Here is a 56,495-nt window from a genome sequence, read left to right on the forward strand (position 1 = left end):
GCTCCTCGCTCGCCGGGGCCTCCTTCCTGACCCTGGCGCTGGTGCTCGGCGAATACACCATCGCCTCGCTGCTGGGCTTCCGGCCGTTCGCGGTGTGGATCGTCACCGTCTCCGGTGCAGAGGCCCGGATGTCGGTCGCCGTCTCGCTGCTCTCCCTGCTCATCACCTGGGTCCTGCTGCTCGTCCTCTCGCGCGCCGGAACCGGCTCCGCCCCCTCCGTCCCGGCCGCCGCCGGCACCGTCCCCGCCCCCGACCCCGGCAAGGAGTAGCCACCCATGTCAGCCCTGCCCACCGCCACCGCCGGACGTCCCGAACCGGTCAGGACCGCCACGCCGCAAGGGCGGGCCGGCACCGGAGCCCGGGTGGAATTCCGCTCCCTGCGCCGGGCGTTCGGCCCCACCGTGGCCCTCGACGGACTCGACCTCACCGCCGAACCCGGCGAACTGCTCGCCCTGCTCGGCCCCTCCGGCTGCGGCAAGACCACCGCGCTGCGGGTCCTCGCCGGGTTCGAGCAGCCGGACTCCGGCGAGGTCCTGGTCGACGGCGAGGACATCACCCCGGTCCCCGCCAACCGCCGCGACGCAGGCATGGTCTTCCAGTCCTACAGCCTCTTCCCGCACCTCAACGCCCGCGACAACGTGGCCTTCGGCCCCCGGATGCGGGGCGTCTCCACCGCCGAACGGCACGCCACCGCCCACGAACTCCTCGAACTCGTCGGCCTGCCCGACCACGCCGGCCGCTTCCCGCACCAGATGTCCGGCGGCCAGCAGCAGCGCGTGGCGCTCGCCCGCGCGCTCGCCCTGCGCCCCCGGGTGCTGCTGCTCGACGAACCGCTCTCGGCACTCGATGCCAAGGTCCGGCTCACCCTGCGCGAGGAGATCCGCCGCCTCCAGCTGTCGCTCGGCATCACCACCATCTTCGTCACCCACGACCAGGAGGAGGCCCTCTCCATGGCCGACCGGGTCGCCGTCCTCAACGAGGGCCGCCTGGAGCAGTGCGCGCCCCCGGCCGAGCTGTACGAACGGCCCGCCACCGCGTTCGTCGCCGAGTTCGTCGGCACCATGAACCGGCTGCCCGGCCGGCTGACCGGCGACGGCCGCGTGGAGGTCGCGGGCACCACGCTCCCGGTCGACGGCGAGGTCCCGGCCGGCGGGGGAGCGGCCGACGTGCTGATCCGTCCCGAGAACATCGGCGCCACGGCCGACCCGGACGGCACGGCCACGGTCGTCTCCGCCTCCTTCCTCGGCTCGGTCACCCGGGTCCTGCTCGACCTCCCGGACGGCGTCGCCGTCAAGGCCGACCTCCCCTCGCGGGACGCCACCGAGCTGACCCCCGGGGTACGAGCGAGCGTGACCCCGGTCCGGCGCCCGGTGCTCGTCGTGCCCGCGACGGGGAGCACGGCGCCCGGAGCCGTGGCCCGCGACGGCCGGGCGGACGCGTGAAGGCGCCCGCGGCCGTCCTCTTCGACATGGACGGCACCCTGGTCGACACCGAGGTGCTGTGGTGGGAGACGGTCCGCGAGGTCGCCGCCGGGCTCGGCCACCGGCTGACCGACGCCGACGCGCCGGAGGTCGTCGGCCGGGCCGTCGCGGACACCGCCGCTCATCTGATCGGGGTCACCGGCGGGAGCGCCGCCGCGCTGGACCGCACCATCACGGAGCTGACCGGCTCGTTCTTCCGGAAGGTCGACGCGGGTGCGCCGCTGCGCCCCGGAGCCGCCGCGCTGCTGGCCTCGCTGGAAGTGGCCGGAGTGCCGTTCGCCCTGGTCAGCGCCTCCCCCAGGAGTGTGGTGGACGCGGTGGTGGCCGGGTCGCTGGCCGGGGTGGACTTCGCGTTCACGCTGTCGGCCGACGACACCGTACGGACCAAGCCCCACCCGGACCCGTACCGGGCGGCGGCCGAGCGGTTCGCGGCCGCGCCCTCGGCGTGTGTGGCGGTGGAGGACTCTCCGGACGGCACCGCGTCGGCCGACGCGGCGGGGTGCGCGGTGCTGGTGGTCCCCTCGCTGCTGGCCGTGGCCCCCGGGCGGGGGCGGACGTTCGCCCGTAGCCTGGACGAAGTGGACCTCGGGGTGCTGAGTGACTGCCTGAGGCGTCCGAATCCTGAAATCCAGGGTCCGGAATCAGCGTGATTCACGCCACCTTTGATGGGGCTTCCGCTCAAACGAGCGTATTGGCGGTGGCTGCATTTCTGGAAGGTCTGGCACTCAGTGCCATGTATCAGCCTTCAGGGAGTGTACTCAGGTGCGCAGATGGCCGCTCAGATGGGTGGAAGTCCTCAAGAAATGACCATGTCGCCTTAAAGAGCTGAACGAAGAGCCTCGGCTTGATCGTCGGAGTGATTCTTTGGATCTGCTGGCGGACAGGTGGTTGCGGTCGCATGACGGCCGAGTGGACGTACCCAGACACCTTAGATCTGGGTATGTTCCTCGCCGTCAGGGCAGTCCACCGCGTCGTCGAGGAGTCGAGACCCGTGTCGGAAAACGAAGACCCGCAGAAGTTCGTCTACGACTTCACCGAGGGCAACAAGGATCTGAAGGACCTGCTCGGCGGGAAGGGTGCCAACCTCGCCGAGATGACCAACCTCGGGCTTCCCGTCCCTCCGGGCTTCACGATCACGACCGAGGCCTGCAAGGTCTACCTCGGCAGCGGCGAGGAGCCGGCCGCCCTGCGCGACGAGGTGAGTGCGCACCTCGACGCCCTTGAGACGCGGATGGCCAAGAAGCTCGGCCAGTCGGACGACCCGCTGCTGGTCTCCGTCCGCTCCGGCGCCAAGTTCTCGATGCCGGGCATGATGGACACGGTCCTCAACATCGGCCTCTCCGACGCCTCCGTCCTCGGCCTCGTCGCCCAGTCCGGCGACGAGCGGTTCGCCTGGGACTCCTACCGCCGCCTCATCCAGATGTTCGGCAAGACCGTCCTCGGTGTCGACGGCGACCTCTTCGAGGAGGCGCTGGAGGCCGCCAAGGAGGCCAAGGGCGTCAGCGTCGACGTGGACCTCGACGCGGCCGACCTCAAGAAGCTGGTCAAGCAGTTCAAGAAGATCGTCACCCGGGACGCCGGACGCGAATTCCCGCAGGACCCGCGCGAGCAGATGGACCTGGCCATAAAGGCCGTCTTCGACTCGTGGAACACCGACCGCGCCAAGCTCTACCGCCGCCAGGAGCGCATCCCCGGCGACCTAGGCACCGCGGTCAACGTCTGCTCCATGGTCTTCGGCAACCTCGGCCCCGACTCCGGTACGGGCGTCGCGTTCACCCGCGACCCGGCCAGCGGCCACCAGGGCGTCTACGGCGACTACCTGCAGAACGCCCAGGGCGAGGACGTCGTCGCCGGTATCCGCAACACCGTGGCGCTCGCCGATCTGGAGTCCATCGACAAGAAGTCGTACGACGAGCTGATCGCGATCATGGAGACGCTGGAGACCCACTACAAGGATCTCTGCGACATCGAGTTCACCATTGAGCGCGGCCGGCTGTGGATGCTCCAGACACGGGTCGGCAAGCGCACCGCCGGTGCCGCCTTCCGGATCGCCACCCAGCTCGTCGACCAGGGCCTCATCGACGAGGCCGAGGCCCTCCAGCGCGTCAACGGCGCGCAGCTGGCGCAGCTGATGTTCCCGCGCTTCGACGACGAGGCCGAGGTACGGCTGCTCGGCCGGGGCATCGCCGCGTCGCCGGGCGCGGCGGTCGGCAAGGCCGTCTTCGACTCGTACACCGCGATCAAGTGGTCCCGTTCCGGCGAGAAGGTCATCCTGATCCGCCGTGAGACCAACCCCGACGACCTGGACGGCATGATCGCCGCCGAGGGCATCCTGACCTCGCGCGGCGGCAAGACCTCGCACGCCGCCGTCGTCGCCCGGGGCATGGGCAAGACCTGTGTCTGCGGCGCGGAGGAGATCGAGGTCGACACCAAGCGGCGCCGGCTGACGGCCGGGACCACGGTCGTGGAGGAGGGTGACCTCGTCTCCGTCGACGGTTCGACCGGCAAGGTCTACCTCGGTGAGGTGCCCGTCGTGCCGTCACCGGTCGTCGAGTACTTCGAGGGCCGGATGCACGCGGGCGCCGACGACGCCGACGAGCTGGTCGCCGCCGTGCACCGGATCATGGCGTACGCGGACCGGGTGCGCCGGCTGCGGGTACGGGCCAACGCGGACAACGCCGAGGACGCCCTGCGGGCCCGCCGCTTCGGCGCCCAGGGCATCGGGCTTTGCCGCACCGAGCACATGTTCCTCGGTGAGCGCCGCGAGATGGTCGAGAAGCTGATCCTGGCCGACACGGACCAGGAGCGCGAGACGGCCCTTGAGCAGTTGCTGCCGCTCCAGAAGGCCGACTTCATCGAGCTGTTCGAGGCGATGGACGGACTGCCCGTCACCGTACGGCTGCTCGACCCGCCGCTGCACGAGTTCCTGCCCGACATCACCGAACTGTCGGTCCGGGTGGCGCTCGCGGAGTCCCGCAAGGACGCCAACGAGAACGACCTCCGCCTCCTCCAGGCCGTGCACAAGCTGCACGAGCAGAACCCGATGCTCGGTCTGCGCGGGGTCCGGCTCGGTCTGGTCATCCCGGGCCTGTTCGCCATGCAGGTACGGGCGATCGCGGAGGCCGCAGCCGAGCGCAGGAACGCCAAGGGCGATCCGCGCGCCGAGATCATGATCCCGCTCGTCGGCACGGTCCAGGAGCTGGAGATCGTCCGCGAGGAGGCGGACCGGGTCATCGCGGAGGTCCAGGCCGCCACCGGCACGAACCTCAAGCTGAAGATCGGCACGATGATCGAGCTGCCGCGCGCCGCGCTGACCGCCGGTCAGATCGCGGAGGCGGCGGAGTTCTTCTCCTTCGGCACCAACGACCTGACCCAGACGGTGTGGGGCTTCTCCCGTGACGACGTGGAGGCCTCGTTCTTCACCGCGTACCTGGAGAAGGGCATCTTCGGGGTGTCGCCGTTCGAGACGATCGACAAGGACGGCGTCGGCTCGCTGGTACGCAGCGCCGTCGCGGCCGGCCGGGCCACCCGGCCCGAGCTGAAGCTCGGCATCTGCGGCGAGCACGGCGGCGACCCGGAATCGGTGCACTTCTTCCACGAGGTGGGCCTGGACTACGTCTCCTGCTCGCCCTTCCGCATTCCGGTGGCCCGCCTTGAGGCGGGCCGGGCGGCGGCGGCGTCGCGCGGCAGCGACAGCCGCTGAACCACCTGAGCCACCTGAACCACTGATTCCGCGGGGGCCGCCGGTCGGGGCGACCCTCACCGGACCGGCGGCCGGCGCGGAATTCCCCGGAGACGGCGGCACCCTGTGCGGGGGTGCCGCCGCCTCGTCATGTCCGCCACCCATTGCTTCGTTCAATGCGCAAAGAGATAGTCCGGAACGGACCGGGGTGCGGTTCATGGATCCCCATCCATGAACCGCACCCCGCTTACCCCCGTCGGGTACGGAGCCGCACCATTGCCGACCGCCGCCGAACGAGCGAAACCCCCCACGGCCTTCACTCGCTCTTCCGGTGGCTCTGGAATCGCAACCCGACGTCGTACAGCTTTTCGGGTGACACCAGGTCGGGGCGAGACGTTTCACCTCTGGCCGAAACCCCGTGGTGACGTGGTGTGACTGTTCGCATACTCTTGCGCGGGGGCAATTGCAGGTGCAAGTGGGTGGGGGTTCGGTGCTGCGTATCCATATATCCGGGTGGGACCTTTCCAGAGTGCGGATGGCCACCGGGCCGGACGCATTGTGGGAGACCATTCTCAGTTTTCACCGACTGAGGGACCGGCGTGCTTCAACGGTGTTCGGGAAATGGCGCACGGAAACCCGCCCCCGGTTGAATGGTGAAGTACGTCTGCTGTCCGCCGTGGTTCCACCGCGCGGCTATTTCCCGGACTTCCTGACGCCTTCTCAGGAAGGTTCGGAACCGCTGGACTTCGGCACCGGAACGGAGGTGCTGCGCGACACCCCGGCCGAGCGCCTGCGCGCCGAACTGTCGATGCTCGGCGCCGAGGGAGACACCGACAGCCGTACCGGCACGGCCCGGCGGGCGGTCCGGCCGGTGCGGCTGGACGCGCTGTGGGAAGGGCGCTCCGAGCCCCTGGGCCGCCTCATCGGGGCCCTGCGCGGCTACCACCGCGCCGCGGTCGAACCGTACTGGCCGCATATCCAGGCGAGCGTCGAGGCCGACCGCGCGGTCCGGGGACGCGCCCTGCTGGACGGCGGCCCGGAAGAGCTGCTCGCCTCGCTCCCGCCGGTGATCCGCTGGCGGGCACCGGTGCTGGAGGCCGACTATCCGGTCGACCGCGAACTGCGGCTGGACGGCCGGGGGCTGCTCCTCCAGCCGTCGTTCTTCTGCCGCGGCGCCCCCGTCGTCCTGCGCGATCCGCTGCTGCCGCCGGTGCTCGTCTACCCGGTCGGCCACGCCGCCGCCCCGGTCTTCGCGGAACCCGGCCCCTGGCTCGGCCGGCTCCTCGGCCACACCCGCTCGACGGTCCTGCGGACCATCGGTGACGGCTGCACCACCAGCGAGCTCGCCCGCCGGGCCGGGGTCTCCCTGGCGTCGGCGAGCCAGCACGCCTGTGTGCTGCGCGAGGCGGGCCTGGTGCACACCCTGCGCCACGGCAGCTCGGTCCTGCACACGGTGACCCCGCTGGGCGGCTCGCTGCTCCGGGGCGGCGCGCCGCTCGCCCTGCAGTGAGCGGGCGCGCGCCGGGTCCGGTCAGGATCCTTCTCCGGCACCGATGAGTTTCCGGCGGCCCCGGCGTCTAACTGTCGTAACGCGTTCACGCCACGCGCACAGGATCGACCCACCGAGAGAGTGAGACGGCCATGCCTCAGATGATCTTCGTGAACCTGCCGGTCAAGGACCTGGAGACGACCAAGGGGTTCTTCGGGAAACTGGGCTACTCGTTCAATCCTCAGTTCAGCGACGACCACACCGCCTGTCTCGTCATCAGCGACACGATCTTCGCCATGCTGCTGGAGGAGCCGCGCTTCAAGGACTTCACCAAGAAGGAGATCGCGGACGCCTCGACGACCACCGAGGTGATCCTCGCGCTCAGCGCCGACAGCCGGGAGAAGGTGGACGAGCTGGTCGAAACCGCCCTCGCCTCCGGCGGACACCCCTCCGGTGAGACGCAGGACCTCGGCTTCATGTACGGCCGGTCCTTCCAGGACCCCGACCACCACAACTGGGAGGTCGTGTGGATGGACCCGTCCGCTGTCAAGGGCCAGGGCTGAGCCCGCCGGGCCGCGGCCTCGGGAGAATCAGACCCCGAGGCCCGCGAAGGTGACGCCGGTCAGCTGTTCCGACGCCACCCACAGCCGCTCGCTCGCCACGTCGTTGAGCGTCCAGCCCGCACGCCAGGACGGAGCGGGTTCGCCGCGCCACCCCAGCACCCTCGGACCGGTGAACGAGTCGGGCCGGACGCCCGGCGCGGTGGCCGCGTACAGGGTGGGCAGGGCGCCCGCGGCCGCCGGCTGGGCGATGATCCGGTTGCCGAATTCGATGACGCGCTCCGCCGCCCTGCGGTTCTCCATCCGGACGCCCGCCGTCTGCAGGTTGGTCGAGGCGTAGCCCGGGTGCGCGGCGGCGGCGACCAGTCCGCTGCCGATGGCGGCGGTCCGCCGGGCCAGCTCGTGGACGAACAGCAGGTTGGCCGTCTTCGAACGGCCGTAGGCGATCCAGCGGCGGTAGTTCCGCTCGCTGTTGAGGTCGCCCATGTCGATGTTGGACAGCGCGTGCAGACCGCTGGACACGCTCACCACCCGTGCGCCCGGGGTGGCGAGCAGCTTCGGCAGCAGCAGCCCGGTGAGGGCGAAGTGCCCGAGGTGGTTCACGCCGAACTGGGTCTCGAAACCGTCGGCGGTCCTCCGGTACGGGAGGGCCATCACCCCGGCGTTGTTGATCAGCAGATCGAGCCGGTCCGGGGTGTACGCCGCGGCGAACTCCCGTACCGACGAGAGATCGGCCAGATCCAGCGCGGCGAACTCCACGTCCGCGTCCGGCACCGCGCCCCGGATGCGGGCCGCCGCCTCCTTGCCGCGCCGCTCGTCACGACAGGCGAGCAGCACCCGGGCGCCGTGCCGTGCCAGCTCCCGTGCGGTGATCAGCCCGATACCGCTGTTGGCTCCCGTCACCACGGCGGTGCGGCCGCTCTGGTCGGGAATGTCGTTCACGTACCGGCGCTGGGTCATGGATCAAGCGTACGACCGGACGGTCCGACAGCCGGAAGCGGCCGTTCCGCCCGCACGCCCAGCCAAGCCCGCCCGCTCGGTCGGTTCAGTCCGCGCGGACCTCGAAGACCGCGACGGTGACCTCGTCGTCGTCCAGGCAGGCACCCGTCGCCAGGTCGAAGCGCTGTTTCAGCAGCGGGGAGGCGACGAACGGCTGCCCGCCGTCCGATCCGACCAGACCCCGTGACAGGACGTAGGCCCCGGTGAACGGGTCGCGGTTGTCGATCGCGTACGTACGTCCCGCACGGTCCAGGAACACCGCGACCTGGCTGCCGTCCGGGAGCAGGGCTGCGACCCCCCGGCCGGGGGCGAGCAGCGAACGGTCGCAGACGGCAAGCCAGTCGCCCCCGGCGGCGAGCCGCACGACCCGGGTGTCCCGCGCGGTCTCCGTCGTCTCGGCGGTCGTCTCCGTGGGCGTCTCGGCCGTCGTCTCGGTCATCGTCCGGGCGGTCATGAGGCGGTCCCTTCGAGCGTGCGGACGGCGAGGACCGGGCCGGCGAGGATGTCCAGGTCAGGCTTGACCTGGTCGCGCTCCGGGACGAACCTCACCGACGGGTCGGGTGCGTCGGGTGCGTTGACGAAGGTGACGAAGCGGCGCAGCCGCTCCGGGTCGTTGATGGTCTCGGCCCACTCGTCGCGGTAGCCGCGGACGTGGTCGGCCATCAGCCGCTCCAGCTCGTCGCAGAGCCCGAGCGAGTCGTGCACGACGACGTCGCGTACGTGGTCCAGCCCGCCCTCGATGCGGTCCAGCCAGGTGGAGGTGCGCTCCAGCCGGCCGCGGTGCGGATGTAGAACATCAGGAACCGGTCGATCAGGCGCACCAGTTCGGCGTCGGACAGGTCCTGGGCGAGCAGGTCGGCGTGGCGCGGGGTGGCTCCGCCGTTGCCGCCCACGTACAGGTTCCAGCCGCCGGCGGTGGCGATGATCCCGAAGTCCTTGCCGCGGGCCTCCGCGCACTCCCGGGCGCAGCCCGAGACCGCCGACTTCAGCTTGTGCGGGGAGCGCAGGCCCCGGTAGCGCAGCTCCAGGTCGATCGCCATCTTCACCGAGTCCTGCACGCCGTAGCGGCACCAGGTCTGCCCCACACAGGACTTGACCGTCCGCAGCGACTTTCCGTACGCGTGCCCCGACTCGAACCCCGCGTCGACCAGCCGGGTCCAGATCAGCGGCAGCTGCTCGACGCGGGCGCCGAACAGGTCGATGCGCTGGCCACCGGTGATCTTGGTGTAGAGGCCGAAGTCCCGGGCCACCTCGCCGATCACGATCAGCTTCTCCGGAGTGATCTCGCCGCCGGGGATGCGCGGCACGATCGAGTACGAGCCGTTGCGCTGGAGGTTGGCGAGGAAGTGGTCGTTGGTGTCCTGGAGCGCGGCCTGCTCGCCGTCCAGCACATAGCCGCTCGCGCCGACCGTGGGCGTCGGCGAGGCGATGACGGAGCCCACCGTGGGCTTGCAGACCTCGCAGCCTTCGCCGCCCCGGGCCGCCTCCCGGCCGTGCGAGTCGAGCAGCTCGGCGTACGAGGTGATCTCCAGGGTGCGGACGATCTCGTACAGCTCGCCACGGGTGTACGGGAAACAGCCGCACAGGCCCTTGTCCTGGCTCTGCGGGAGCAGCTGCCCGATGACCTTGACGCAACTGCCGCAGCCGGTACCGGCCTTGGTGCACTTCTTCACCTCGGGCAGCGTGGTGTGCTCGCGGACCGCGCCCTTGGTGACGTTGTGGCAGGAGCAGATCACCGCGTCGTCGGGCAGCGCGGACGGGCCGAGGACGGCCGGACCGCCCGTACCGGCCGGGAGTACCAGCTGCTCGGGGGCGACCGGCAGAACGGCGCCCGCCATCGGCCGCAGCATGCCGTACCGGTCCGCGTCCCCGATGAGCACCCCGCCGAGCAGCGTGCCGTCCCGCCCGATCACCAGCTTCTTGTAGACCCCGGAGCGGGCGTCCGCGTACACCACGTCGAGGCAGCCCTCCGAGGTGCCGTGCGCGTCACCGAAGGACGCGACGTCCACCCCGAGGAGCTTCAGTTTCGTCGACATATCGGCACCCGTGAACGAGGCCTGCCCGCCCGCGACCACCTCGGCCGTGGTCTGCGCCATCTCGTAGCCGGGCGCCACCAGCCCGTACACCCGGCCGTCCGGGGCGAGCGCGCACTCACCGATCGCGAAGACCGCCGGGTCCGAGGTGCGGCACTCCTCGTCCACGATGATGCCGCCGCGCTGCCCGACCGCCAGACCGCACTCCCGGGCCAGCTGGTCGCGGGGCCGTACCCCGGCCGAGAAGACCACCAGGTCCGTGGCCAGCGAGGAGCCGTCGGAGAGCGACATCCCGTTCACCGAACCGTCCTCGCCCGCCGTCACCTCCTGGGTGCCGACCCCCGTGTGCACGGTGAGGCCCATGTTCTCGACGGTGCGCAGCAGCGCCGCGCCCCCGCCCTCGTCCACCTGCACCGGCATCAGCCGGGGCGCGAACTCCACCACGTGCGTATCGAGGCCGAGCCCTTTCAGCGCGCCCGCGGCCTCCAGGCCGAGCAGTCCGCCGCCGACGACCGCGCCGCTCGTCGCCGTCCTCGCGTACTCCTCGATCGCGAGCAGGTCCTCGATGGTGCGGTAGACGAAACAGCCCTCGGTGTCCTTGCCGGGGACCGGCGGGACGAACGGGTAGGAGCCGGTGGCCAGGACCAGCGTGTCGTAGCCGAAGGTCTCGCCGGAGCGCGCGGTGACGGTACGCGCCGCCCGGTCCACGGACTCGGCCGGGTCACCGAGGCGCAGCTCGAAGCCGTGCCGCTCCATGAAGCCGGGCTCGGCCAGCGCCAGTTCGTCCGGGGTGCGCCCGGAGAAGTACGAGGACAGCTGGACCCGGTCGTAGGCGGCGCGCGGCTCCTCGCAGAGGACGACGACCCTGGCGGTGCCGGCCGGGCCGGTCAGCCCGCGCTCGGCGAGGGCCTCCAGGAACCGCTGGCCGACCATCCCGTGCCCGACGACCACGAGGGTCGGCACGGCAGGGGAGCGGGAGGCGCGGGCGGTCGGGCAAGTGGACACCGGCATCTCGGGAGCCCCCGTCGTTGGTGAGCGGGTGGAGCCGCCGGAGCGGGGGAGCCCGGCCTGTCTGCTCATGAGGGAAGCGTGTCCGGTGGGTGTTACCCGTCCGGTTCTCCGCTGTTTCCCGGCGGGAACCTTGCGCTCAGCGCCGGTGGCGGCGGCCTGTGAGGGGCTTGTGAGGCGGGAACGGGTTGGACGCGACACGTGGCGTTTCCTTAAGGTCGCGATCATGCCTGACATAACCGTGACCACCCTCGTCGTGCTGTGCCTCGCCGCGGGCGCGGCCGGCTGGATCGACGCGGTGGTCGGCGGTGGCGGACTGCTCCTGCTGCCCGCACTACTGCTGGGACTGCCGCACGTACCCGCCACGCACATCCTCGGCACCAACAAGGCGGTCGCCATCGTCGGCACGTCGGGCGCCGCCGTCGCCTACGCCCGCAAGGCGCCGGTGAAGGTCGGCACGGCGTTGCGGATCGGCCTCGCGGCCCTGGCGGGATCGATGACCGGTGCCTTCTTCGCCGCCGGGATCAGCAGCGAGGTGCTCCGTCCGGTGATCATGGTGGTGCTGCTGGCGGTCGCGGCGTTCGTGATGCTGCGGCCCCGGTTCGGCAGGGCGGCGGAGGACGGTACGGCTCCGCAGGTCACCCGGGCCCGCACGGTGACCGCGATCGTCCTGGTCGGCGGCGGCATCGGCCTGTACGACGGGTTGTTCGGGCCGGGCACCGGCACCTTCCTGGTGCTGGCGCTGACCGCGGTGCTCCACCTGGATCTGGTGACGGCCTCGGCCACCGCGAAGATCGTCAACGTCTGCACCAACGCCGGTGCGCTGGCGATGTTCGCCTACCAGGGCAACGTGATGTGGCAGCTGGCCGGTCTGATGGCGGTGTTCAACCTGGCGGGCGGCCTGATGGGGGCGCGGATGGCGCTGAGCAGGGGCAGCGAGTTCGTCCGAGGGGTGCTGCTGGTCGTGGTGTTCTCGCTGGTCGCGAAGCTCGCCTTCGACCAGTGGAACGCCTGAGCGGCGGAGCGCGGCCGGGCGTCAGCGGACCGAGGTGAGGTGCGCGTACGCCACCACGTTGCCCTGGTAACCCGTCGACTCGGAGAACCCGCCGCCGCAGGTGATCAGCCGCAGCGAGGCGTGTTCTGAGGAGCCGTACACCCGCGTGTCGGGGAAGTCCTTGCTGTCGTAGACCTCGATGGCGTCGAGTGCGAAGACGGCGGTGCGGCCGTCCTGCCGGTCCACCTCGACGGTGCTGCCCTTCTTCAGTGAGCCGAGGTCGTAGAAGACGGAAGGGCCCTGCGCGTTGTCGACATGGCCGGCCACGATCGCACTGCCCTTGGCGCCCGGCGGGGTGCCGTCCTTGTACCAGCCGACGATGTCGGTGTTCCCGGCCGGAGGCACATCGAGGCTGCCGTCCGCCCCGAGCCCGAGCCGCATCATCGGGGCGTCCACCCGGATGGCCGGAATCCGGATGCGGACGGGGGCCGAGGGGCGCAGGGGTTCGGCGACCGGCGATCCCGGCAGCAGATCGGGTCCGGCGGCGAAGGCCTCGGCGGAGGCCGGGCCGGGTGGGGTCAGCCGGGTGTCGGCGCCGTTCCGGATCAGCCAGACACCGGCCAGCGCCGCGACGACGAGCAGCCAGCCCTTGGCCTTCTGGGACACGGTCGTCCTCCGGGTGACGAGGTGCAAGTGCGGTCCCGTCCCGGTGGCGCTGGGCCACCGGGACGGGACCAGGCGGTACGGAGAGGTGGAAGTCTCCGTCAGCTGTCGTCCCGCGTGCCGCTCGCCCGGCGACGCAGGAGCCAGGCTCCGCCGACGGCGGTCGCGGCGAGAACGCCGGCGCCCGCCGCGATCTGGGTGGTGTCCGGTCCGACGCTGCCGCCGATGCCGGTCTTGACGTGCCCCGTGGGGGCGGTGGGGGCGGCCGAGGCGCGGTGGCCGGAGGGGGTCTCGTGGTCCGAGGAGCTGTCGTCGCGCCCGGTGGAGCTGTCGTGGGACGCGGAGCTGTCGTGCGTGCCGGAGCTCTCGTGCCCGGACGGGCTCGGCCGCTCGCTGGAGGTGCCCCGGCCCGGAGCCGTGGGGGAGTCCGGCACGAGGGCCGAACCGGCCGCCTCGGCCTCGTCGAGCCCGGTCGAGTCGTAGGCCGAGGGGTCGCTGCCCGCATCGGCTGCCGGGGAATCGGCTGAGGAATCGGCCGGGGAGTCGTACGCCGAGGAGTCGCCGGTGTCCGCGGGGGAGCGGTCGTCGGAGCCGTCCGGGGCCGGGGCCGTCCGGGAGGCGGCGCCGTCCTTGCCCGTGGTGCCGGCGGCCTCCACCTCGATCTCGCCGGTGGCCTTCCTGCCGTTCTCGCAGGCCACATCGATGCTGTACGGGCCGGGCTCGACATTGCCCGGTACCCGGAACGAACCGGCCAGGACCTCCTTGAGGGTGGCCGGTGCCAGCGCGAAACGCGAGGCCTCCAGGGACCCGGCGTCGCCCGTCGCTCCGGTGTCGCTCCCGCAGGCCTTGGTGTTCACGGTGACCGTGGCGCCCGGGGCCGCGCTCGCCGGGGTGATCTCCAGCGGGCCCGGTCCGTCCGCGTACGCCGACGGGGCGGCGGTGCAGAGTCCGAGCGCTGCGGCGGCGAGGGCCGAGGCGGCGGTGCCGGTCACGAGGCGAGCAGGACTGCGCATGGGGGTTTCCTCCGAGCAAGGGGCGCTGGCGGGTGTGTCCTGGCTCCGAGCTAACGGCCGGGTGGCCGCCCACGCCTGCTGACACCGAGTCAGCTGTCACCCGTCCGGACCGGCGCAGCCTCCTTGCCGCGCGGTATGCGTGCAGGTCAGGGCGGTCGTGGCGGGGGAGGTGCGGCCTCCTTCCACGACCGGTGCCGATCGGGTGACGGCACCCGTAGCGGATGTGGCGCACATCACATGCATGACCCCGTGGTCGAGGGGCACACGCATCACACCCCCCACGGGACGGCGTCCCCTCGCCGCCCCCGGCCGTCGCCCCCGTCGGGCCCGCCCCCCCTGGGCCCGACGGGGGCGGCTCCTTGTCCGGTGCCCCGCGCCAAGGCCGAGGCGCTCACTCCGGCGCGGTGGCGGACCACTCGATGACCGGGGGCCTGACCCGGCCGCAGAGCGGCCGGCCCTTGGCGTCGGAGAGCGGCAGACGGGCGGTGAGGTGCCCGGAGCGCGCGGCTGCCCGCAGGATGTCCGCGTCGATGTCGGAGAACATCAGCTTGGCCCGCCGGAACATCGAGAAGAGGCCGTTCTCGTCGACCGTGCCCCACGACAGGTAGACGAACCGCCCGCCGAGCCTGTTCTGCACGTACGGCCCGCTGATCTCGACCCCGTCCGGGGCGGCGGCGGCCGTGCAGTCCAGGGTCCAGGAGGCCGACGGGGCGTCGCCCGGCAGCAGCCCGAGGTGCTCGCCGGGCCGGTCCTTGCGCTGGACGCCCACGTGGATGTTCTCGTACCCGTCGAAGTCGCCGCCGGGCCCGCAGGCGCGGCCGGGCAGGCGTGCGCCCTCGATATGGATCTGCGTGGGCGACTGCGGGCCTTCGGTGGGGATCTCCATGTGTCCCATGGTCCCCTCTCGGCACCCCGCCCCCGCCCCCGGTCCGAGCCGCACGGCTCAGACGGTGTCCCAGGGCGCCCTGTCGTAGGCCGCCGCCAGCCGCGTCATCAGCCGCTCGTCCACCGCGAACTCGGTGTCATCGATCCGCCGGACCGGCGCGATGCCCTGCGAGTTGGTGACGAACGCCGACCGGTAGGCCGCCGGCCCGTCCAGCGTCACCGGGCTCCGCCGCGACCGGATCCCGGCGCCGGGGAACTCCCGCTCCAGCAGCGCCATGGTGGTGCCGAGCAGCGCGGGAGCCTGCGGCCAGACCACCGAATCGCCGTCCCAGAAACCGATGTTGGTGAACGCCCCCTCGGTCACCGAGCCGTCCGGCAGGGTCAGCAGCGCATCGTCGAAGCCCGCGCGGGAGGCGAGATTCCCGTAGTACGTCTGGCCGAACTCGCCGGGCCGCTTGAGGTGCGGCACGGCACGGGCGTACGGCACCGACATCATGCTCCTCGGTTCTGCGGGCATCCCCGCCGGTCCGCGCACCGTGACCATGACGGTCGTCGCGGCCGCGCCCGGCGGCAGGAATCCGTGCACCCGCACCGAGCCGTCCGCGACCCCCGCGCCCCGCAGCGCGTGCCGGATGAGCTCACGTACCCGCCCGCCGTCCAGCGGGAGTTCGAAGAGCGCCCGGTTCGCGCTGTCCAGCCGGTCCAGGTGCAGCCCGAGTCCGCGTACCCGGCCCGCCCTGACCTGCATGGCGGTGAAGTGGCCGTAGGTGAAGAGGGCGGCTGTCCGCAGATCGTTCTCGGTGGCCGGATGCCCGTCGAACTCGGCGTACGGAACCGGTGCGGCTGCTGGCGTCGTCATGCCCGCCACCGTATGCCGACGCGCCGGGCGGACGGGGCGGCTGCCCGGCGCTTGACCTCAACCATGATTGAGGTGTGAGTCTCGACCCATGGACCTCACCACAGCCGTCGGCGCGGACCGCGCCACCGATGGAGCCGCGTCCGATGCCCCGCTGAAGGTCGCGGTCATCCTCGCCAGCAACCGCGAGGGCCGCTTCGCACCCGTCGTCGCCCGCTGGTTGCACTCCCACACCGACGGCCACCCGGGCATCGCGACCGACCTGGTCGACGTCGCCGCACTCGACCTGCCGACCGCCCTCTCGTACCGCCCCGGGCCCGAGGAACGAGCCCTGTTGGCCGATGTCTCGGCCCGGCTGGCGGACGCCGACGCCTTTGTCGTCGTCACCCCCGAGTACAACCACTCCTACCCGGCCCCGCTCAAGAACCTCATCGACTGGCACCACGCCGAGTGGCAGGCCAAGCCCGTCGCCTTCGTCTCCTACGGCGGGGTCTCCGGCGGGCTGCGCGCGGTCGAGCACCTGCGGCAGGTCTTCGCCGAGCTGCACAGCGTCTCGATCCGCGACACCGTCTCCTTCCACAACGCCGGCGCGCTGTTCGACGACGAGGGCAGGCACAAGGACCCGGACGGTGCCGACGCCGCCGCGAAGTCGCTGCTCGACCAGCTGGTGTGGTGGGGCCGGGGCCTGCGGGAGGCGAAGAAGGTACGGCCGTACGGCAGGTGACCGGGCACCGGCCGGGCCGGTACCCGACAATCGGAGCAGGAGTGCTGCCGAACCCGAGGAGACCGAAGGTGACTTCGCCCGCATGGCTGACCGTTCTGACCACGACGGACAGCGAGGAGAAGGCCCGGCTGCTGGCGCGGGGCGTGGTGGAGGCGCGGCTCGCCGCCTGCGTGCAGATCTCCGCGCCCGTCATCTCCGTCTACCGGTGGGAGAACGCCGTCGAGACCACGCAGGAATGGCAGCTGCTCCTCAAGACGACGGCCGAGCGGTACGAGGAACTGGAGGCCCATCTCCAGGAGGCGCACGACTACGACACCCCGGAGATCATCGCGATCCCGGTGGTGCGGGGCAGCGCCGGCTACCTCGGCTGGGTCTCGGCGGAGACCGCCCCGGTCACCTCGTCCTCCCCGGGCACCTCGGAGAGGCCGGACGCCCCGGGGCGGAGCTGACGGCCCCGTGCCTCCCGCGACCCCGCGTTCACCGCGCCTCCGCCGCGAGGGCCGTTTCCACTCCCGGCTCCCGGGGGCCCAGGAAGTGCGGGTCGGGCTTGAACAGCGCGTCCAGGGCCGCTTTCCCCGCCGCGGCGATCTCCCGCGTCCCGCCGTAGTACCAGGTCGCGTCGTGTACGGCGTCGACCCCGACGCCGTACGCGTCGATGCCCGCCGCCCGGCACAGCGCGATCGCCCGCCGGACATGGAAGCCCTGGGTGACCAGCAGGGCCCTGTCCACCCCGAAGATCTTCTTGGCCCGGACGCACGAGTCCCAGGTGTCGAAGCCCGCGAAGTCGCTGACGATCCTGCTGTCCGGCACCCCGTGCCGGACCAGGAACGTACGCATCGCGTCCGGCTCGTCGTACTCCACCCGGCTGTTGTCACCGGTCACCAGCACGACCTTCACCTTCTGGTCCCGGTACAGCTCCGCCGCGGCCCGCAGCCGGTTCGCCAGGTACGGGGACGGCTTCCCGTCCCACAGCCCCGCCCCGAACACCACGGCGACCTGCCGCGCGGGCGCGTCCGCCGCCGTCCTGACCCGGGCGTCCGCGACCGAGTACATCCAGGTGGCGGGCGCCAGGCCCAGCACACAGGCGACCATCAGCCCCTGTACGGCCCGACGCCGCCCGCGCCGGGTCCGCGGCAGCCAGGACCGCGGCCGGGCGGCCGTTCCCGCGAGCCCGCCCCGGCCGTCCGCCGCTGCTCCCCGTCTCTTCAGCCGCATGGAAGCGCCCCCGTTCTGTCTGGCTGTCCGTCATGTGCCGAGACGTGCCGTGCCGTGTCGAACCGTTCCTCTGTGGATTGACGACAGGACGGCCCAAAGGGTTCGCCGCGAAAGGCCGTCGGTAGCATCGGCCGATGCTGCTCCCACGACTGATCGCCTCGGATCTCGACGGCACACTGCTGCGCGACGACGGCACGCTCTCGCCCCGCACCCTGCGCGCCCTGCGCGCGGCCGAGGCCGCCGGGGCGGAGATCGTCATCGTCACCGCCCGCCCGCCCCGGTTCGTCGACCGGCTCGCGGAGGCCACCGGCCTCATCGGTACGGCGGTGTGCAGCAACGGCGCCATGGTGTACGACATCGCCACCCGCACCGTCGTCTCCTCCCGCCTCCTCTCCCCGGTCACCGCCAGGCGGGTGGTCACCGCGCTGGCCGCCGCCCTGCCCGGGGTGGGCTTCGCCCTGGAGACCGGCAACCAGGTGCTGTACGAACCGGCCTTCCGGATGCGGTTCGCCGAGGACGGCGCCGAGATCCCCGTACCCTCCCTCGCCGACCTGTGGCGCACCGAGGCCCCCATCACCAAGCTGCTCGCCTGGTCGGACCGGCTCGACGCGGACACCCTGATGGCGGCGGCCCGGCCGGGCGCGGGCAGCGACGTACAGCTGACCCACTCGGGCGGGCACGGGCTGCTGGAGATCAGCGCGCAGGGCGTCACCAAGGCCGGCACCCTCGCGATGCTGTGCGCCGGGCGGGGCATCGAAGCGGCCGAGGTCATCGCCTTCGGGGACATGCCCAACGACCTCACCGTCCTCGACTGGGCCGGCACCGGCTACGCCATGGCCAACGCCCACCCGGCCGTGCTGGCCGCCGTCCCGGCGCACACCGTCAGCAACCAGGAGGACGGCGTCGCCCACGTCATCGAACGGCTGCTGGCCGAGGCCGCGACCGACGCCCTCCACGGAGCGGCTGAGGCCGACATCGCGGCCGACGCCGTCTGACAGCGGCCCCGGCCGTGCGGTGAGGCGCCGGAAAACACCCGTGACCGGCGCGCAACGACGCGGCAACCTGCGCCCGGCACCATCGGCTCATGACGGAGCCGGCACCGCAACGCCCGCAGGAATCCCTGCCCCTCGACAGCACGGCGCAACTGCTGAGCCGCATCACCGCACAGCTCGACACCCAGCTCAGCCTTGTCTCCCTGAACGGAACCCGACGGCCCATGCACCGCACCCGGCACCAGCCCGCACCGGGTGCCGCGAGCCCGCTGGCACCCGCCGCCCCGCCCTGGTCGCCGTCGCGCACGGCAGCCGGGACCCGCGGGCGCTGCACACGGTGACCCGGCTGCTCGACCGGGTGCGGGAGCTGCGGCCGGGGCTCGACGTCCGGCTCGGGCACATCGAGCTCAACGCACCCCTCCTGCCGGAGACCCTGGAGGCCCTGGGCGACGGCGAGGCGGTCCTGGTGCCGCTGCTGCTGGGGCGCGGGTACCACGTCAAGCAGGACATCCCGGAAGCCGTCGCCGGCGCCCCGGCCCTGCGCACCCGGACCGCCGCGCCGCTCGGCCCGCACCCGCTGCTGGTCGAGGCGCTGCACGGCCGGCTCGCCGAGGCGGGGTGGCGGCCCGAGGACGACGGGGACCGCGGCAGTGCGGTGGTCCCCGCCGCCGCCCCGCTCGGCGCGCACCCGGCGATGGCCCGGCTGCTGCACCGCTATGACCAGGCACGGGCCGCCGGAGTCCTGGCACAGAAAAATCCGATGAACACACATTTCCTGGCATCCGCCTGAGCCCTCCTACCGGCCCGGCCGATTAGTGTCATTGCCATGGACGGCACGCACGGCACGCACGGCACGCACGGCACGCACGGCACGCACGGCACGCACGGCACGCACGGCACGACCCACGCGCACGGCACGCACACATCGGACACGGCGCCCTACGGCGCCGCCGACGCCGAGCGCTGGGACACCGAGGAGGACAAGAGGCCCGGCCGCACCGCCTTCCAGCGCGACCGCGCCCGGGTACTCCACTCCGCCGCGCTGCGCAGGCTCGCCGGGAAGACCCAGGTGGTCACCCCCGGCACCCGCAGCTTCGCCTGGGACGCCAGCCCCCGCACCCGGCTCACCCACTCCCTGGAGTGCGCCCAGGTCGGCCGGGAACTCGGCGCCGCACTCGGCTGCGACCCGGACCTGGTCGAGACGGCCTGCCTCTCCCACGACATGGGCCACCCGCCCTTCGGCCACAACGGCGAACAGGCGCTCAACGACTTCGCCTCCGACTGCGGCGGATTCGAGGGGAACGCCCAGTCGCTGCGGCTGCTGACCCGGCTCGAACCGAAGCGGTTCGTCCCCGACCCGCGCACCGGCGAGCTGGCCAGCGTCGGGCTCAACCTGACCCGCGCCGCCCTCGACGCCGCCACCAAATACCCCTGGCCCCGGGGCGCCCACCCCACGGACCCCGGCTCACCGAAGTTCGGCGTGTACGAGGACGACCTGCCGGTCTTCGACTGGTTCCGCAAGAACGCCCCGCAGGACCGCAAGTGCTTCGAGGCCCAGGTGATGGACTGGTCCGACGACGTGGCGTACTCCGTCCACGACTTCGAGGACGGCCTGCACGCCGGGCACATCGACCCCAACTGCCTGGACGCCGAGCCGGAACGCCAGGAGATCTGGCAGGTCGCCATCGGCCGCTACGTCCCGGCGGACACCGACCCGCAGGAACTGTCCGACGCGCTGGACCGGCTCATGGGCCAGGACTGGTGGCCGCACGGCTACGACGGCTCCGCCGTCGCCCAGGCCCGGCTGAAGGACGCCACGAGCCAGCTGATCGGCCGGTTCTGCCTCGCCGCGGAGACCGGCACCCGCAAGGCGTACGGCACCGGCCGGCTCGGCAGATACGGGGCCGAGCTCGTCGTGCCCCGCGAGGCCCGCAACGAATGCGCGGTGCTCAAGGCGGTCGCCGACCGCTACGTCATGCAGCGCGCCGAACAGGGGGCGATCCGCGCCGAGCAGCGGATCGTCATCGCGGAACTGGCCGCGGCCCTGACCGCCCGCGCCCCCGAGGGCCTTGAGCCGCAGCTGCGCGCGCTGTACGAGGCCGCGCCCGACGACCGCGCCCGCAAGCGCGTCCTGGTCGACCAGATCGCCGCCCTGACCGACGCGTCGGCCCGTACCCTGCACCGGTCGCTCGGCGGGCCCGGCCTATGACCCCGCACACCCGTCCCGCGCGGCTGCGCCGCCGACGATGTGACAGATGGTGTGCTGACAGCGGTCCCCGGACCGGCCCATGACCACTGGGTGTGACCTGATCGGGTCACACCCTCTTTCGCCATCACGCTGCGTGCGGGACGCTCGCAGTTGGCGCCGCGCAGCAAGCACCGAGGAGGCATCAAGTGGTCGACGCACATCGGACGTTCGTCATTGTCGGCGGAGGACTGGCCGGAGCGAAGGCGGCGGAGACGCTCCGCTCGGCGGGATTCAGCGGCCGGGTCATCCTGATCGGCGATGAGCGCGACCATCCCTACGAACGCCCGCCGCTCTCCAAGGGGTACCTGGCCGGCAAGGAGGAACGCGACAGCGTCTTCGTCCACGAGACCGCCTGGTACGCGGGGGCCGACATCGAACTCCACCTCGGCCAGCCCGTCACCGTGCTGAACCGGGACGCCCGCTCCGTGGAGCTCGGTGACGGCACCGTCATCCACTACGACAAGCTGCTCCTGGCCACCGGCGCCGAGCCGCGCCGCCTCGACGTCCCCGGCACGGACCTGGCGGGCGTCCACCACCTGCGCCGCCTCGCCCACTCCGACCGGCTGCGCAACGTACTGGCCGCGCTCGGCCGCGACAACGGCCATCTGGTGATCGCCGGGGCCGGCTGGATCGGCCTGGAGGTCGCGGCGGCGGCCCGCGGATACGGCGCGGAGGTCACCGTCGTCGAACCGGAGGCGACCCCGCTGCTGAAGGTCATCGGCCCCGAGCTGGGCCAGCTCTTCACCGACCTGCACAGCGACCACGGCGTCCGCTTCCACTTCGGCGGCCGGCTCACCGAGATCGTCGGCCAGGACGGCATGGTGCTCGCGGTCCGCACCGACGACGGCGAGGAGCACCCCGCCCACGACGTCCTCGCCGCGATCGGGGCCGCCCCGCGCGCCGCCCTCGCGGAGGCCGCCGGACTCGACATCGCCCCGCGCGACCAGGGCGGCGGCATCGCCGTGGACGCCTCGCTGCGCACCAGCGACCCGCACATCTACGCCGCGGGTGACGTCGCCAACGTCGCCCACCCGGGGCTCGGAGCCCGGCTGCGGGTGGAGCACTGGGCCAACGCGCTGAACAGCGGTCCGGCGGCGGCCCGCGCCATGCTCGGCCAGGAGGTCTCCTACGACCGGGTGCCGTACTTCTTCTCCGACCAGTACGACCTCGGCCTGGAGTACTCGGGCTGGGCCCCGCCCGGCAGCTACGACCAGGTGGTGGTCCGAGGCGACGCCGGCAAGCGCGAGTTCATCGCGTTCTGGCTGAAGGACGGCAAGGTGCTCGCCGGGATGAACGTGAACGTGTGGGATGTCACCGACACCGTGCAGGAGCTGATCAAGGCCGGTCAGCCGGTCGACCCGGACGCGCTGGCCGACCCGTCGGTGCCGCTGGAGTCCCTGATCTGAGCGGGGCCCCTGCGACGGTCGTACGGCCGGTGTTCAGAGGCACGTGAGAGCGGGTGGGGTCGTGCAGGGGAGTCCCCGCAGAAAAATGGCGTAATACCCCGCGCCCCGGACCGGAGCGAACGCTCCGGGGCGCGGGGCTGTCGTAGCTCACCCGTAGACTTCACTCGTGGCAGGCAGGATCAATGACGACGACGTGAAGGCGGTACGGGACGCGGTCCCGATCGACGCCGTCGTTTCCGAGTACCTCCAGCTGCGGAACGCGGGCGGGGGAAACCTCAAGGGCCTGTGCCCCTTCCACGACGAGAAGTCGCCCTCCTTCCAGGTCAGTCCGAGCAAGGGTCTCTTCCACTGCTTCGGCTGCCAGGAGGGCGGCGACACGATCGCCTTCGTGCAGAAGATCGACCACCTGACCTTCGCCGAGGTGGTCGAGCGGCTCGCCGCCAAGGCCGGCATCACCCTGCGGTACGAGGAGGGCGGGTACAACCCCTCCCACCAGCGCGGCGAGCGGATCAGGCTGGTCGAGGCGCACAAGGCGGCCGCCCAGTTCTACGTCGAGCAGCTCGACGGCCCCGAGGCGGAGATCGGCCGCAGGTTCCTCGCGGAGCGCGGCTTCGACCAGGCCGCCGCCGCCCACTTCGGCGTCGGCTACAGCCCGGCCGGCTGGGACCACCTCACCCGCTACCTGCGCGGTAAGGGCTTCAGCGACAAGGAGCTGATCGCCTCCGGCATCTCCCAGGACGGCAGGCGCGGCCCCATCGACCGCTTCCGGGGTCGGCTGATGTGGCCGATCAGCGACACCGCCGGGGACATCGTCGGCTTCGGCGCCCGCAAACTGCGCGACGACGACAACGGCCCGAAGTACCTCAACACCCCAGAGACCGCGATCTACAAGAAGTCACAGGTGCTGTACGGCATCGACCTGGCCAAGAAGGACATCGCGAAGGCCAGCCGGGCCGTCGTCGTCGAGGGCTACACCGACGTGATGGCCTGCCACCTCGCCGGGATCACCACCGCCATCGCCACCTGCGGCACCGCGTTCGGCGGCGACCACATCAAGATCCTGCGCCGCCTCCTGATGGACAACGGCAGCGCCCGGGTGATCTTCACCTTCGACGGGGACGCGGCAGGCCAGAAGGCCGCCCTGCGCGCTTTCGAGGACGACCAGAAGTTCGCCGCCGAGACGTACATCGCGATCGCCCCGGACAACATGGACCCCTGCGATCTGCGCCTCGCCAAGGGTGACGAGGCCGTCCGCGATCTGGTGGAACCCCGCACTCCGCTCTTCGAGTTCGCGCTCCGCCAGATCGTCGGCCGCTACGACCTGGAGACCCCGGCCGGCCGCGCTGCCGCGCTCGACGAGGCCGCCCCCGTCGTCGCCAAGATCAAGACGGGCAGCGTGCAGCGCGAGGTCGCCGTCCAGCTGGCCGGCTTCGTCGGCATCCTGGACCAGGAGTACGTCGTGCACCGGGTCAACCAGCTCGCCCAGTGGGCCCGGAGCCGGGGCGGCGACCAGCGCGGACCCGCGCGCCCCTCCTCCCGAGCGCAGCACCAGCAGCCCCAGCCCCCCGCCGGCCCCTCGGGCCCCTCCGGACCCTCCGGCCCCGCGCTCAACCTCCGCAGCCCGGCCCACCGCACCGAGCGCGAGCTGCTCAAGCTCGCCCTGCAGAAGCCCGCCCTGGTCTCCCCGGCCTTCGACGCCTACGGGGTGGACGAGTTCACCGCCCCGCCGTACGCCGCGGTCCGCCAGTGCATCGCGGAGGCGGGCGGCGCCGAGCTCGGCGTCCCCGAGACCCGCGAGTACCTCGTCCAGGTGCTCGACGCGACGCCCAACGAATCGGTGCGCAAGCTGGTCACCGAGCTGGCGGTCGAGGTCTTCCACGGCAAGTCCATCGACGAGGCCTACGCGGGCGAACACCTGGTCAAGGTCCGGCTGCGGGCCGTCGACCGCCGGATCGACGACGTCCAGGGCAGCCTGGCCCGGCTCGGCAGCAATGTCGCCCCGGACCACCTGGCCGCCGCGCAGAACGAGGTCTGGGTCCTCCAGCAGTACGCCCAGTCCCTGCGAAACAACGGAGCCGACGCGCTCTGACCGCGCCGCGGTCGTCCCGGGTAACCCCTCGGTAACCGCCCGGTCTCAGAAAGTCCCCGCACGCCCCTCGTGGCAGCTGTGTGTCGTACCCCACACTGGGTGGCGGTGCCTGAGTCATCGGAGCGCGACCGGCCCACCGACCGGTGGTCCTACATCCCCGCGGTCCGGCAGCGATCACCTGGAGGTCGCCCCCGTGCAGACCCGGACCGTGAGCAAGACCGAGCATGTCGCGGCTGTCCCCGCGCAGCACCGGGCCGTACGTCATCCGGAGGCCGCGGCGGACCCGCCGCCGTCCGAGCCGTCCGAGGCGGTCATGGAGGAGTCGGCGGAGCTGCCCGAGCCCCCGCCGCCGCGCGGCCGGCCGGACCCGGGAGGGCCGTCCTCCGACCTGTTCCGCCAGTACCTGCGCGAGATCGGCCGCATCCCGCTGCTCACCGCCGCCGACGAGGTGGAGCTCGCCCGCAGCGTCGAGGCCGGGCTGTTCGCGGAGGAGCGCCTCGCCCGCACCCCGGACCCCGACACCCGCCTCGCCGTTGACCTGGACCGTCTCGTCGTCATGGGGCGGATGGCCAAACGCCGCCTCATAGAGGCCAACCTGCGCCTGGTCGTCTCCGTGGCCAAGCGCTTCGTCGGGCGCGGACTGACCATGCTCGACCTGGTCCAGGAGGGAAACCTCGGACTGATCCGGGCCGTCGAGAAGTTCGACTACGCCCGAGGCTACAAGTTCTCGACGTACGCGACCTGGTGGATCCGGCAGGCCATGTCCCGCGCGCTGGCCGACCAGGCGCGGACCATAAGGGTCCCGGTCCATGTCGTCGAACTGATCAACCGCGTCGTACGGGTCCAGCGCCGGATGCTCCAGGAACGGGGCTACGAACCGACGCACGAGGAGGTCGCCGCCCAGCTCGACCTGACCCCGGAGCGGGTGGGCGAGGCGCTGCGGCTGGCGCAGGAGCCTGTCTCCCTGCATGCCCCGGTCGGGGAGGAGGACGACGTCTCGCTGGGCGATCTGATCGAGGACGGCGACGCCGCGTCCCCCGTCGAGTCCGCCGCGTTCCTGCTGCTGCGCGAACACCTGGAAGTGGTGCTCTCCACGCTCAACGAGCGCGAGCGGAAGGTGGTCCAGCTGCGGTACGGGCTGGCCGACGGCCGGCCCCGCACGCTTGAGGAGATCGGCCGGATCTTCGGCGTGACCCGCGAACGCATCCGCCAGATCGAGTCCAAGACCCTCAACAAGCTCCGGGACCACGCCTTCGCCGACCAGCTCCGCGGCTACCTCGACTGACGCGCACACGCGCGTACGGGCCGGGGCAGCCGCAGAGCGGCTCGGCCGACTAGTCGACCTCGGCGACCGCCTGCGCGAACTGGGCCGCGTACAGCCGCGCGTACGCGCCTTCCGCCGCCAGCAGCTCGTCGTGCGTGCCCTGCTCGACGATCGAGCCGTTCTCCATCACCAGGATCACGTCGGCGTCCCGGATGGTGGAGAGCCGGTGCGCGATCACGAAGCTCGTACGGCCGTGCGCGAGCTGCGCCATCGCCTTCTGGATCAGCACCTCTGTACGGGTGTCGACGGAGCTGGTCGCCTCGTCCAGCACGAGTATCACCGGGTCGGACAGGAACGCCCGCGCGATGGTGATCAGCTGCTTCTCACCCGCGCTGACGCCGGTGCCCTCGTCGTCGATCACCGTGTCGTAGCCGTCCGGCAGGGTGCGGATGAAGCGGTCGGCGTGGGCCGCCCGCGCCGCCTCCTCGATCTGCTCCCGGCCGACCTCGCCCGAGGCGCCGTACGCGATGTTCTCCGCGATGGTCCCGCCGAACAGCCAGGTGTCCTGGAGGACCATGCCGATTCCGGACCGAAGGTCGGCGCGGGACATCGTCGCGATGTCCACCCCGTCCAGGGCGATCCGGCCGCCCGTCACCTCGTAGAACCGCATCAGCAGGTTGACCAGTGTCGTCTTGCCCGCACCGGTCGGGCCGACGATCGCGACCGTGTGACCCGGCTCGACACTCAGCGACAGGTCCTCGATGAGCGGCTTCTCCGCGTCGTAGCGGAACGAGACGTTCTCCAGCGAGACGTTGCCATGCAGGATCCCGGGGTGCGCGCCCTCGCCCTTCGCCGGGTCGGCGTCCTGCTCCTCGGCGTCCAGCAGCTCGAAGATCCGCTCGGCCGACGCCACCCCGGACTGGACCAGGTTCGCCATCGAGGCGACCTGGGTCAGCGGCATGGAGAACTGCCGGGAGTACTGGATGAAGGCCTGTACGTCACCGATCGACAGCGCGCCGGAGGCCACCCGCAGCCCGCCGATGACGGCGATCAGCACGTAGTTCAGGTTCGACACGAACATCATCAGCGGCTGCATGATCCCGCTGTTGAACTGCGCCTTGAACCCGGCCTCGTACAGCGCCTCGTTCTGCTCGGCGAAGTCCCGCGCGGACTCCTCCTGCCGGCCGAAGACCTTCACCAGGTTGTGGCCGGTATACATCTCCTCGATGTGGGCGTTGAGCTTGCCCGTGACCTTCCACTGCTGGACGAACTGCGGCTGCGAGCGCTTGCCCACCTTGGTCGCCACGAACACCGACAGCGGCACCGTCACCAGCGCGACGAGCGCCAGCAGCGGCGAGATCCAGAACATCATGATCAGGACGCCGATGATGGTCAGCACCGAGTTGATGAGCTGGCCCATCGTCTGCTGCATCGTCTGCGAGATGTTGTCGATGTCGTTCGTCGCCCGGCTGAGCACCTCACCGCGCTTGGCGCGGTCGAAGTACGACAGCGGGAGCCGCGACAGCTTCGTCTGGATGTCCTCGCGCAGCTGGAACACGACCCGGTTGATCACCCGGATCGACAGCCGCGTCGACACCAGCATCAGCAGCCCGGCACCGACGTACGTGATCAGCGCGGCCAGCAGCACATGGCCGATCGCGTCGAAGTCCATGCCCTTGCCGGGGGTGAAGTCCACCTTGGAGAGCATGTCGGCCAGGCCGCTGTTGGTCTTGTGCAGGCCCGCGAGGGCCTGTTCCTTGCTCGTCCCCTCCGGCATCTGCCGGCCGATGACCCCGGCGAACACCAGGTCGGTGGCCTTGCCGAGGATCTTCGGGCCGACCACCGAGAGCGCCACGCTCAGGGCGCCGGCCACCAGCATCACGTACAGCGTGGTCCGCTCCTTGGCGAAGCGCTTCAGCAGCCGCTTCGTGGAGCCCTTGAAGTCCATGGACCGCTCGGTCGGCGCCCCGCCCGCCATCATGCGTCCGCCAGGCCCAGCCATTACGCGGCCTCCGCTTCCGTCAGCTGGGAGAGAACGATCTCCCGGTATGTTTCATTGCCTTCCATCAGCTCGTGGTGGCTGCCGGAGCCGACCACCCGGCCCTCGTCCATCACCAGGATCCGGTCGGCGTCGCGGATGGTGGACACCCGCTGCGCGACGATCACCACGGTCGCGGCCGCGGTCTCCCGCAGCAGCGCCGCGCGCAGCGCGGCGTCCGTGGTGTAGTCCAGCGCGGAGAACGAGTCGTCGAAGAGGTAGATCTCCGGCTGCTGGACCAGCGTCCGGGCGATCGAGAGGCGCTGCCGCTGCCCGCCGGAGACATTGGTGCCGCCCTGCGCGATCGGCGCGTCCAGACCGTGTTCCAGACCCTCGACGAACTCCTTGGCCTGGGCGACCTCCAGCGCGTGCCACAGCTCCTCGTCGGTCGCGTCCGGGTTCCCGTACCGCAGGTTGGTCGCGACCGTTCCGGAGAACAGGTACGGCTTCTGTGGGACCAGGCTCACGGTCTTCGCCAGCAGTGCCGGAGCCAGCGTCCGTACGTCCGTCCCGTCGACCAGCACCTGGCCGTCCGTCACATCGAACAGCCGGGGTACGAGTCCGAGCAGCGTGGACTTGCCGCTGCCCGTGGACCCGATGATCGCGGTCGTCTCGCCGGGCCGGGCCACCAGATCCACAGAGCGCAGCACCGACGCCTCGGCACCGGGGTAGCGGAAGTCGGCGCCCCGGATCTCCAGATGCCCGTGGGCGCGCAGTTCGGTCACCGGATCGACCGGCGGCACCACGCTGGAATCGGTCTCCAGGACCTCCTGGATGCGCTCGGCGCACACCTCGGCGCGCGGCACCATCATGAACATGAAGGTGGCCATCATCACCGACATGACGATCTGCATCAGATACGAGAGGAACGCGGTCAGCGCCCCGATCTGCATTCCGCCGCTGTCGATCCGGTGCGCACCGAACCAGACGACGGCGATCGACGACACGTTCACGACCGTCATCACGGTCGGGAACATCAGTGCCATCAGCCGGCCCGTGGACAGCGCCACATCGGTCAGCTCGGTGTTGGCGCCCCGGAAACGCTTCTCCTCGTAGCCGTCGCGGACGAAGGCGCGGATGACCCGGTTGCCGGTGATCTGCTCGCGCAGCACCCGGTTCACCGTGTCGAGCCGCTCCTGCATCGTCCGGAACAGCGGACGCATCCGCTTCACGATCAGGCTCACCGAGATTCCGAGGACCGGCACCACCGCGAGGAGCACCGCGGACAGCGGGACGTCCTGGCCGAGCGCCATGATGATGCCGCCGACGCACATGATCGGTGCCGAGACCATCAGCGTGAACGTCATCAGGACCAGCATCTGGATCTGCTGGACGTCATTGGTCGTACGGGTGATCAGCGACGGCGCGCCGAACCGGCCGAGCTCACGCGCGGAGAACGACTGCACCCGGTCGAAGACCGACGCCCGGACATCGCGGCCGAGCGCGGAAGCGGTACGGGCGCCGATGTAGACGGCCCCGATGTTGCAGACCACCTGGGCGATGCTGACGACGAGCATGGCGCCGCCGTACTGAAGGATGTAGCCCGTGTCGCCCTCGACGACACCGTTGTCAATGATGTCGGCGTTCAGGGTGGGCAGATAGAGGGCGGCGGAGGTCTGGAGCAGCTGGAAGACGACCAGCAGCGCGATCGGCTTCTTGTACGGACCGAGATAGGTCCGCAGGAGTTTTATGAGCACGCGTGTCTCTCGGAGTCGGCGTAGGTCGGGAGTCGACCCATTTTCCGGCACCGCGCACCGCGACCGCGAACGTTTTTATTCAAGTCCAGGTCAAAAAACAGACCCGGTCCATAATTTCTCCGTGGAGGCGGTCCCCTCAGCGCGCGGCGTCGAACGCCCCGGGGTGGATCTGGTCCCGCGTCGCCGCGTACTGCTGGCGCACCGCCTGGCCGACCGGCAGCTCCTCACCGGGATCCAGCACCTGCGCCGCCGCGTCCTGCCAGACCGGGGGAGTGCGCGGATCGAGCGCCCCCTGCGAGACCCCGAGCGCCCAGGCCGCCTGCCGGGCCGCACCCAGCGCCGCGTACTGCGCCGGCTCCGGCACGATCACCTGCGTCCCCAGCAGCATCGGCGCGAGCGCCCGCACGGCCGGCAGCTCGGCCGCGGCGCCCAGCAGGAACACCCGCCGCACCTCGACCCCGCGGTCGCGCAGCACGTTCAGCGCGTCGGCCAGCGAGCAGAGCATCCCCTCGAACGCGGCCCGCGCGAGGTGCTCCGGCTTCATCGACTCGCGCCGCAGCCCGCTCAGCGTCCCCGCGGTGTGCGGCAGGTGAGGAGTCCGCTCCCCCTCCAGATACGGCAGGAGCACCAGCCCGGAGGCGCCCGGCGTCGACTTGAGCGCCAGCGCGGACAGCTCCTCCAGCCCCTCCACGTCCAGCATCTCGGCGGTCCCGCGCAGCGCGCGTACCGCGTTGGACGTGTGCACCACCGGCAGGTGCATCCCGGTGGCATCCGCGAACGAGGTGATCATCCCGGTCGGATCGGCCAGCGCCTCGTGGTGCACCGCCATCACGGAGCCCGAGGCCCCCAGTGACACCACGGCGTCACCGACCCCGACCCCCAGCCCGAACGCCGCCGCCATCGTCTCGCCGGTGCCCGCCGAGATCAGCAGCCCCTCCGGCGTCGTCCCGGCCGCATCGCACGGCCCGAGCACCTCGGGCAGCGCCGCCTGCCGGCCAAGGGCCAGCTCGACCAGATCCGGCCGGTAGGACTCGCTGCCCGCCGACCAGTAACCGGTCCCGGAAGCCGCGCCCCGGTCGGTGGTGCGCCGCGCCGGGCGACCCAGCAGCTGCCACACCAGCCAGTCGTGCGGCTGGAGCACGGCGGCGACCCGCTGCGCCATCTCCGGCTCGGTCCGCGCCAGCCAGCGCAGCTTCGACACCGGCTGCGCGGCCTGCGGCACCGCCCCGACCGCCTCGGCCCAGGCCTGCCGCCCGCCCAGCCCGTCGACCAGATCGGCCGCGGCGACCTGCGCCCGCTTGTCGTTGCCGAGCAGCGCGGGACGTACCAGATTGCCCTGGTGGTCCAGCGGTACGAGCCCGTTCTGCTGCGCGGACACACCGATGGCCTGCACACCTTCGAGCAGCCCGCCGCCGGCCGCCTCACCGAGTGAGAGCAGCCACGCCTGCGGGTCGACCTCTGTGGCCTTCGCCTCCACGGGGTGTGCGGCGTACCCCTGGCGCAGTACGGCACCCGTGTCCGTATCGCAGACCACGATGTGCGTGAAGGCGGAAGAACTGTCCAAGCCGGCGACTATGCCCATACACAGATTCTGCCGCACCGCCGGAGCATTCCTGCACGACGGTGCGGCAGATGTGAGAGACGAGGCCTCAGGTGCCAGCCCCGGGTGCCGGCCTCAGGTGTTGGTCGTACCCCAGTCGTCCTCACCGTTCGCCCCGCGCCCGCGCAGCGAACGCACCCGGTCCGTCACCGAGGCCGGCACCTTGTCGCCGACCTTCTCGCCCACCGCGTGGGCCGCCTTACCGGCGAACTCACGGCCGCTCTGGGCCGCCGATTCGCAGGTGTTGCGCACGGCCGGGTTCTGGGCGAACTGGCGTGCGGACTTCTTCAGCTGCTCGTAACGCTCCCGCCCGGCGCGCGTGCCCAGCACGTAACCGAGGGCCACTCCGGCGATGAACGTGATCCGGTACCGCATGGCTGCCACCCTTCCTTCACTCCGTGCGACGTGTGCTGCTCGCCTACCCGCGGGCGTCGGAGATCACCCCGGCCGATACCGATTGGCAAAGCACCCCCCTGCTTGCGCTAATGTATGTGTCGCAGCGAACGTCCGCCGCCCGGCATCCGCCAGGCAGGTGCCGTCCGAGGCAACGCAGCAATCCCCTGTAGCTCAATTGGCAGAGCAGCCGGCTGTTAACCGGCAGGTTACTGGTTCGAGTCCAGTCGGGGGAGCGCGATCCCCTGTAGCTCAATTGGCAGAGCATTCGGCTGTTAACCGGAGGGTTACTGGTTCGAGTCCAGTCGGGGGAGCGGAACGGAAGAGGGCCCTGCGGGGTCCTTTTTCGTGTGCCCGAATCCGGTCCCCCGGCGGTCCGGACCGGTGGTGCACGTGGGGCCGGCGTGACTCTTTCGCGTCAACTTCGCGTCACCCGGAACCGGGCAGCGAGCAGCGCGGTCTTCATGGTCACGAGTACCCGGGCACCCGGAGCGAGAGATCGTATGACCGGCTATGCTGCGGCAGACGGCGCGTACACATGTACGCGCCACGCCGAAAAGGGGCGGTAGCTCAGCCGGTTAGAGCAGCGGACTCATAATCCGTCGGCCGTGGGTTCGAGTCCCACCCGCCCCACAGAAGTTCCTCCAGGAGAACCGTTTCTACCTGCGAGAACGTGAGCACGGGGGGCACCCCTCCAGGGCGGCGCCCCCCGGCTACGGCGCCTCGTGGCCGCTGCTGAGCGCGCAGTGGGTGCCGCCCTCCAGCAGTTGTTCGACCTCGCGGTGGGCGGAGTCGACGATCGCGCGGACGCAGCGTGACGCGGCCTCCGGGTGGCCGGCGGCGATGGCCTCGGCCACCTCCATGTGGCGGCGGACCGCGTCCGTGTCGACGTGGTCGGGCATCAGGGGCAGGTCGCGGCGGGCGACGAGGAGTTCTTCGGTGACCTCGGAGAGCTGGCCGAACATGCCGTTGCCCGAGGCGTTCAGCAGGGCGCGGTGGAAGGCCAGGTCCGCCGCTATGAAGCCGGGGGTGTCGTCCGCGCGGGCGACCGTCTCCATGGCCTGTGCGAGTGCGACAAGCGCGTCGCGGGTTTCGGGTGAGGCGCTCACCGCCGCGAGGGCCGCGGCGGAGGGTTCCACCGCGGCTCGCAGCTCGGTGAGTTCGCGCAGTTGGGCGCTGCGGAACGGGGAGGCCAGCCGCCAGCGGATCACCTGGGGGTCGTAGAGGTTCCACTCGGTCATCGGTCGCACGGTGATGCCGATGCGGGGGCGGCTGGTGACGACGCGTTTCGACTCCAGGACCCGGACCGCCTCGCGGGCCACGGTGCGGGAGACTCCGTACTGGTCCTGTACGTCCTCCAGGCGGAGCACGTCGCCCGCCCGGATCTCCTCCGCCGCGAGGGACTCCCCGATCCGGTTGACCACCTGGCCGTGCAGTCCGTGAAGTTCCACGCCACTCCCTGTCGCTCGTTCTCGAAACGCCCGGCACCCGCCGATTCCGCCGTCCGGAGACGTCAACGGGCCCCGGCGAGGGTCCGCAGGAGGGTGCTCACCCGTTCACCCGCGGCGCGGGCGCCGCCCGAAGTCAGTGCCGATCCCATGCCGCAGGCCACCGCGCCCGCGGCGACCCATTCCGGCGCGTTGTCGATTGTCACACCTCCGGTGGGCAGCACGGGGGCCTGGGGGAGTGCCGCGCGTACGTCGCGCAGCCAACTGGGCGAGAAGGCCGACGCGGGGAAGAGCTTCAGCGCGTCGGCACCTTCCTCCAGGGCGTGCACCATCTCGGTCGGAGTGGTGACGCCGGGAAAGACCGGGACCCCGTAGCGGTGGCCGGTGCGGATCACCTCCGGGTGGAGGCTCGGTGACACCAGGAAGCGGGCGCCCGCTTCCACGGCCGCACGTGCCGCGGTCGCGTCGATGACGGTGCCCGCGCCGATCAGGCGTCCTGCCGGGTCTCGGTGAGGCGGGTGAGGGCGGTGAGGGCGCGCGGGGTGGTGAGGGCTATCTCGACGGCGTTCAGCACGGCCTCCGCAGCGGCGACCGCCTCGTCCGGACCTGTCGTGCGGATGATGCCGAACACGCGCTGCGCGGTGACGGCCTGGACGGTCTCCCAGCGGTACGTGGCGTTGCGGTACATGGCGCTCGTACTCACCTGCTTGTGAGTTCTGCCTCTGAGTCGTGCTTCTGAGTTGTGCTTCTGAGTGCTGCTTCGTGAGTGCTGCGGCGTCAGCGGATGACGGTCTCGGCGTCCGGCCCGGTGAACGCGGCCAGGGCACGGTCGAGGCAACGGCCGGGATCGAAGCCGTGCAGCAGACCAAAGAGGAACCCCGCGGCGAAGGCGTCCCCCGCGCCCACGGGGTCGGTGACCGGCACGTCGAAGGGGGGACGGTGGTGCGCGCCGCCCTCGCGGGTGAGGCACGTGGCGGACTTGTCGCGGTGCTTCACGACGAGCGTGCCGGGGCCCGACCCCAGCAGGGCGGCCGGGTCCGGAACGCCGAGCACCTCCAGCTCGTCCTCGCCCGCCAGCACCACGTCCGCACGGGCCAGCAGCGGGCCGGCGATCTCGCGCCAGCGGTCCGGCGGGCCGAGCTTGTGGCGGATGTTCGGATCGAACGAGAGCACCGCGCCGGCCTCCCGCGCCAGTTCGGCCAGGCGCCACGTCGCGCGGCGCGCGGACTCCGACAGCATCGGGGTGATCCCGGTGACGTGGACGAGGCGCGCCCCCTCGAACATGCCGGGATCCAGCTGCTCCGCCGACAGCCGGGAGGCGGCCGAACCCGCACGCAGATACTGCACGTCGATCGCGCGCGCCGGGTGGCTGTCCCGGATGAGGACCCCGGTCGGGGCGTGCGGGTCCGTCTCCGCGTACCCGGTGTCCACGCCCTGGGCGCGGAGCTGGGCAAGCACGGACCGGCCCGCCGGATCGTCGCCGACGCGGCCGAGCCAGCGGACGGAGTGCCCGAGCCGGGCGAGGCCCGCGGCCACATTGCTCTCGGCGCCCGCGATGGAGCGGCGGAACGAGAGCGCGTGTTCCAGCGGCACTCCGGGCTCGGCCAGCATGAGGAGCATGGCCTCGCCGCAGACGACGGCTTCGGCGCTCATCGGGCCAGTTCCGGTATCAGGGGCGCGAACTCCGCGCAGAAGCGGTCGATCATGCCGAGCTCCTCGCCGTCCAGCCGGTAACCCGGCGCCCGGCAGTGCGCGGAGGCGAACCAGCCTCGGCGTACGGAGATCTCCTTCTCCACGGCGATGATGAGCTCCACGTTCTGCATCCAGTACGAGAGGTAGGGCAGCATCCGGGTGTGCAGGGCGACGGCCCCGGCCTCGTCACCGCGCTCCCACAGCTCCCAGATCCCGGTGTACAGCTCGGTGGAGGAGCAGCCCGGCTGCACGCCGACCGCTCCTCGCCGCAGGGCGTCGGGGAGTTGCAGACCGGCGTAGCCGACCAGTGAGGGCAGCGGACGCGGCCCGGCGGCCAGTGCCGCGATGAGCCGGCCCGGCGGGGCGGACTCCACCTTGACCCAGCGCAGGTTGGGGTGGTCTTCGGCCAGCCGGTGCAGCGCGGGTGCGTCCAGCGCCGTTCCGGTCTGCGCCGGGGCGTACTGCACCACGACGGGCAGCGGGTCGACGGCGGCGAGCACCTCGTGCAGATGGGCCGAGACGGCGTCCCTGGAGGGCGTGAGGAAGTGCGGCGGGAGCAGGTTGACGGCGTCGGCCCCGAGTTCGGCGGCCCGCAGCGCCTGGCGGACCGCGGAGCGGGTGGCGTGGTCGGGCACGGAGACGATGGACGCGACATCGTGACGGGGGCGGGTCCGGTCGAGGAGCAGTCCGGTGAGCAGCTCCCTCTCGTCGGGTTCGAGCTTGTGGAACTCGCTCGCGAAGCCCGGGAACATCAGCGAGCCGGGGGTTGAGGAACATCGGAACGAAAACCGGCGCTAAGCCTCGATGGCACCTGAGAGCGCTTTGACCTGGACTTCTTCGAGGGCGGAGCCTTCAGCAGTCGTGTTGATCATTGACTGTGTGGAGGTCCGGGGTGCCGGTCGAGTTTCTGACGGATGCACAAGCCGCCGCGTACGCGGCGTACGACGGGGCGCCGTCCCGTACGGAGTTGGAGCGGTTCTTCTTCCTGGACGACGCGGACCCGGAGCTGATCGAGGGCAAGCGGCGGTCCCACAACCGGCTGGGCTTCGCGGCCCAGCTCACGACCGCGCGCTACCTCGGGGTGTTTCTGGACGACCTGACCGACGTTCCGCCGGAGGTCGTCGACTACCTCGCCGAGCAGCTCGGCATCGCGGACGCGTCGGCACTGAAGGCGTACGGGGAACGGGAGAACACCCGGCTGGCCCACGTCCGTGAGCTGCGGAAGGTCCTGGAGTACACGGAGTTCGCCGAGGCGGAAGCCGAGTTGCGGGTGTGGGTGGATGCGCGGGCCTGGACTACCGGGGAGGGCCCGAAGGCTCTGTTCGACGCGTCGGTGGGGTGGCTGCGCGAGCGGCGGGTGCTGCTGCCCGGCGTAACGACGCTCGCCCGGCTGGTGGCCTCGGTGCGGGAGGCGGCGAACCAGCGGCTGTGGGACAGCCTCCACGGGCTGCTGAGCATCGGTCAGCGGGCGGTGCTCGACTCCCTGCTGGCCGTGCCGCCCGGTGCGCGGGTGTCGGAGCTGGACCGGCTGCGGCGCGGCCCGGTGCGGATCTCCGGGCCCCAGATGAAGTGGGCGCTTGAGCGGGCGGCGGAGATCGACGCGTTCGGGATGGGCGAGTTGGACGTGTCCGGGATACCGCCGCGGCGACTGGCGGAGCTGTCGCGGTACGGCGTGGACGGCAAGGCGTCCCTGCTGCGACACCACGGCGACTCCAGGCGCCTGGCCACCCTGCTGGCCACCGCGGTCTAACTGACGAGCAGGGCGGTCGACGACGCGCTGGACCTGCTGGAGGTGCTGATCGCGACGAAGCTGCTCGCGCGGGCGGAGCGGGAGACTGCGAAGCAGAAGCTGAAGACGCTGCCGAGGATGGAGCGGGCCGGGATCAGGCTGGCGACCGCGTTCCGGGTCGTGTTCGACACCACGAGCGAGCAGGTCGACACCGAGTCGGGGAAGATCAGTCCGCCGGAGGTAGCGACTCTGACGGCGATGTGGGAGCGGATCGAGGAGGTGGTGCCGCGCGAGGAGCTGGCCGCCGCGATCGCCGCGTTGTTCGAGCTGGCGCCGCCGATCGACTCGGACGCGGACGAGGCATGGCGGACGATGCTGGTCACCCGGTTCCCCACCGTACGGCCGTTCCTGGCTCTCCTTGTCCAGGTCGTCGACTTCGGCGCCACCCCGGAGGGCCTGCCGGTCCTCAAGGCCTGGACGGCGAGGCGTGGGAGCAGGTCCGCCCGACCGTGCTGGCCTCCCTGAACCTGCCCGGCGAGGCGGGTGAGCACCTGGCGGCGCGGGCCGCTCTGCTGGACGGCACCTACCGGGAGGTCGCCGCGCGGGTGCCTGCGAACTCCCAGATCGAGTTCGACGACGATGGACGGCTGCACTTCGCCGCCCTGGAGCCGGAGCCCGAACCCGCCTCCCTCCAGGACCTGCGGAAAGCGGTGGAGGCGATGATGCCCCGCGTCGACCTGCCGGAGGTGCTGCTGGAGGTGTTCTCGTGGACCGGCGCCGACCAGGCGTTCACCTCGATCACCGGCGGCGAAACCCGGCTCAAGGACCTGCACGTGACGGTCGCCGCGCTGCTGGTCGCGCACGGCTGCAACGTCGGGTACACGCCGGTCATCGGCGGGATCGACGAGCTGAAGTACGGCAGGTTGTCCCACGTCGATCAGACGTATCTGCGGCTGGCCACCTACCGGGCTGCCAACGCCACCCTCATCGAGCACCAGGCGTCCATCGGCCTCGCGCAGGTGTGGGGCGGCGGGCTGGTCGCGTCCGTGGACGGTATGCGGTTCGTTGTCCCCGTCCCGTCGGTCTATGCCCGCCCCAACCCCAAGTACTTCGGGCGCCGGGGCGGCGCTACCTGGCTGAACATGATCAACGACCAGGCGGCGGGGCTGGGCGGGAAGGTGGTGGCCGGCACCCCGCGCGACTCGCTGTACGTGCTCGATGTCCTCTACGACCGGGACGGCGGCAAGCGCCCGGAGACCATCGTCACGGACACCGCCTCGTACAGCGACATCGTCTTTGGACTCCTCACCCTGGCCGGGTTCGCGTACGTGCCGCAGCTCGCGGATCTGCCGGACCAGAAGATGTGGCGCATCGGCCGCATCGCCCACTACGGAGCCTTCCAGGAAGCGGCCCGCGGCCGGGGCGACCTCGCCCGCATCGAGCGTCAGTGGGAGGACATCCTGCGGATCATCGGCTCCATCCACACCGGCGCCGTGCGCGCGTACGACGTGATCCGGATGCTGTCGAGGGACGGGCGGCCGACCCCGCTGCGGGATGCGATCGCGCACTACGGGCGGATCGCCAAGTCCCTGCACATCCTGCGCCTGGCCGACGAGCCCGGCTACCGCCGCCAGATCAAGGCGCAGGCCAACCTCCAAGAGGGCCGCCACGCCCTCGCCCGGAAGATCTTCCACGGCCGCTTGGGACAGCTCTACCAGCGCTACCAGGACGGCATGGAGGACCAGATCGGCGCCCTCGGCCTGGTCCTCAACGCCGTGGTGCTCTTCAACACGAGGTACATGGACGCCGCGGTGAACCAGCTGCGGGCGGACGGGTTCGACGTCCGCGACAAGGACGTCGCCCGCCTCTCGCCGTTCGTCCGGCAGCACATCAACATGCTCGGCCGGTACTCGTTCAAGCTGCCCGAACTGCTCGGCGGGATGCGCCCGCTGCGCGACAAGGACGCCACCGACGACGAGTGACGTCGCACGACGGCTTGTCGTGGCCGCCACCACCGCGGTTAAGGCGACCGCGCCGGCCAGAGCCCCGCAGGCGGGTACGGGAGCTGTCACACCGCCTGGAGGTGTGACAGCTCCCGTACCCGCTCGGCCTCCCGGCGCCGGGCGGGTCACTTGCTGTCGGACGGACGCGGATTTTCCACGTGTGAGATCCAGGTGGTGAGCAGTCCTTCGAGTGCCTTGGTCTCGGCGGGCGTCAGCAGGCTCAGCAGGCGGCGTTCGTTGCGCATGTGGTCGGTGAATGCCTGGTCTATCAGTTCGCGACCGGGCTGGGTGAGGGCCACGATCCGGCCACGCTGGTCGTCGTCGGAACGGCGGCGGGTGACGAGTCCTGCCCGCTCCAGGCGGTCGATTCGCTTCGTCATCGCGCCGGTGGTGACCATGGTGTGTGCGGCGAGTTCGCCGGGCGCGCGCTCATAGGGCTCACCGGCGCGGCGCAGCGCGCACAGGACGTCGAACTCTCCCTCGCTGAGTCCGTAGCGCCCGTAGACGAGGCAGAGTTCCTCGGTGAGATGGTCGGCCAGGCGGTGCAGCCGGCCGATCACGCCCTGCGGGGAGATGTCGAGGTCGGGCCGCTCGCGGCGCCAGTCGGTCTGGATGCGGGCCACGCGGTCCAGCGGTTGCGGGTCGTCCATGCATACCACAATACCTTCCCGGGAAGATATATTGTCTTCCATGGAAGCTAATCTACGGTGGGTGGCCCTGACCGCTGTCGCACCGGTGGCCTGGGGCGCCAACTATTACGTCACCCATGAATTCCTGCCGCCCGACAGCCCCCTCTACGGGGCGGCTCTGCGAGCGCTGCCCGCCGGTCTCGTCCTGCTGGGGCTGTGCAGGCAGCGACCGCGCGGTGCGTGGTGGTGGCGGTCCGCGGTGCTCGGGCTGCTCAACGTAAGCGTGTTCTTCGTGCTCGTCTACGCCGCCTCCCAGCTACTGCCGACGAGCATCGCCTCAACCGTCATGGCGGTGTCCCCGCTGGCGATGATGCTCATCGCCTGGGCACTCGTCTCCGAGCGGCCCGGCATCGCACACCTGGCCGGCGCCGCGATCGGGCTCGGCGGGGTCTGCCTCATGCTGCTCACGGGAACGGGAGGAGTGAGCGTGCCGGGAGTCCTCGCCTCGGCCGCGGCCATGCTCGTGTCGTCCTTTGGTCACATCCTGACCAAGCGGTGGAACGCCGGTACCGATGTGCTCGCCTCGACCGCCTGGCAGCTCACCGCCGGAGGACTGTTCCTGCTGCCGGTCGCCGCAGCCGTGGAGGGCCCTCCGCCCGCACTCTCCACACCGGCGCTCCTCGCGTTCGGCTACGTCACCCTCGTCGCCACCGCGCTGGCCTTCGCCGCCTGGTTCACCGGGCTACGGCACCTGCCCGCAGGGACCGTGGGCCTTGTCGGGCTCCTCAACCCCGTCACAGGTGTCCTGCTCGGCACGGCGGTCGCCGGAGAGGTGCTGACAGCCCAGCAGCTGTGCGGGCTCGCGCTCGTCCTGACCGGAGTCGTCCTGGGACGGCCCAAACGCGCAGGACGACGCGGCGGCAGTCGGACTCCTCTCCAACCTGCACCCGACAAGCGTCCCGCCCGCGAGTCCTCCACCTGCAATCCCCTGTGAGGGTCAGGGGACACGGGAGCAGGGAGCGGCGCCGATAGTCGGCCGGGATGAGTGAGCAGGTGGGGAGGGGTGCCGACGTCACGGATCGATCTGTCCTCCATCCCGGCCCGACCAACGATCCCATCGGCCGGCGGTGTTGGGTTCACCGTCTGCTGTCGCCGGGCGCGAGCAGACTGGTGACTTCGGCGATCGCCTACGCCGAGGGGTGGAAATAGCGCCGAACGTTCTCCGGCTTCTTGTGCCGCGACTTCGCCATGAGCATCGGCAGGCTGGCCCCGGCCTCGCCGAGGTGCGTGAGCCCGGAATGCCGGTATTCGTGCAGGTCCCACCCGGTGCCCGGCACTCCGCCGACGGCCGTGTGCGCATCCAGCAGGGCGCGGGCCTGGCCGTACGACAGCCGGACCAGCCCGGTGTTCGGGCACACGTCACGCGGCGCGAGGACCTTGCCGGGGCCCGGCTTGCGGTGGGTGACGAACACCGGCCCCCGCGTACGGCCCTTGATCAGCCGGTGCAGCAGACGGGCGGTGCCGGCGTCCCAGTACACGGGCTCTATGACGTAGTCCTCGCGCGGGGCGTCGCGGCGGCGGGTACGCGGCTTCGCGCCCTTGGCCTTCACCGGGGCCCTGCGGGCGGCGAGGTCCAGCTCCTCGATGTTGACGCCGAGGATCTCCTCCGACCGGGCGACGGTTTCGTAGAGCATCCGCCACAGCGTCTTCTCCCTCAGGTGGACCTCGCGGCGGGCGATCAGCCGGTCGACCGCCATCTTCGAGCGGGCCGGGGTCTCGGAGTCCGGCGGGGTCATCCGCTTCACCCAGGCCGGGACCGCCGGGCCGTCGTACCCGCGCTCGGCACACCAGCCCAGCCACGACAGCACCGACGCCCGGCGGGCGTTCCAGGTGTTGACCGCCGCCTCGCCCCACAGCTGTTCGAGGGCGCCGCCGATCTCGTCGTCCGCGACCGAGGCGAGCGGCCGGACCTCGCCGAGGTGCTCGGCGGTCTTGCCGACGCCGATTCCGTACGACTGGAGGGTGTTTGCGTTGTCGAGCGAGTCGAGGAACGCGTCCGCCGCGCTCCGTACGGTCAACGCCTTCCCGGCGGGCAGTCGTACGACGGTCGGCACCGCTTCCCCCTTGCCGCAGATAACGGGGCCGCTTCGCGCACAGCCCCGAGAACGTCACCGCAGGTCATGAATCGGTTGTGCCGCAGATAATAGGGCGATATCTGCGGGAAGACTTCAGACGGGTCCGGCCGCCGACGATCCGTCAGCCGCCCACCAGGGCCGATCGAGGCTTAGCGCCGGCTTTCGTTCCGATGTTCCTCAACCCCCGAGCCGACCCCGGTCGCGAGGACCCGGTCCACCACGGTGGTGAACCCCTCCGGGTCGAGTGCCCCGTCCCTGTGGAAGGGCACCTCCAGTACGGGCGAGACGCCGCGGACCAGTGTGTCGACGGGCTTGTTCGGGTGTGCGGCCATGCCGGCTCCTCAGAAGGCCTGGCGGGGCGGGGTCGAGTCGGTCGAGCCGACCAGGAAGTCGAGGTCGGCGCCGGTGTCGGCCTGTGTGACGTGTTCGGTGTAGAGACGGGTCCAGCCCCGGGTGGCCGGCGGCCGCGGCGGCTGCCACGCGGAGCGGCGCCGCTCCATCTCCGGCTCGTCGACCAATACGTCGAGCCGTCGGCCGGGTACGTCGAGCCTGACCCGGTCTCCGGTACGGACGAACGCCAGTGGGCCGCCCGCAGCCGCTTCCGGCGCCACGTGCAGCACACAGGTGCCGAAGGCGGTGCCGGACATGCGTGCGTCGGACACCCGCACCATGTCCCTGACTCCGGCGTCGAGCAGCTTCTTCGGGAGGGGCAGGTTGCCGACCTCCGGCATGCCCGGATAGCCGCGCGGCCCGGTGTTGCGCACGATCAGGACCGTCTCGGCGCTGACGTCGAGCGCGGGGTCCTCGACGACGGCGAGGTAGTCCTCAAGGGCGTCGAAGACGAGGGCGGGGCCTGTGTGGTCCAGCAGGTGCGGTGCGGCGGCCGACTGCTTGATGACGGCGCCGTCCGGGGCGAGGCTGCCGCGCACCACGGCCGTTCCGCTCCCGGCGGGCAGCACCGAGGGCGACACCGCGACGGTCACGTTCTGGGGCACCGGCGTCCGCTTCATCTGCCCCAAGGGCCCGAACCAGGGGATCGCCGAGATCTCCGTCGACGGCGGCGCCGCCACCGAGGTGGACCTCTACGCCGCGGGCAAGGTGTTCCAGCAGCGCGCGTTCGAACGGACCGGGCTGGCAGAGGGCGAGCACACCGTCACCGTGCGCGTTACCGGCCGCAAGAACGCGTCCGCGTCCGCCGCCCATGTGGTGCTCGACGCGTTCGAGGCGCTGACGAGCGACCCGTTCCCGTCCCGGGCTCCCGGCGTCGGCCTGATCGTCAGCGCCCGCCTCAACTACCCCGACCTGGCCTGGGGCAACTACATCGACCCCGCGATCACGCTGCCGGCCGGCTGGAGCGGCACGGCGCGGGTGCGACTGCTGCCCTGACACACCCGGCCGCGCCGCGTCACCGGCAGGTCTGGTTTCGTTACCTGAATCGAACGAGAGGACCGACATGATCGACCTGACCGACGACGTGGTGCTGGTCACCGGCGCGGCGCGAGGCATCGGTGCCGCCGCCGCCACAGCGGCGGCGGCGGCCGGTGCCCGGGTGGGTCTGCTGGACATCGACGGTGACGGTGCGCGGCGGACCGCGCACCTCATCGGTGAGGCCGCGAGCTGGGCGGAGTGCGACATCACCAGCGAGGACCAGGTCCATGACGCGGTGACCGCCCTGAGCGCGGAACTCGGCCCGGTGACGGGCCTGGTCAACAACGCGGGACGCAATTCCTACGCCGACGTGGTCACCATGACCACCCAGCAGTGGGACGAGGTGTTCGGCGTCGACCTGAAGGGAGCCTGGCTCCTGGCGCGGGCCGTCCTGCCCGGCATGACGGACCGGGGCGCGGCGCGATCGTCAACATCGCCTCCATGCACGCCACGATGACCTGCCCCGGCATGTTCCCCTACGCCTCGGCCAAGGCCGGGCTGGTGGGGCTGACCCGCAGCATGGCCCTTGAGGTGGGGCCCAGGGGCGTCCGGGTCAACGCGGTCAGCCCCGGCTACATCGAGACCGACCTGCTGGCCGAGTACTTCGAGCAGGAGCAGCCCGACGTCCGCCGGGAAGCGGAGTCCAAACACATCCTCGGCCGCCTCGGCACCCCGGAGCAGGTCGCCTCCGTGGTCGCCTTCCTGCTGTCCGACGCCGCGGGATTCGTCACCGGCGCGGACTGGGCCGTGGACGGAGGCGTGTCCGCCAGGTTCGCCTGATCAGGCCGGGAGGCCCTAAGCCCTGCCCCGGTCTCCGGCGGCACCGTCGGAGGCCGGGCCGGGGCGCAGCACCGTCAGCAGCGCGGTCGCGGCGGGTGCGGGGTTGAACGCGCTCCAGGCCAGGTACTCGATCCGGACCGGTCCGTCCGTCACGGGGACGGCCACCGCGGACGCGTCCGGGGCCAGGATCGCGGGCGGCAGCAGGGCGACCGCGAGGTGCTGCCCGACGAGGTCCAGGATCAGGCCGGCGGACATCGACTCGAAGGTCACGTCGCGCCGGATGCCCGCCGCCTCGAACGCGAGGTCGCTCTGCGCGCGCCCGGGAGTGCCGGCCGGAAAGTCGACGAACGTCTCGGCTGCCAGATCGGCCAGCCGCAGCCGCCGCCGCCCGGCCAGGCGGTGTCCGGCGGGGACGACCGCGACCAGCCGTTCCCTGGCCAGTTCGAGCGTCCGGATACCGGCGGGGGCGGCGCTCTCCGCAGGCAGGCCCAGCACGGCGACGTCCACCGTGCCCGCTTCGACGGCGGAGATCAGTTCGTCGCTGCCCGCGGTGCGCAGGGTGACGCGCACGGCGGGGTGGGCGTGGTGGAAGGTCCGCAGCGCCCGTGGGATGTCGAGGGCGGTGACGGTCGGGATGACGCCGAGGGCGACCGGGCCGCGCAGCTCCCCGACGGCCGCCGTCGCGTCGGCGGCCGCACGCCCGGCGGCCTCCACGCTCACCCGGGCGGAAGGCAGGAACGCCTCGCCCGCCGGAGTCAGCTCGACCCGTCTGCTGGTACGCGCGAACAGGCGCACCCCGAGTTCGTCCTCCAGGGCCTTGATCTGGTGGCTCAGTGCCGACTGGACCACGTAGCACCGCTCGGCGGCGCGCGTGAAGTTCCGGGTCTCCGCCACGGCCAGCACATATCGCAGTTGACGCAGTTCCATCCATCGATCTTCTCCCACGATCGTTGCGATGAAAACCATGTGTTGGACTCATGGATGATCCGGGGTCGAGAGTGGTGGAGTGACCACAACGACAGCTCTCGCGCTTACGGCGCCCGTGCCACCGGTCCGCCGGGCCGGGCTCACGATCGTCACGGCGTTCGCCCCGGCGGTGTGGGGTACGACGTACATCGTCACGACCCGGCTGCTGCCGCCCGGCTCGCCGCTCTTCGCCGCGCTGATGCGCGCACTCCCGGCCGGACTGCTCGGGCTCCTCATCGCGCGCACCCTGCCGCGCGGGGTGTGGTGGTGGAAGGCCGCGCTCCTGGGCACCCTGAACATCGGGGCCTTCTTCCCGCTGCTGTTCATCGCCGCCGAACGGCTCCCCGGCGGGGTGGCGGCGACCCTCGGGGCCAGTCAGCCGGTCCTGGTGGCCGTCCTCGCCCTCCCGGTCCTCTCCGAACGGCCGTCCCCGTGGCGCCTGGTCTGGGGCGTCGTCGGCGTCGCGGGCGTCGGGCTCGTCGTGCTCGGCCCCGGCGCCGCCTTCGACCCCCTCGGGATCCTCGCCGGGCTCGCCGGAGCCGCTGCCATGGCCGGAGGCGTCGTGCTGACCAAACGCTGGGGCCGGCCCGAAGGCGTCAGCGCGGTCGGGTTCGCCGGCTGGCAGCTCACCGCGGGCGGACTGGTGCTGCTGGCCCCCGCACTGATCGTCGAGGGCGTGCCCGGCGGGGTGGACGGCCGGGCCGTGGCCGGATACCTCTGGCTGGGCACGTTCGGCGGGCTGATCGCGTACACCCTCTGGTTCAGGGGCCTGCGCGCCCTCCCGGTCACCGCGACGGCCCTCCTCGGGCTGCTCTCGCCGCTGGTCGCCGCCGCCCTCGGCGTGCTGCTCGCCGGCGAAAGCCTCGGCGCACTCCAGCTCCTCGGCTTCGCCCTCGCCCTCGCGGCACTGGCGGCCGGGCAGTTCACTCCCGCACCCGGCACCCGGAAAGGGCCCGCCTCATGAACATCACCGTCTTCGGCGCCACCGGAATGGTCGGCTCATGGCTCGTCACCGAAGCCGTCTCGCGCGGCCACCGGGTGACCGCCGCGTCCAGACACCCGCACGCGGCCCGGTCCGCCGCCGTCATACCCGTGACCGTTGACGCGGGCGCCCCGGCGGACCGGCGCGACGCGGCTCTCGACGAGGCGCTCGGCACGGCCGGTGCCGCCCTCCTCGCCATCCGGCCCGCCCCGGGCCAGGAGGACTCGATCGCGCCGCTCACCTCGGCGGTGCTGGACGCGGCCGGCCGGGCGGGCGTCCGGCTGCTGGTCGTCGGCGGGGCGGGCCCCCTGCGGTCACCACGCGATCCCGGGCTGCTGGTGATCGACGACCCGGACCACGTCCCCGCCGCCGAGGCCAGTTCGACCCAGCTGCGGACCTGCCACGAGCACGGATACGGCGACTGGACCTACCTCAGCCCGCCGGCCCTCCTCGAACCCGGCGCCCGCACCGGCACCTACCGCCGAGGCACGACCACGCTGCTCACGGAGGACGACGGCACCTCGCGCATCAGCGCGGAGGATCTCGCCGTGGCCGCGCTCGACGAGATCGAACGCCCGCGTGGGGAGCGGCACTTCACCGTGGTGCGTAGCAGCGGAGAGCGCCCGGGGCGGTAGCGGCCGCCCCCGGCTGCCGCCTCAGGGCTTGCGGCCGACTCCGCAGACCGCGTGGCCCCGCAGGATGTCCGGATCTCCGGCGCCGGGGTCCGGGCGCCAGGCCGATGTTCTGACGACGCCGGGTTCGAGGATCTCCAGGCCGTGGAAGAAGTCCGCGATCCGGTCCGGGCTCCGCACCGCTTCGGTCGATCGCCGTCGGCCGTGCCCGGCGCGCGGATGCCGCGGGTGCGTGGGGCCACGGGCGCTCAGCGGCTCATGACTGACTCACCTCGGCCGAGAACCAGTCCACGCTCATCCCCGCGCCGGAGCTGATGTCGGCCGCCGGGGAGGTGCAGCCGCAGACCTTGTCCGGATACGAACCGCCGATCGCCACATCGAAGATGGCGAAGAACCCGTGGTCGACGGCGGCCTTCCAGGTCGCGTCGGACACCTCGTTCTGGTCCACCGCGAAGGTCTGGACGCCGTCCAGGTAGAAACGCAGCTGCTCGGCCGCCGGGTCCCGGCGGTCGACGGTCACCGAGTACGTGTGGTAGCCGGACTGGCAGCCGTCGCAGGCCTGCAGCCCGCTGCTGATCCCGTCGGGATCGTGGCACTCACCGGCCCACTGGCCGCAATGGAAGGTGGTGGAGTGCTGGCTGAGGGCGTTGACGTCCTCCATGATGTCCAGCTCGCCGATGCTGGGCCAGTTGGTCGCCCCGGCCGGGCGGGCGTCGGCGCCCATCGCCCAGAAGGCCGGCCAGTAGCCGAGCCCGCTCGCCGGGTCGGGCTGTTTCAGGGAGGCGCTGAGCTGCATCTGTCCGCCGGCCGGCGCGGCGAAGTCGGTGCGCCGGGTCTCCACCCGGCCGGACGTCCAGTGCCCGGAGGCGTCCCGTATCGGCTTGATCACCAGGTGGCCAGAGCCGTCCTGGTAGACGTTCTCCGTCGAGTCCGTGGACGTCTCGATCTCGCCGGTGCCCCAGTTGGCGGCGCCGCCGGGGTAGCTGGTGCCGATGTCGTAGAGCCAGTCGGCGGTGTTGAGGCCTGTTCCGCTCGCGCCGTCGAAGTCGTCCCTGAACATGGTGGTCCAGTCGGCGTCGGCCGTACGGGCGGTCGCGTCCGGTTCGGCGGCCGCGGCGGTGCCGGAGAGCCCGGCGGGGCCCGCCGGACCCATGAGGCCGGCCAGTGGCAGGCAGAGAGCGAGCGCGGCGAGGGCGACCGGCAGCCGCCGTCGTGTGCGGTTTCCGGCGCCGGGGGAGACGCCTGGAGATCCGCCGAGCAGGGCGATCCTCTTCATTGCGGGCTGCTTTCCTGGGGTGGGGGGAGACGCGGTTGAGAGCGCTCTCAACCGCCGTGCCCACGACTGTCGGGCACGGCGGTTGACCCCGTCAAGGTGCCTACAACGTTCACTTCCTGAAGCCAACTGGGCCGCCAAAAAGCCCAGTTGGGGCAAGGTCCTTCAGCTGCCGATGCCGTGAGGGTCCTGTGTGGGTGACGTGCGTTCAAGCCGCGAGGCCCCTCTCAGCCGTCCAGCGGGCCCCTCCCCAGCGCCGTCAGTATGGCCAGGGGCGTCGCCGCCGCCCACGCCTGCGGGGAACAGGAGTGGGGATAGGGCACCGGGCGCGGGTGGTCGGCGCGGTCGTACCCCGCCATCACCTCCGGCAGCCGGTCGCCGTGGTGCGCTGCCGCGTCCAGCAGGCCCCGGGCGACCGTGCGGGCCTCGTCCGTCAGTCCGCAGCGGGCGAGACCCAGGACGACCACGGCGTTGTCGTGCGGCCAGCAACTGCCGCGGTGGTACGAGAGCGGGTGATAGCCCGGCTGCCCGGAGGCCAGGGTGCGGATGGCCCAGCCGGAGAAGAAGTCCGGTTCGAGCAGGCGCCGGCCCACCCTGTGGCCGTGTCCAGCTCCTCGGCCCAGTCGGTGTCGTCCCAGACCGTGCGGGCCAGCCGTGCGGTGCGCACCAGTGCGTCGTAGGCGTACCCCTGCGCCTCGGCCACCGCGATCGGTCCTTCGGCCTGGGTACCGTCGAGGAAGCAGATCGCTCCGGCGGAGTCCTTCCAGTTCTGGTTGACCAGCCCTTCGGCGTCGGGTGAGTAGACCAGGTACCCGCCGTCGCCGAGGCCGCCGTCCCGGAACATCCACGCCACGGCCGCACGCGCCTGCGGTTCCAGCCCCTCGGCGAGGGCGGGGTCCCCGGTGGTGCGGGTGCAGCTGTCCAGGAGCACCAGGAAGAGGGGGGTCGAGTCCACGGACCCGTAGTAACGGCCGTACGGGACCTGGCGGAAGTGGGCCAGTTCGCCGTGCCGGATCTCGTGGACGATACGGCCCGGCTGCTCACCGCTGTACGCGTCGTACCGGCTGCCCTGCGTCGCCGCGAGGGCGCCGAGCGTGCCGGCCGCGAGCTCGGGCCGGTAGGGCAGCGAGAAGAGGGAGGTGAGCAGGGAGTCGCGGCCGAAGAGCGTGAGGAACCACGGCACTCCGGCGCCCGGGACCGTCAGCTCCTCGCCGTCCGGCCCGACGGCGGGTACCCGCAGCGCCGCGAGGTCGCTCAGCCCCCGGGCGCACGCGGCGGCCAGTCCCTCGGGCGCGTCCGCCGGCACGGGCAGGGGTTCGGCACCGACGAAGTCCGCGATGTCGGCGGCACGGTCCGCGGCGGCCTGCGCGGGCACCACAGCGGGTGCCGGGGCGATGGGCGTTCCGTGCGGATGCGCCGTGACCGTGAGCAGGAGTTCCGCCGTGCCGTGCGCGGGCAGTTCCAGCCGCCATTCCAGCCGGTGCGCCGTTTGCTGAGCCTCGACCGGCCCGGCCGCAGAGGGGGGCGGCACCGCGGAGACCGTCGTACGGGAGAGCCAGTCGCCCCGCGCGTAGCCGAAGTCGACTCCGTCGGCCCGGAGCAGGGCGGTGCGGCGGGCGCCGTCCTTGTCGTAGCGCCGTCCGTCGGAGCGCAGTTCGAACTGGTCGGCGAAGTCGCAGTCCACGCTCAGCGCGACGTGTGCGGTGGTGGCCTCGGAACGGTTGCTGACCAGCGGAAGCCGCTCCGTGAGTCCGCCGGGGACGAGCGCCTGCTCGCGGAAGACGGTGTACGCGGGGGGCTCGTCGCGGGTGCCCGGCGGGGTCAGCACGCAGCGCGCGGAGTCCTCGCCGCCCGCCGGGACGAGCACGCCGGGTGCCGCACCGCCGACGGTCAGGGACCACAGGCTCAGATGGCGGGCGTCCCGCAGGAACAGTCCGTCGGGAGAGGTGCGTGGCTGCCGGTGATGCCGCCGTCGGCGGCGACGACGGCGAACATGCCGCCACGGACCAGCGTGGTGCCTGCCGTGCCGATCATGCCTTTACCCCGTTCGAAGGGCCGTCGGTGCGGGCGGGGTCCTCCTCCGGCCGGCCGGCGGCCAGCAGGTCGAGGGTGAGGGCAGCCGTCCACCCGAAGTCCCGGGCGCCCCGGGCCTGCTCGTTGAACGGGTCCATGTACTCGGCGAAGTCGCCTGCCTGTGCGGCCGCCAGCATCGAGGTGCGCAGACTGTCCGCCGTGGCCGTCCGGCCGTACTGCCGCAGTCCGCGCTCCAGCAGTCGGTTGGTGTTGAACCAGGCCGGTCCGCGCCAGTAGCGGGAAGGATCGAAGGCATGGCCGGTGACGTCGTACGAGGGCGCCATCGGGATGCTGCCGAGCCGGAAGGCGTCGCCCGCGGTCGTGGCGATCAGCGCTTCGACGATCTCCGGGGGGAGCCCGGGAACGATGAGCGGGATGATCCCGGCGACACTGCGTTCGGCGATGAGGTGGCCGCCGACCAGGTCGCGGCTGAGGAACATTCCCTCCGCGGGCGACCACAGCCGCTCCACGAGCGCCCCGGTCAGGCGTGCGGCCCGCTCCTCGTGCGGTGCGGGATCACCTCCGGTCTCTGCGGCGATCCGGGCGAGCGCGTGTTCCGAGGCGATGAGCAGGGCGTTGACGCAGGCATCCTCGACGGCGAAGGCGTGGCCGCCGCCCGCGTCCGCGTACCCGCCGTCGCGGTAGTCGGCGGCGAGGCGGACGTAGCGACCGTAGTCCAGGTCCGTGGGGCGTTCGGCCGGCTGCCCGTGATCGAGGTCGGCGCGCCGGTAGGAGCCGGGCGCGGCCGGCTCGACGCGCTCCAGGGGGCCGTCCCAGCACGGGCTGTTGTCCATCCCCGGTTCCCACGGGTGCACCATCGCCGCGAGGCCGCCGCCCAGGTCGCGCGGGCCGGTGAGGTAGTCGTGCCAGGCGGCGAGGCGGCCGTACACGCGGGGGAGGAAGCCGCGGCGGCGCGAGGTCTCGGGGTCGGCGCAGTGCACCAGCCACGCGGCGAGCGCGTGCACCGGCGGCTGCACGATCCCGGAGGTCTCGGTGCCCGCCGGGGCGCCGGCCGCCGCGCCGGCGCGGGAGGAGCGCCAGAAGTCGGGGCTGGGGAAGTAGGCGTCGAGGGAGACCGCCGGACTGAAGACGATGTGCGGGACGCGCCTGTCGGACCACTGGGCGCCGAGCAGGGACTCCAGTTCGCGCTGGGCCCGCCGCACCGAGAGGTGGCGCAGGCCGATGGCGATGAACGCGGAGTCACAGCTCCACTGGTGCGGGTACAGGCCGCGGGACGGGACCGTCGAGCCCCCCGTCCAGTTCGCCAGCAGGACCCGTGCCGCGCCGCGCCGAAGGGTCAGGGCGTCGGCGGCGGCGGGCACGGGGGTTTCGAGCAGCGAGGTCATGCGCCGGACCTCCGCAGGAACGCGGGGATGGAGCGGACGGCCGCGACGGGGTCGCCGGTCAGCCGGCACTCGACGGCGAGGTGGCCTTCACCGCCTACGACGACCTGGCGCGCAAGCACGGGGCCCCGGGCACCCAGAGCGTCGATACCACCCGGGCCACCTACTTCTCGGGGAAGTCCTCGATGATGGTCTGGTCCGCCTTCCTCCTCGACGAGCTGGCCGGGCTGCGCTCCGACGCGCTGCCGAGCTGCCCGGAGTGCAAGAAGGACCCGAAGTTCCTCGCCCGCAACACCGGCGTCGTCACCTCCCTGCAAGGACCCGACGGCAAGGAACCCGCCCAGTTCGGCGAGATCACCTCCTGGGTCGTCACCAGGACCGCAGAGACCGGAGCCTCCCGGAAGTTCATCGAGTACATGATGGGCAAGGACTACCAGGACTGGTTCGGCATGGCCCCCGAGGGCAAGATCCCGGTCCGCACCGGCACCCCGCAGGCCCCCGGCTCCTTCCAGCGGGCCTGGCGGGCCGGCGTCATGGGCGTCGACCACCGCGAGTCCCTGCAGAAGGCCTACCCGTCCGCGCTCCTCGACCAGCTCGTCAAGGGCGTCAGCGACATGAAGCGATGGGGACTGACCCAGGGTCAGGGCGCCCTCGTCGGCGCCACCGACGGCGAACTGCCCGTAGCCAAGGCCATCGGGGCGATGACGAGCGGACAGCTCTCACCGGACGAGGCCGCCAAGGAGGCCAACGACGAAGTGGCCGCCCTCCAGAAGTCCCTCCAGTAGCCGCACCGGCCGATCCGTCACCGAGGTAACCGATCCCATGAGCACAGTCCAGAGCGGCGCGACGAAGCGCCGCAGCCGGCCACAGACCGCCAGCAGGCGGGAGAACCGCGCGGGCCTCGCCTTCGTGACCCCCACCTTCCGGGTCGTCCTGGTCGTGGTGATCCTGCCGATCCTGTGGACCGTCCTGCTCGCCTTCCAGAACGCCAAGCTCGTCGACATCCAGGAGAACGGCCTCTTCGGCCGCTGGACCCTGGACAACTTCGGGCAGGTCTTCGGCTCGCCCGGATTCTGGAGCAGCCTCGGCACCACGCTGCTCTACACGATCGGCGCCACCGCGGGCTCCGTGATCCTCGGGCTGATCGCCGCCCTCGCGCTGCGCAAGCCCTTCCGCGGCCGGGGCGTCCTGCGGGCCGCGATGCTCCTCCCGTACGTCGCGCCCGTCGTGGCCGTCTCCTTCGTCTGGGAGGTCGCGCTCAGCCCGCAGTACGGGATCGTCAACGAATGGGGCCAGAAGCTCTTCGGCTGGGACGACCCGATCGCCTTCCTGTCCACCCGCTCCTACGAAGTCGGCCTCTTCAGGCTCCACTTCGACATCCCGCTGGCGCTGCTGACCGTCATCGCCTTCGAGACCTGGCGCTACTTCCCGTTCGCGTTCCTCTTCATGCTGGCCCGTCTCCAGGCCGTCCCCGGCAGCCTGGAAGAGGCCGCAGAGGTCGACGGAGCCACCATCTCCCAGCGTTTCCGGCACATCCTGCTGCCGCAGATGATGCCCGTCATCGCCCTGCTGTCCGTCCTGCGATTCATCATGACGTTCAACAAGTTCGACGACATCTACCTGCTCACCGGCGGCGGATCGGGTACGGACGTCGTCGCCGTCCGCGTCTACGACTTCCTCACCTCCCGCTTCGACGTCGGAGCGGCGTCCGCGCAGGCCCTGGTCCTCGCCGTCGTCCTCATGGCACTGCTGGGCATCTACTTCAAGTTCTTCGGCAAGAAGGTTCAGGAGGAGTCGGCATGACCACCGCCCCGTCCGCGACCCGTGAGCGGACGACCGAGCCCGCCCGGACCGCTCCGTCCCATCCGCCGGTCCGCGTCGGGCTGGTCGGCGCCGGTCCCTGGGCCCGTGCCATGCACGCCCGGATGCTGGCCGCAGGGCCCGAGACGGCTCTGACCGCGGTCTGGGCCCGACGCCCTGAGGCGGCCGCCGAGCTCGCGCGGGCCCACGGCGCACGGGCCGCAGGTTCGTTCGAGGAACTTCTCGACCACTGCGAGGCGGTCGCCTTCGCCGTGCCGCCCGCCGTCCAGGCCGGGCTGGCTGTGCGGGCGGCCGCTGCCGGCCGGGCGCTGCTGCTGGAGAAGCCGCTGGGCGCCGACCTCGCGGCGGCCCGCGCCGTCGCGGACGCCGTCGCCGAACACGGCGTCGTCTCGCAGCTCGTCCTCACCAAGCGCTACCACCCGGCCACCCGGGCCTTTCTGGCCGAGGCGGCCACCCGTCAGGTCTTCGGGGCCCGGTCCTGCTATCTGCACGGCGCCTTCCTCGGCGGCGAGTTCGCGACGGGCTGGCGGCTGGAGCACGGTGCGCTGCTCGACCTCGGCCCCCATCTGCTGGACCTGCTGGACAGCGCCGTCGCCCCGATCGTCTCGGTACGCGGCACCGGCGACCCGCGCCGCTGGATCGAGCTGACCTGCGAGCACGAGAACGGCGCGGTCAGTCAGGCGTCCCTCTCCGGCAGCGTCAGCCTTCCGCGCGGCCGCACCCGCGTCGAGCTCTTCGGCCCCGGCGAGGAACTCGTCTACGACACGGCGGACCTCGACCACGAGGAATGCTGGCCGGTGCTCCGGCGCGAGTTCGCCACCGCCGTCCGTACCGGGACCGGGACCGGCATCGACGCGGCCCGGGGCCTGCGTCTCCAGGAACTGCTCGACCAGGCGGGAAAGGCCTGATCAGCAGGGCCCCCGGACCGGCTCACCCACCGACTGGCTACCATCCGCTGTGACCGAAACGACCGAACCCGATGTACCCCGCACCCGAATATTCGCCGACCTGACCCCGCTGCGGACCTCCCCCGACTACCGGCGGCTCTGGTTCGGGAACACGGTCTCCTGGGTCGGGCAGGGGATGACGGCACTCGCCGTCTCGCTCCAGGTGTACGACCTCACCGGGTCCGCGTTCTCCGTCGGACTGATCGGGGCCTGCTCGTTCGTCCCGCTGGTCGTCTTCGGCCTGTACGGCGGTGCCATCGCGGACACCGTGGACCGGCGGAAGCTGGGACTGGTCAGCGCCTTCGGCTCGTTCGCGCTCTCCGTCGCCCTGGTCGCGATCACCGTCGCCGGAGTGGAGCGGGTCGGGCTGCTGTACGGGGTCGTCGCGCTCCAGGCCGTCTGCTTCGCGCTCAACTCCCCGGCCCGCAGCTCGATGATCGCCCGGCTCCTGCCGACCGAACAGCTGCCCGCCGCCAACGCGCTGAACTCCATGACCAGCACCACGGGCGGGCTCGTCGGGCCGATGCTCGGCGGGCTCATCGTCGGCTGGTGGGGCTACCGGGCCGCGTACGGCGTCGACGCCGTCACCTTCACCGCCTCGCTGTACGCGATGTGGCGGCTGCCCGCCATGCTGCCGGACCGGGGCGAGAGCGCCGCCGGGGCCGCGAAGCGGGCGTCCGTCATGGACGGGCTGCGGTTCCTGGGGACCCGGCCCAACCTCCGGATGACCTTCTTCACCGACATGTGCGCCATGGTGCTGGCCAACCCCCGCGCACTGTTCCCCGTCGTGGCCGTCCTCTGGTACGGGGGCGACGCGAAGACCACCGGACTGCTGGTCGCGGCCCCGGCCCTGGGCGCGCTGCTGGGCGGGGTGTTCTCCGGCTGGCTGGGGCGGATCCGGCGGCACGGGCTGGCCGTGCTCCTCGCGGTCGCGAGCTGGGGCACCGCCGTCGCGGTGTTCGGGCTGACCCGGCAGCTCTGGCTCGGGCTCGTCTTCCTGGCGCTCGCGGGGGCCGCCGACACCACCTCGATGGTCTTCCGCAACACGATGCTCCAGGCCGCCGTGCCGGACGAGATGCGCGGGCGGCTCCAGGGCGTGTTCATCGTCGTCGTCGCGGGCGGCCCCCGGCTCGGGGACTTCCTGGCCGGATCGGTCGCCGACCTCGCCTCGCCCACCGCGGCCGTGACCGGGGGCGGGATCGTGTGCGTGGCCGCCGTGCTGCTGCTGGCCCTGCGGTGGCCCCGGTTCGCGCGGTACGACGCACGCGACCCCGAGGCCTGAGAGCCCGGAGAAGGTGACAGGGCTCAGGCGACGTCCGCGAGCTTCGGCGGCTCGCCGCCCGCCGTCGTGCCGTCGATCAGCGAGAACGGTGCGCCCTGCGGATCGGTCAGCGCGGCGAACCGGCCGAACGGGATGGTGAGCGGGCCGAACCGGAGCTGCGCCCCGAGCGCCTCGGCCTTCGCCACGGCCGCGTCGCAGTCCGCGGCGGTGAAGTACACGTTCATGTACGGCGGCACCTCCGGCGGGAAGTCCTCCGTCATCTTCATCCGGCCGAGCACCGGGTCCGCGCCCAGGTCGTAGAGCGCGAAGTCGACCGCGTCGTCCTCCATGCGCTTGAGCCCGTACCCGAACACGGCACGGAAGAAGGGGTCCGCCTTCTCCGGCTCCCGGGTGAAGACCTCGGCCCAGCTGTAGGCGCCGGGGACGTTGCGCGCGCCGAACCCCTCGTGGCTGCCGGACTGCCACACGCCGAACGCCGTCCCGCCCGGGTCGCGGGCCAGCACCATCGTGCCGAACTCCCCGACCCGCATGGGCTCCACCAGCAGCTCGCCGTTGTTCTCGCGGATCTTCGCGGCGGTGGCCGCCGCGTCCGGCGAGACGAGGTACAGCGTCCAGGCGGCCGGTACCTCCTGGCCGGGAAGGGGAGGCATCAGGGCGGCGACCGCCTGCCCGTCCACGTACGCCTGGGTGTAGTTGCCGTACTCGGCCAGCGAGTCGCTAGGTCCAGCCCAGCAGCTCACCGTAGAAGCTCTTCGCACCCTCGATGTCACCGAACGTCGCGTCGGCCCAGCACGGAGTGCCCTCTGAATCTGCGGCCATGACCTGGCCTCTCTCTTCACTCGAAGCTGTGTTCCTGTGGTTCTGCCCCCTTTATTACGCTATCGACCCGTTGCTTCCCGTGCGCACCGAGCCGGGCCCTACGACCGAGCGGGCGACGCCCAGGTCCACCAGGTCCTGCGGGCGCAGCCGCAACTGGTCCGCCGTGGCGCGCGTCCGGTCCGGGGAGCGCTTCAGGATCGCCGCCGCGAGCTCGGGGGCGATGACCGAGAAGTAGCTGTCGGCGGTGACATGGGTGTGGCCGGGAGCGGCCAGGGCCAGCGCGCCGCCCGAGCCGCCCTCGCCGACCACCAGGGTCGTGACGGGGACCCGGGCGGCCGCGATCGCCGCGAAGGCGTCGGCGATGGCCGCGCCCGCACCGGCCCGTTCCGCCTCGGCGTCGTTGGCGGCGCCCGGGGTGTCGACCAGGGTGAGGACCGGGACGCCGAGCCGGTCGGCCAGCCTGATCACCCGGGCCGCCGTGCGGTAGCCGGCCGGGCGGGTCGGGGTGCCGCACTGGGCGACGTACGCGATGGGCCGTCCCTCGCGCAGCCCGAAGCCGCAGAGCAGCCCGGGGTCGGTGCCCCCGCAGCGGTCGCCGTGCAGCGGGAGCCGGATCCCGAAGTAGGCGTCCAGATAGGCCTCGGCGCGCGGCCGCGACGCGGACCGGGCCCGGAGCACCGCGTCCCAGCCGGTCCGGGGCAGCCCGGTCGCGGAGAGGGCGTCCGGCACAGGGGCAGGCGGGGGAGCCGCCTGCGCCGTGGCCCCCGCTCCCGCCTCCCGGTACGCCAGCGCCCCCAGCCAGTGGCCCAAGGTCGCGGCCAGCTCCTCCGGCGGGACGATCGCGTCCAGCTGGCCGGCCGCGAGCTGGCCCTCCGCGGTGTAGGCGGCCGGGTCCGCGCCGGGCGGCCGTACCCGGGAGCCCGCGAAGCCGACCTGCGCCCCGGGCAGCGCCAGGATGACGTCGGCGCCCGCGCCGAGGGTCGCCCAGCCGCCGCCGGTCGTCGGGTCGCGCAGGACCGCGAGCTGCGCCGGACCGGCCGCGCGCAGCCGGGCGGAGGCGGCGGCCACCCGGTGCAGCTGGGTGAGCGCGATCATGCCCTCCTGCATCCGGCTGCCGCCCGTGGCGATCAGCGAGACGAGGGGGAGCCGCCGGGTCACGGCCTCCTCGTACGCCGCCTCCAGCC

At 71.9% G+C, this 56,495-nt stretch carries 48 protein-coding genes, 3 tRNA genes and 6 pseudogenes (2 of these 57 only partly in view); 30 read left to right on the plus strand and 27 right to left on the minus strand.

Annotated features, from left to right (window positions below; genetic code table 11):
* The 6 genes from RLT59_RS27020 to RLT59_RS27045 all read left to right on the plus strand — a co-directional run.
* On the plus strand, window positions 1-269 hold the final stretch of the coding sequence (locus tag RLT59_RS27020; protein ID WP_311305793.1) for an ABC transporter permease. Its footprint begins 643 nt before the window's first position; only the last 269 of its 912 coding nucleotides appear in the window; the start codon falls outside the window, past its left edge; the stop codon is at window positions 267-269.
* A 6-nt stretch (window positions 270-275) separates the two neighbouring features.
* Window positions 276-1,442 carry an ABC transporter ATP-binding protein gene (locus RLT59_RS27025; protein ID WP_311305794.1) on the plus strand — a complete coding sequence of 389 codons (1,167 nt, stop codon included), beginning with the start codon at window positions 276-278 and terminating at the stop codon, window positions 1,440-1,442.
* Window positions 1,439-2,131, plus strand: a complete 693-nt coding sequence (locus RLT59_RS27030; protein ID WP_311305795.1) for an HAD family hydrolase — start codon at window positions 1,439-1,441, stop codon at window positions 2,129-2,131. Before RLT59_RS27025 ends, RLT59_RS27030 begins: the two co-directional genes overlap by 4 nt.
* A 341-nt stretch (window positions 2,132-2,472) precedes the next feature.
* A complete protein-coding gene (ppdK, locus tag RLT59_RS27035) occupies window positions 2,473-5,184 on the plus strand; it encodes a pyruvate, phosphate dikinase (protein ID WP_311305796.1) in 2,712 nt (903 codons plus the stop codon).
* 469 nt (window positions 5,185-5,653) lie between these two features.
* Window positions 5,654-6,673: an ArsR/SmtB family transcription factor gene (locus tag RLT59_RS27040; RefSeq protein ID WP_311305797.1), complete on the plus strand. Its 1,020-nt coding sequence runs from the start codon at window positions 5,654-5,656 to the stop codon at window positions 6,671-6,673.
* Between the two features lie 131 nt (window positions 6,674-6,804).
* Window positions 6,805-7,215, plus strand: coding sequence for a VOC family protein (locus tag RLT59_RS27045; RefSeq protein WP_311305798.1), 411 nt, complete (start codon window positions 6,805-6,807; stop codon window positions 7,213-7,215).
* A gap of 27 nt (window positions 7,216-7,242) precedes the next feature.
* Here RLT59_RS27045 and RLT59_RS27050 read toward each other — a convergent pair whose 3' ends face one another.
* The 3 genes and pseudogenes from RLT59_RS27050 to nirB all read right to left on the minus strand — a co-directional run bounded on the left by RLT59_RS27050 (window position 7,243) and on the right by nirB (window position 11,255).
* The gene (locus RLT59_RS27050; protein WP_311305799.1) at window positions 7,243-8,172 is read right to left on the minus strand and encodes an oxidoreductase; all 930 of its coding nucleotides are present in this window, start codon (window positions 8,170-8,172) and stop codon (window positions 7,243-7,245) included.
* Window positions 8,173-8,257: 85 nt separating this feature from the next.
* Window positions 8,258-8,665, minus strand: coding sequence for a nitrite reductase small subunit NirD (gene nirD / locus RLT59_RS27055; protein ID WP_399126172.1), 408 nt, complete (start codon window positions 8,663-8,665; stop codon window positions 8,258-8,260).
* Window positions 8,662-11,255 (minus strand): annotated as a pseudogene (gene nirB, locus RLT59_RS27060) (nitrite reductase large subunit NirB). The gene nirD and the pseudogene nirB overlap by 4 nt, the downstream one beginning before the upstream one ends.
* 223 nt (window positions 11,256-11,478) lie before the next feature.
* Between nirB and RLT59_RS27065 the strand changes: the two are divergent.
* Window positions 11,479-12,267, plus strand: a complete 789-nt coding sequence (locus RLT59_RS27065; protein WP_311305800.1) for a sulfite exporter TauE/SafE family protein — start codon at window positions 11,479-11,481, stop codon at window positions 12,265-12,267.
* Between the two features lie 21 nt (window positions 12,268-12,288).
* On the opposite strand, the gene RLT59_RS27070 is transcribed toward RLT59_RS27065, so the two are convergent.
* The 4 genes from RLT59_RS27070 to RLT59_RS27085 all read right to left on the minus strand — a co-directional run bounded on the left by RLT59_RS27070 (window position 12,289) and on the right by RLT59_RS27085 (window position 15,666).
* Window positions 12,289-12,912 carry a class F sortase gene (locus RLT59_RS27070; RefSeq protein ID WP_311305801.1) on the minus strand — a complete coding sequence of 208 codons (624 nt, stop codon included), beginning with the start codon at window positions 12,910-12,912 and terminating at the stop codon, window positions 12,289-12,291.
* Between the two features lie 98 nt (window positions 12,913-13,010).
* Complete coding sequence (locus RLT59_RS27075; protein ID WP_311308001.1) at window positions 13,011-13,922, minus strand: GVDTG sorting domain-containing protein; 912 nt, start codon at window positions 13,920-13,922, stop codon at window positions 13,011-13,013.
* 391 nt (window positions 13,923-14,313) lie between these two features.
* Window positions 14,314-14,808, minus strand: a complete 495-nt coding sequence (locus RLT59_RS27080) for a DUF5990 family protein (protein WP_311305802.1) — start codon at window positions 14,806-14,808, stop codon at window positions 14,314-14,316.
* A gap of 57 nt (window positions 14,809-14,865) precedes the next feature.
* Entirely contained in the window at window positions 14,866-15,666 is an 801-nt protein-coding gene (locus RLT59_RS27085; protein ID WP_311305803.1) for an aminotransferase class IV family protein, read from the minus strand.
* Between the two features lie 88 nt (window positions 15,667-15,754).
* Here RLT59_RS27085 and RLT59_RS27090 point away from each other — a divergent pair, with 88 nt between their 5' ends.
* Window positions 15,755-16,387 (plus strand): NADPH-dependent FMN reductase, encoded by a 633-nt coding sequence (locus RLT59_RS27090; protein ID WP_311305804.1) that lies wholly within the window; start codon window positions 15,755-15,757, stop codon window positions 16,385-16,387.
* Between the two features lie 68 nt (window positions 16,388-16,455).
* Entirely contained in the window at window positions 16,456-16,836 is a 381-nt protein-coding gene (gene cutA / locus RLT59_RS27095; protein ID WP_311305805.1) for a divalent-cation tolerance protein CutA, read from the plus strand.
* Between the two features lie 28 nt (window positions 16,837-16,864).
* Here cutA and RLT59_RS27100 read toward each other — a convergent pair whose 3' ends face one another.
* A complete protein-coding gene (locus RLT59_RS27100; protein ID WP_311305806.1) occupies window positions 16,865-17,602 on the minus strand; it encodes a SanA/YdcF family protein in 738 nt (245 codons plus the stop codon).
* Window positions 17,603-17,751: 149 nt separating this feature from the next.
* On the opposite strand from RLT59_RS27100, the gene RLT59_RS27105 reads away from it, so the two are divergent.
* The 7 genes from RLT59_RS27105 to RLT59_RS27130 all read left to right on the plus strand — a co-directional run bounded on the left by RLT59_RS27105 (window position 17,752) and on the right by RLT59_RS27130 (window position 25,622).
* Entirely contained in the window at window positions 17,752-18,597 is an 846-nt protein-coding gene (locus RLT59_RS27105; protein WP_311307874.1) for a Cof-type HAD-IIB family hydrolase, read from the plus strand.
* Window positions 18,598-18,686: 89 nt separating this feature from the next.
* The gene (locus RLT59_RS39450; RefSeq protein ID WP_399126175.1) at window positions 18,687-18,935 is read left to right on the plus strand and encodes a hypothetical protein; all 249 of its coding nucleotides are present in this window, start codon (window positions 18,687-18,689) and stop codon (window positions 18,933-18,935) included.
* Window positions 18,932-19,384 carry a sirohydrochlorin chelatase gene (locus tag RLT59_RS39455; protein ID WP_399126177.1) on the plus strand — a complete coding sequence of 151 codons (453 nt, stop codon included), beginning with the start codon at window positions 18,932-18,934 and terminating at the stop codon, window positions 19,382-19,384. Before RLT59_RS39450 ends, RLT59_RS39455 begins: the two co-directional genes overlap by 4 nt.
* Before the next feature lie 36 nt (window positions 19,385-19,420).
* Complete coding sequence (locus tag RLT59_RS27115) at window positions 19,421-20,803, plus strand: deoxyguanosinetriphosphate triphosphohydrolase (protein ID WP_311305807.1); 1,383 nt, start codon at window positions 19,421-19,423, stop codon at window positions 20,801-20,803.
* 185 nt (window positions 20,804-20,988) lie between these two features.
* Window positions 20,989-22,248 carry an NAD(P)/FAD-dependent oxidoreductase gene (locus tag RLT59_RS27120; RefSeq protein ID WP_311305808.1) on the plus strand — a complete coding sequence of 420 codons (1,260 nt, stop codon included), beginning with the start codon at window positions 20,989-20,991 and terminating at the stop codon, window positions 22,246-22,248.
* A gap of 166 nt (window positions 22,249-22,414) precedes the next feature.
* A complete protein-coding gene (dnaG, locus tag RLT59_RS27125; protein ID WP_311305809.1) occupies window positions 22,415-24,337 on the plus strand; it encodes a DNA primase in 1,923 nt (640 codons plus the stop codon).
* A 109-nt stretch (window positions 24,338-24,446) separates the two neighbouring features.
* Window positions 24,447-25,622 carry an RNA polymerase sigma factor gene (locus RLT59_RS27130; protein WP_311307875.1) on the plus strand — a complete coding sequence of 392 codons (1,176 nt, stop codon included), beginning with the start codon at window positions 24,447-24,449 and terminating at the stop codon, window positions 25,620-25,622.
* Between the two features lie 49 nt (window positions 25,623-25,671).
* Here RLT59_RS27130 and RLT59_RS27135 read toward each other — a convergent pair whose 3' ends face one another.
* The 4 genes from RLT59_RS27135 to RLT59_RS27150 form a co-directional block, all read right to left on the minus strand.
* Window positions 25,672-27,603: an ABC transporter ATP-binding protein gene (locus RLT59_RS27135; protein ID WP_311305810.1), complete on the minus strand. Its 1,932-nt coding sequence runs from the start codon at window positions 27,601-27,603 to the stop codon at window positions 25,672-25,674.
* Entirely contained in the window at window positions 27,603-29,336 is a 1,734-nt protein-coding gene (locus RLT59_RS27140; protein WP_311305811.1) for an ABC transporter ATP-binding protein, read from the minus strand. Before RLT59_RS27140 ends, RLT59_RS27135 begins: the two co-directional genes overlap by 1 nt.
* Before the next feature lie 136 nt (window positions 29,337-29,472).
* On the minus strand, window positions 29,473-30,918 hold the full coding sequence (locus tag RLT59_RS27145; protein WP_311305812.1) for an FGGY family carbohydrate kinase: 1,446 nt from the start codon (window positions 30,916-30,918) through the stop codon (window positions 29,473-29,475).
* Window positions 30,919-31,011: 93 nt separating this feature from the next.
* Window positions 31,012-31,311, minus strand: a complete 300-nt coding sequence (locus tag RLT59_RS27150; RefSeq protein WP_311307876.1) for a YtxH domain-containing protein — start codon at window positions 31,309-31,311, stop codon at window positions 31,012-31,014.
* A 181-nt stretch (window positions 31,312-31,492) separates the two neighbouring features.
* Here RLT59_RS27150 and RLT59_RS27155 point away from each other — a divergent pair.
* The 3 genes from RLT59_RS27155 (at window position 31,493) to RLT59_RS27165 (ending at window position 31,962) form a co-directional block, all read left to right on the plus strand.
* A tRNA-Asn gene (locus RLT59_RS27155) sits at window positions 31,493-31,565 on the plus strand.
* A 5-nt stretch (window positions 31,566-31,570) separates the two neighbouring features.
* Window positions 31,571-31,643, plus strand: a tRNA-Asn gene (locus RLT59_RS27160).
* A 245-nt stretch (window positions 31,644-31,888) separates the two neighbouring features.
* Window positions 31,889-31,962, plus strand: a tRNA-Ile gene (locus RLT59_RS27165).
* Between the two features lie 80 nt (window positions 31,963-32,042).
* On the opposite strand, the gene RLT59_RS27170 is transcribed toward RLT59_RS27165, so the two are convergent.
* The 4 genes and pseudogenes from RLT59_RS27170 to RLT59_RS27185 form a co-directional block, all read right to left on the minus strand.
* Window positions 32,043-32,780, minus strand: a complete 738-nt coding sequence (locus RLT59_RS27170) for a FadR/GntR family transcriptional regulator (protein WP_311305813.1) — start codon at window positions 32,778-32,780, stop codon at window positions 32,043-32,045.
* Between the two features lie 62 nt (window positions 32,781-32,842).
* A pseudogene (locus RLT59_RS27175) lies at window positions 32,843-33,465 on the minus strand (bifunctional 4-hydroxy-2-oxoglutarate aldolase/2-dehydro-3-deoxy-phosphogluconate aldolase).
* Window positions 33,466-33,554: 89 nt separating this feature from the next.
* Window positions 33,555-34,430, minus strand: a complete 876-nt coding sequence (locus RLT59_RS27180) for a sugar kinase (protein WP_311305814.1) — start codon at window positions 34,428-34,430, stop codon at window positions 33,555-33,557.
* Window positions 34,427-35,221: a dihydrodipicolinate synthase family protein gene (locus RLT59_RS27185; RefSeq protein WP_311305815.1), complete on the minus strand. Its 795-nt coding sequence runs from the start codon at window positions 35,219-35,221 to the stop codon at window positions 34,427-34,429. Before RLT59_RS27185 ends, RLT59_RS27180 begins: the two co-directional genes overlap by 4 nt.
* A gap of 140 nt (window positions 35,222-35,361) precedes the next feature.
* Between RLT59_RS27185 and RLT59_RS27190 the strand changes: the two are divergent.
* Window positions 35,362-38,180 (plus strand): annotated as a pseudogene (locus RLT59_RS27190) (Tn3 family transposase).
* A gap of 146 nt (window positions 38,181-38,326) precedes the next feature.
* On the opposite strand, the gene RLT59_RS27195 reads toward RLT59_RS27190, so the two are convergent.
* Complete coding sequence (locus tag RLT59_RS27195) at window positions 38,327-38,851, minus strand: MarR family winged helix-turn-helix transcriptional regulator (protein ID WP_266773049.1); 525 nt, start codon at window positions 38,849-38,851, stop codon at window positions 38,327-38,329.
* Between the two features lie 40 nt (window positions 38,852-38,891).
* Here RLT59_RS27195 and RLT59_RS27200 point away from each other — a divergent pair, with 40 nt between their 5' ends.
* Window positions 38,892-39,824: a DMT family transporter gene (locus RLT59_RS27200; RefSeq protein ID WP_266695157.1), complete on the plus strand. Its 933-nt coding sequence runs from the start codon at window positions 38,892-38,894 to the stop codon at window positions 39,822-39,824.
* 193 nt (window positions 39,825-40,017) lie between these two features.
* Here RLT59_RS27200 and RLT59_RS27205 read toward each other — a convergent pair whose 3' ends face one another.
* From RLT59_RS27205 to RLT59_RS27215, 3 genes are all read right to left on the minus strand, one after another.
* Window positions 40,018-40,944, minus strand: a complete 927-nt coding sequence (locus tag RLT59_RS27205) for a tyrosine-type recombinase/integrase (protein WP_311305816.1) — start codon at window positions 40,942-40,944, stop codon at window positions 40,018-40,020.
* A 170-nt stretch (window positions 40,945-41,114) separates the two neighbouring features.
* Window positions 41,115-41,297 carry a hypothetical protein gene (locus RLT59_RS27210; protein WP_311305817.1) on the minus strand — a complete coding sequence of 61 codons (183 nt, stop codon included), beginning with the start codon at window positions 41,295-41,297 and terminating at the stop codon, window positions 41,115-41,117.
* Between the two features lie 9 nt (window positions 41,298-41,306).
* On the minus strand, window positions 41,307-41,897 hold the full coding sequence (locus RLT59_RS27215; RefSeq protein ID WP_399126182.1) for an IlvD/Edd family dehydratase: 591 nt from the start codon (window positions 41,895-41,897) through the stop codon (window positions 41,307-41,309).
* Here RLT59_RS27215 and RLT59_RS27220 point away from each other — a divergent pair.
* The 3 genes from RLT59_RS27220 to RLT59_RS39465 all read left to right on the plus strand — a co-directional run bounded on the left by RLT59_RS27220 (window position 41,860) and on the right by RLT59_RS39465 (window position 43,173).
* The gene (locus RLT59_RS27220; RefSeq protein ID WP_311305818.1) at window positions 41,860-42,351 is read left to right on the plus strand and encodes a hypothetical protein; all 492 of its coding nucleotides are present in this window, start codon (window positions 41,860-41,862) and stop codon (window positions 42,349-42,351) included. The genes RLT59_RS27215 and RLT59_RS27220 overlap by 38 nt on opposite strands.
* A gap of 67 nt (window positions 42,352-42,418) precedes the next feature.
* Complete coding sequence (locus RLT59_RS39460; RefSeq protein WP_399126183.1) at window positions 42,419-42,850, plus strand: SDR family NAD(P)-dependent oxidoreductase; 432 nt, start codon at window positions 42,419-42,421, stop codon at window positions 42,848-42,850.
* An 11-nt stretch (window positions 42,851-42,861) separates the two neighbouring features.
* Window positions 42,862-43,173 carry an SDR family NAD(P)-dependent oxidoreductase gene (locus tag RLT59_RS39465; protein WP_399126984.1) on the plus strand — a complete coding sequence of 104 codons (312 nt, stop codon included), beginning with the start codon at window positions 42,862-42,864 and terminating at the stop codon, window positions 43,171-43,173.
* Between the two features lie 15 nt (window positions 43,174-43,188).
* Here the strand turns inward: RLT59_RS39465 and RLT59_RS27230 are convergent, their stop codons facing one another.
* Window positions 43,189-44,100, minus strand: a complete 912-nt coding sequence (locus RLT59_RS27230; protein WP_311305819.1) for a LysR family transcriptional regulator — start codon at window positions 44,098-44,100, stop codon at window positions 43,189-43,191.
* 79 nt (window positions 44,101-44,179) lie between these two features.
* On the opposite strand from RLT59_RS27230, the gene RLT59_RS27235 reads away from it, so the two are divergent.
* Complete coding sequence (locus RLT59_RS27235) at window positions 44,180-45,103, plus strand: EamA family transporter (protein ID WP_399126185.1); 924 nt, start codon at window positions 44,180-44,182, stop codon at window positions 45,101-45,103.
* A complete protein-coding gene (locus RLT59_RS27240) occupies window positions 45,100-45,756 on the plus strand; it encodes an NAD(P)-dependent oxidoreductase (RefSeq protein ID WP_311305820.1) in 657 nt (218 codons plus the stop codon). Before RLT59_RS27235 ends, RLT59_RS27240 begins: the two co-directional genes overlap by 4 nt.
* Before the next feature lie 21 nt (window positions 45,757-45,777).
* On the opposite strand, the gene RLT59_RS27245 is transcribed toward RLT59_RS27240, so the two are convergent.
* The 4 genes and pseudogenes from RLT59_RS27245 to RLT59_RS27260 form a co-directional block, all read right to left on the minus strand.
* Entirely contained in the window at window positions 45,778-46,005 is a 228-nt protein-coding gene (locus RLT59_RS27245; RefSeq protein WP_311307878.1) for an SAM-dependent methyltransferase, read from the minus strand.
* Between the two features lie 4 nt (window positions 46,006-46,009).
* Complete coding sequence (locus RLT59_RS27250) at window positions 46,010-47,029, minus strand: glycoside hydrolase family 16 protein (protein WP_311305821.1); 1,020 nt, start codon at window positions 47,027-47,029, stop codon at window positions 46,010-46,012.
* Between the two features lie 224 nt (window positions 47,030-47,253).
* A pseudogene (locus RLT59_RS27255) lies at window positions 47,254-49,060 on the minus strand (glycogen debranching N-terminal domain-containing protein).
* Entirely contained in the window at window positions 49,057-50,445 is a 1,389-nt protein-coding gene (locus RLT59_RS27260) for an MGH1-like glycoside hydrolase domain-containing protein (protein WP_311305822.1), read from the minus strand. Before RLT59_RS27260 ends, RLT59_RS27255 begins: the two are co-directional and overlap by 4 nt.
* Before the next feature lie 83 nt (window positions 50,446-50,528).
* On the opposite strand from RLT59_RS27260, the pseudogene RLT59_RS27270 reads away from it, so the two are divergent.
* The 4 genes and pseudogenes from RLT59_RS27270 to RLT59_RS27285 all read left to right on the plus strand — a co-directional run.
* Window positions 50,529-51,227, plus strand: a pseudogene (locus RLT59_RS27270) (bicyclomycin resistance protein); the annotation flags it as partial.
* 37 nt (window positions 51,228-51,264) lie between these two features.
* Window positions 51,265-52,245, plus strand: coding sequence for a carbohydrate ABC transporter permease (locus tag RLT59_RS27275; RefSeq protein WP_311305823.1), 981 nt, complete (start codon window positions 51,265-51,267; stop codon window positions 52,243-52,245).
* 110 nt (window positions 52,246-52,355) lie between these two features.
* Entirely contained in the window at window positions 52,356-53,171 is an 816-nt protein-coding gene (locus RLT59_RS27280) for a Gfo/Idh/MocA family oxidoreductase (RefSeq protein ID WP_399126986.1), read from the plus strand.
* Between the two features lie 49 nt (window positions 53,172-53,220).
* Complete coding sequence (locus tag RLT59_RS27285; RefSeq protein WP_311305825.1) at window positions 53,221-54,492, plus strand: MFS transporter; 1,272 nt, start codon at window positions 53,221-53,223, stop codon at window positions 54,490-54,492.
* A gap of 23 nt (window positions 54,493-54,515) precedes the next feature.
* Here RLT59_RS27285 and RLT59_RS27290 read toward each other — a convergent pair.
* Window positions 54,516-55,311: pseudogene (locus tag RLT59_RS27290) on the minus strand (VOC family protein).
* 54 nt (window positions 55,312-55,365) lie between these two features.
* Window positions 55,366-56,495 carry the 3' portion of a carboxyl transferase domain-containing protein gene (locus RLT59_RS27295; RefSeq protein ID WP_311305826.1) on the minus strand. Its footprint extends 265 nt past the window's final position, so 1,130 of the gene's 1,395 nt are visible here — the last part of the coding sequence; the start codon falls outside the window, past its right edge; it ends in the stop codon at window positions 55,366-55,368.

The organism is Streptomyces sp. ITFR-6, assembly GCF_031844725.1.
GTDB lineage: Bacteria > Actinomycetota > Actinomycetes > Streptomycetales > Streptomycetaceae > Streptomyces.

Coding starts and splice junctions, on each gene's coding strand:
- RLT59_RS39460 (WP_399126183.1), top strand. CDS start 42,419: ATGATCGACCTGACCGACGACGTGGTGCTGGTCACCGGCGCGGCGCGA.
- RLT59_RS27210 (WP_311305817.1), bottom strand. CDS start 41,297: ATGGCCGCACACCCGAACAAGCCCGTCGACACACTGGTCCGCGGCGTC.
- RLT59_RS27280 (WP_399126986.1), top strand. CDS start 52,356: ATGCACGCCCGGATGCTGGCCGCAGGGCCCGAGACGGCTCTGACCGCG.
- RLT59_RS27100 (WP_311305806.1), bottom strand. CDS start 17,602: ATGCGGCTGAAGAGACGGGGAGCAGCGGCGGACGGCCGGGGCGGGCTC.
- RLT59_RS27250 (WP_311305821.1), bottom strand. CDS start 47,029: ATGAAGAGGATCGCCCTGCTCGGCGGATCTCCAGGCGTCTCCCCCGGC.
- RLT59_RS27045 (WP_311305798.1), top strand. CDS start 6,805: ATGCCTCAGATGATCTTCGTGAACCTGCCGGTCAAGGACCTGGAGACG.
- nirD (WP_399126172.1), bottom strand. CDS start 8,665: ATGACCGCCCGGACGATGACCGAGACGACGGCCGAGACGCCCACGGAG.
- RLT59_RS27080 (WP_311305802.1), bottom strand. CDS start 14,808: ATGGAGATCCCCACCGAAGGCCCGCAGTCGCCCACGCAGATCCATATC.
- RLT59_RS27275 (WP_311305823.1), top strand. CDS start 51,265: ATGAGCACAGTCCAGAGCGGCGCGACGAAGCGCCGCAGCCGGCCACAG.
- RLT59_RS27050 (WP_311305799.1), bottom strand. CDS start 8,172: ATGACCCAGCGCCGGTACGTGAACGACATTCCCGACCAGAGCGGCCGC.
- RLT59_RS27135 (WP_311305810.1), bottom strand. CDS start 27,603: ATGGCTGGGCCTGGCGGACGCATGATGGCGGGCGGGGCGCCGACCGAG.
- RLT59_RS27200 (WP_266695157.1), top strand. CDS start 38,892: ATGGAAGCTAATCTACGGTGGGTGGCCCTGACCGCTGTCGCACCGGTG.
- RLT59_RS27150 (WP_311307876.1), bottom strand. CDS start 31,311: ATGCGGTACCGGATCACGTTCATCGCCGGAGTGGCCCTCGGTTACGTG.
- RLT59_RS27145 (WP_311305812.1), bottom strand. CDS start 30,918: ATGGGCATAGTCGCCGGCTTGGACAGTTCTTCCGCCTTCACGCACATC.
- RLT59_RS27085 (WP_311305803.1), bottom strand. CDS start 15,666: ATGACGACGCCAGCAGCCGCACCGGTTCCGTACGCCGAGTTCGACGGG.
- RLT59_RS27195 (WP_266773049.1), bottom strand. CDS start 38,851: ATGGACGACCCGCAACCGCTGGACCGCGTGGCCCGCATCCAGACCGAC.
- RLT59_RS27260 (WP_311305822.1), bottom strand. CDS start 50,445: ATGACCTCGCTGCTCGAAACCCCCGTGCCCGCCGCCGCCGACGCCCTG.
- RLT59_RS27185 (WP_311305815.1), bottom strand. CDS start 35,221: ATGTTCCCGGGCTTCGCGAGCGAGTTCCACAAGCTCGAACCCGACGAG.
- RLT59_RS27025 (WP_311305794.1), top strand. CDS start 276: ATGTCAGCCCTGCCCACCGCCACCGCCGGACGTCCCGAACCGGTCAGG.
- RLT59_RS27115 (WP_311305807.1), top strand. CDS start 19,421: ATGGACGGCACGCACGGCACGCACGGCACGCACGGCACGCACGGCACG.
- RLT59_RS39465 (WP_399126984.1), top strand. CDS start 42,862: ATGTTCCCCTACGCCTCGGCCAAGGCCGGGCTGGTGGGGCTGACCCGC.
- RLT59_RS27180 (WP_311305814.1), bottom strand. CDS start 34,430: ATGAGCGCCGAAGCCGTCGTCTGCGGCGAGGCCATGCTCCTCATGCTG.
- RLT59_RS27090 (WP_311305804.1), top strand. CDS start 15,755: ATGGACCTCACCACAGCCGTCGGCGCGGACCGCGCCACCGATGGAGCC.
- RLT59_RS27075 (WP_311308001.1), bottom strand. CDS start 13,922: ATGCGCAGTCCTGCTCGCCTCGTGACCGGCACCGCCGCCTCGGCCCTC.
- RLT59_RS39450 (WP_399126175.1), top strand. CDS start 18,687: ATGACGGAGCCGGCACCGCAACGCCCGCAGGAATCCCTGCCCCTCGAC.
- RLT59_RS27230 (WP_311305819.1), bottom strand. CDS start 44,100: ATGGAACTGCGTCAACTGCGATATGTGCTGGCCGTGGCGGAGACCCGG.
- RLT59_RS27220 (WP_311305818.1), top strand. CDS start 41,860: ATGACGGCGCCGTCCGGGGCGAGGCTGCCGCGCACCACGGCCGTTCCG.
- RLT59_RS27065 (WP_311305800.1), top strand. CDS start 11,479: ATGCCTGACATAACCGTGACCACCCTCGTCGTGCTGTGCCTCGCCGCG.
- RLT59_RS27240 (WP_311305820.1), top strand. CDS start 45,100: ATGAACATCACCGTCTTCGGCGCCACCGGAATGGTCGGCTCATGGCTC.